At 67.5% G+C, this 57020-nt stretch carries 50 protein-coding genes, 1 tRNA gene and 1 pseudogene; 16 read left to right on the top strand and 36 right to left on the bottom strand.

Annotated features, from left to right (window positions below; genetic code table 11):
* Positions 1–92 precede the first annotated feature (92 nt).
* Complete coding sequence (locus VHC04_RS20890) at positions 93–1004, bottom strand: SDR family NAD(P)-dependent oxidoreductase (RefSeq protein ID WP_325684674.1); 912 nt, start codon at positions 1002–1004, stop codon at positions 93–95.
* An 84-nt stretch (positions 1005–1088) separates the two neighbouring features.
* Here VHC04_RS20890 and VHC04_RS20885 point away from each other — a divergent pair, with 84 nt between their 5' ends.
* Complete coding sequence (locus tag VHC04_RS20885; RefSeq protein ID WP_325684673.1) at positions 1089–1973, top strand: NAD(P)-dependent oxidoreductase; 885 nt, start codon at positions 1089–1091, stop codon at positions 1971–1973.
* Positions 1974–2046: 73 nt separating this feature from the next.
* Here the strand turns inward: VHC04_RS20885 and VHC04_RS20880 are convergent, their stop codons facing one another.
* From VHC04_RS20880 to VHC04_RS20860, 5 genes are all read right to left on the bottom strand, one after another.
* Positions 2047–2769 (bottom strand): ABC transporter ATP-binding protein, encoded by a 723-nt coding sequence (locus VHC04_RS20880; protein WP_325684672.1) that lies wholly within the window; start codon positions 2767–2769, stop codon positions 2047–2049.
* Entirely contained in the window at positions 2741–3526 is a 786-nt protein-coding gene (locus tag VHC04_RS20875) for an ABC transporter ATP-binding protein (protein ID WP_325684671.1), read from the bottom strand. Before VHC04_RS20875 ends, VHC04_RS20880 begins: the two co-directional genes overlap by 29 nt.
* Complete coding sequence (locus VHC04_RS20870; protein WP_325684670.1) at positions 3523–4503, bottom strand: branched-chain amino acid ABC transporter permease; 981 nt, start codon at positions 4501–4503, stop codon at positions 3523–3525. The genes VHC04_RS20875 and VHC04_RS20870 overlap by 4 nt, the downstream gene beginning before the upstream one ends.
* Complete coding sequence (locus tag VHC04_RS20865; RefSeq protein ID WP_325684697.1) at positions 4503–5336, bottom strand: branched-chain amino acid ABC transporter permease; 834 nt, start codon at positions 5334–5336, stop codon at positions 4503–4505. The genes VHC04_RS20870 and VHC04_RS20865 overlap by 1 nt, the downstream gene beginning before the upstream one ends.
* A gap of 80 nt (positions 5337–5416) precedes the next feature.
* Positions 5417–6580, bottom strand: a complete 1164-nt coding sequence (locus tag VHC04_RS20860) for an ABC transporter substrate-binding protein (protein ID WP_325684669.1) — start codon at positions 6578–6580, stop codon at positions 5417–5419.
* A gap of 418 nt (positions 6581–6998) precedes the next feature.
* On the opposite strand from VHC04_RS20860, the gene VHC04_RS20855 reads away from it, so the two are divergent.
* Positions 6999–7850, top strand: a complete 852-nt coding sequence (locus VHC04_RS20855) for a cupin domain-containing protein (protein ID WP_325684668.1) — start codon at positions 6999–7001, stop codon at positions 7848–7850.
* Positions 7851–7931: 81 nt separating this feature from the next.
* On the opposite strand, the gene VHC04_RS23110 is transcribed toward VHC04_RS20855, so the two are convergent.
* From VHC04_RS23110 to VHC04_RS20825, 8 genes are all read right to left on the bottom strand, one after another.
* Positions 7932–8303 (bottom strand): hypothetical protein, encoded by a 372-nt coding sequence (locus tag VHC04_RS23110; protein WP_408903843.1) that lies wholly within the window; start codon positions 8301–8303, stop codon positions 7932–7934.
* A gap of 31 nt (positions 8304–8334) precedes the next feature.
* The gene (locus tag VHC04_RS20850) at positions 8335–9027 is read right to left on the bottom strand and encodes a hypothetical protein (RefSeq protein ID WP_325684667.1); all 693 of its coding nucleotides are present in this window, start codon (positions 9025–9027) and stop codon (positions 8335–8337) included.
* Between the two features lie 104 nt (positions 9028–9131).
* On the bottom strand, positions 9132–9299 hold the full coding sequence (locus VHC04_RS23105) for a ribbon-helix-helix protein, CopG family (RefSeq protein ID WP_408903841.1): 168 nt from the start codon (positions 9297–9299) through the stop codon (positions 9132–9134).
* A gap of 189 nt (positions 9300–9488) precedes the next feature.
* Positions 9489–9565, bottom strand: a tRNA-Arg gene (locus VHC04_RS20845).
* A 52-nt stretch (positions 9566–9617) separates the two neighbouring features.
* Entirely contained in the window at positions 9618–10730 is a 1113-nt protein-coding gene (gene leuB / locus VHC04_RS20840) for a 3-isopropylmalate dehydrogenase (protein ID WP_325684666.1), read from the bottom strand.
* 26 nt (positions 10731–10756) lie between these two features.
* The gene (gene leuD / locus VHC04_RS20835; protein ID WP_325684665.1) at positions 10757–11374 is read right to left on the bottom strand and encodes a 3-isopropylmalate dehydratase small subunit; all 618 of its coding nucleotides are present in this window, start codon (positions 11372–11374) and stop codon (positions 10757–10759) included.
* A gap of 174 nt (positions 11375–11548) precedes the next feature.
* On the bottom strand, positions 11549–12970 hold the full coding sequence (gene leuC / locus VHC04_RS20830; RefSeq protein ID WP_325684664.1) for a 3-isopropylmalate dehydratase large subunit: 1422 nt from the start codon (positions 12968–12970) through the stop codon (positions 11549–11551).
* Between the two features lie 51 nt (positions 12971–13021).
* A complete protein-coding gene (locus tag VHC04_RS20825) occupies positions 13022–14281 on the bottom strand; it encodes a TIGR03862 family flavoprotein (RefSeq protein WP_325684663.1) in 1260 nt (419 codons plus the stop codon).
* 292 nt (positions 14282–14573) lie between these two features.
* Here VHC04_RS20825 and VHC04_RS20820 point away from each other — a divergent pair, with 292 nt between their 5' ends.
* Positions 14574–16070, top strand: coding sequence for a CoA-acylating methylmalonate-semialdehyde dehydrogenase (locus VHC04_RS20820; RefSeq protein WP_325684662.1), 1497 nt, complete (start codon positions 14574–14576; stop codon positions 16068–16070).
* A 47-nt stretch (positions 16071–16117) separates the two neighbouring features.
* On the opposite strand, the gene VHC04_RS20815 is transcribed toward VHC04_RS20820, so the two are convergent.
* The 5 genes from VHC04_RS20815 to map form a co-directional block, all read right to left on the bottom strand.
* Positions 16118–17068, bottom strand: coding sequence for a TIGR03619 family F420-dependent LLM class oxidoreductase (locus tag VHC04_RS20815; protein WP_325684661.1), 951 nt, complete (start codon positions 17066–17068; stop codon positions 16118–16120).
* A gap of 186 nt (positions 17069–17254) precedes the next feature.
* Entirely contained in the window at positions 17255–17527 is a 273-nt protein-coding gene (locus tag VHC04_RS20810) for a glycine zipper family protein (RefSeq protein WP_325684660.1), read from the bottom strand.
* Positions 17528–17546: 19 nt separating this feature from the next.
* Complete coding sequence (locus VHC04_RS20805; RefSeq protein ID WP_325684659.1) at positions 17547–17942, bottom strand: Rap1a/Tai family immunity protein; 396 nt, start codon at positions 17940–17942, stop codon at positions 17547–17549.
* A gap of 109 nt (positions 17943–18051) precedes the next feature.
* Positions 18052–18762 (bottom strand): RadC family protein, encoded by a 711-nt coding sequence (radC, locus tag VHC04_RS20800; protein WP_325684658.1) that lies wholly within the window; start codon positions 18760–18762, stop codon positions 18052–18054.
* A gap of 159 nt (positions 18763–18921) precedes the next feature.
* The gene (gene map / locus VHC04_RS20795) at positions 18922–19725 is read right to left on the bottom strand and encodes a type I methionyl aminopeptidase (protein WP_325684657.1); all 804 of its coding nucleotides are present in this window, start codon (positions 19723–19725) and stop codon (positions 18922–18924) included.
* Positions 19726–19835: 110 nt separating this feature from the next.
* On the opposite strand from map, the gene VHC04_RS20790 reads away from it, so the two are divergent.
* Entirely contained in the window at positions 19836–20765 is a 930-nt protein-coding gene (locus tag VHC04_RS20790; protein ID WP_325684656.1) for a dipeptidase, read from the top strand.
* 70 nt (positions 20766–20835) lie between these two features.
* Here VHC04_RS20790 and VHC04_RS20785 read toward each other — a convergent pair whose 3' ends face one another.
* Both VHC04_RS20785 and VHC04_RS20780 read right to left on the bottom strand, forming a co-directional pair.
* Positions 20836–21294: an NUDIX hydrolase gene (locus VHC04_RS20785; RefSeq protein WP_325684655.1), complete on the bottom strand. Its 459-nt coding sequence runs from the start codon at positions 21292–21294 to the stop codon at positions 20836–20838.
* A 154-nt stretch (positions 21295–21448) separates the two neighbouring features.
* Complete coding sequence (locus VHC04_RS20780) at positions 21449–22234, bottom strand: 2-keto-4-pentenoate hydratase (RefSeq protein WP_325684654.1); 786 nt, start codon at positions 22232–22234, stop codon at positions 21449–21451.
* Between the two features lie 222 nt (positions 22235–22456).
* Here VHC04_RS20780 and VHC04_RS20775 point away from each other — a divergent pair, with 222 nt between their 5' ends.
* Positions 22457–22960, top strand: a complete 504-nt coding sequence (locus VHC04_RS20775) for an O-acetyl-ADP-ribose deacetylase (protein WP_325684653.1) — start codon at positions 22457–22459, stop codon at positions 22958–22960.
* A 251-nt stretch (positions 22961–23211) separates the two neighbouring features.
* The gene (locus VHC04_RS20770) at positions 23212–23544 is read left to right on the top strand and encodes a hypothetical protein (protein ID WP_325684652.1); all 333 of its coding nucleotides are present in this window, start codon (positions 23212–23214) and stop codon (positions 23542–23544) included.
* A gap of 183 nt (positions 23545–23727) precedes the next feature.
* Here VHC04_RS20770 and acnA read toward each other — a convergent pair whose 3' ends face one another.
* The gene (gene acnA, locus VHC04_RS20765; protein WP_325684651.1) at positions 23728–26421 is read right to left on the bottom strand and encodes an aconitate hydratase AcnA; all 2694 of its coding nucleotides are present in this window, start codon (positions 26419–26421) and stop codon (positions 23728–23730) included.
* A 150-nt stretch (positions 26422–26571) separates the two neighbouring features.
* On the opposite strand from acnA, the gene ccmA reads away from it, so the two are divergent.
* On the top strand, positions 26572–27312 hold the full coding sequence (gene ccmA / locus VHC04_RS20760) for a heme ABC exporter ATP-binding protein CcmA (RefSeq protein WP_413789127.1): 741 nt from the start codon (positions 26572–26574) through the stop codon (positions 27310–27312).
* Between the two features lie 3 nt (positions 27313–27315).
* Complete coding sequence (gene ccmB, locus VHC04_RS20755) at positions 27316–27990, top strand: heme exporter protein CcmB (protein WP_325684650.1); 675 nt, start codon at positions 27316–27318, stop codon at positions 27988–27990.
* Positions 27991–28205: 215 nt separating this feature from the next.
* Here ccmB and mnmE read toward each other — a convergent pair whose 3' ends face one another.
* The 7 genes from mnmE to VHC04_RS20720 all read right to left on the bottom strand — a co-directional run bounded on the left by mnmE (position 28206) and on the right by VHC04_RS20720 (position 37192).
* Positions 28206–29498: a tRNA uridine-5-carboxymethylaminomethyl(34) synthesis GTPase MnmE gene (mnmE, locus tag VHC04_RS20750; protein WP_325684649.1), complete on the bottom strand. Its 1293-nt coding sequence runs from the start codon at positions 29496–29498 to the stop codon at positions 28206–28208.
* A 295-nt stretch (positions 29499–29793) separates the two neighbouring features.
* Entirely contained in the window at positions 29794–30861 is a 1068-nt protein-coding gene (locus VHC04_RS20745; protein WP_325684648.1) for an amidohydrolase family protein, read from the bottom strand.
* Positions 30862–30981: 120 nt separating this feature from the next.
* On the bottom strand, positions 30982–32190 hold the full coding sequence (locus VHC04_RS20740) for a hypothetical protein (RefSeq protein ID WP_325684647.1): 1209 nt from the start codon (positions 32188–32190) through the stop codon (positions 30982–30984).
* 165 nt (positions 32191–32355) lie between these two features.
* Positions 32356–32934: a DUF3576 domain-containing protein gene (locus VHC04_RS20735; protein WP_325684646.1), complete on the bottom strand. Its 579-nt coding sequence runs from the start codon at positions 32932–32934 to the stop codon at positions 32356–32358.
* A 165-nt stretch (positions 32935–33099) separates the two neighbouring features.
* Entirely contained in the window at positions 33100–34647 is a 1548-nt protein-coding gene (locus VHC04_RS20730; protein WP_325684645.1) for a porin, read from the bottom strand.
* Between the two features lie 389 nt (positions 34648–35036).
* Entirely contained in the window at positions 35037–35762 is a 726-nt protein-coding gene (locus VHC04_RS20725) for a LutC/YkgG family protein (protein WP_325684644.1), read from the bottom strand.
* Positions 35759–37192, bottom strand: a complete 1434-nt coding sequence (locus VHC04_RS20720; protein WP_325684643.1) for a lactate utilization protein B — start codon at positions 37190–37192, stop codon at positions 35759–35761. Before VHC04_RS20720 ends, VHC04_RS20725 begins: the two co-directional genes overlap by 4 nt.
* A gap of 238 nt (positions 37193–37430) precedes the next feature.
* On the opposite strand from VHC04_RS20720, the gene VHC04_RS20715 reads away from it, so the two are divergent.
* Positions 37431–38501, top strand: a complete 1071-nt coding sequence (locus VHC04_RS20715; protein ID WP_325684642.1) for a tartrate dehydrogenase — start codon at positions 37431–37433, stop codon at positions 38499–38501.
* Positions 38502–38510: 9 nt separating this feature from the next.
* Here the strand turns inward: VHC04_RS20715 and VHC04_RS20710 are convergent, their stop codons facing one another.
* The 3 genes from VHC04_RS20710 to ahcY all read right to left on the bottom strand — a co-directional run bounded on the left by VHC04_RS20710 (position 38511) and on the right by ahcY (position 42125).
* Positions 38511–40025 (bottom strand): DHA2 family efflux MFS transporter permease subunit, encoded by a 1515-nt coding sequence (locus VHC04_RS20710; protein ID WP_325684641.1) that lies wholly within the window; start codon positions 40023–40025, stop codon positions 38511–38513.
* A gap of 279 nt (positions 40026–40304) precedes the next feature.
* Positions 40305–40550: a hypothetical protein gene (locus tag VHC04_RS20705; protein WP_325684640.1), complete on the bottom strand. Its 246-nt coding sequence runs from the start codon at positions 40548–40550 to the stop codon at positions 40305–40307.
* Positions 40551–40814: 264 nt separating this feature from the next.
* Positions 40815–42125 (bottom strand): adenosylhomocysteinase, encoded by a 1311-nt coding sequence (gene ahcY / locus VHC04_RS20700; protein WP_325684639.1) that lies wholly within the window; start codon positions 42123–42125, stop codon positions 40815–40817.
* A 135-nt stretch (positions 42126–42260) separates the two neighbouring features.
* Here ahcY and VHC04_RS20695 point away from each other — a divergent pair, with 135 nt between their 5' ends.
* The 4 genes from VHC04_RS20695 to VHC04_RS20680 are packed head-to-tail and all read left to right on the top strand — an operon-like array spanning position 42261 to position 45965.
* Positions 42261–42908 carry a TetR/AcrR family transcriptional regulator gene (locus tag VHC04_RS20695; RefSeq protein ID WP_325684638.1) on the top strand — a complete coding sequence of 216 codons (648 nt, stop codon included), beginning with the start codon at positions 42261–42263 and terminating at the stop codon, positions 42906–42908.
* Positions 42905–43897 (top strand): HlyD family secretion protein, encoded by a 993-nt coding sequence (locus VHC04_RS20690; protein ID WP_325684637.1) that lies wholly within the window; start codon positions 42905–42907, stop codon positions 43895–43897. Before VHC04_RS20695 ends, VHC04_RS20690 begins: the two co-directional genes overlap by 4 nt.
* Positions 43894–44841: an ABC transporter ATP-binding protein gene (locus VHC04_RS20685; protein WP_325684636.1), complete on the top strand. Its 948-nt coding sequence runs from the start codon at positions 43894–43896 to the stop codon at positions 44839–44841. Before VHC04_RS20690 ends, VHC04_RS20685 begins: the two co-directional genes overlap by 4 nt.
* Positions 44838–45965, top strand: a complete 1128-nt coding sequence (locus VHC04_RS20680; RefSeq protein WP_325684635.1) for an ABC transporter permease — start codon at positions 44838–44840, stop codon at positions 45963–45965. The genes VHC04_RS20685 and VHC04_RS20680 overlap by 4 nt, the downstream gene beginning before the upstream one ends.
* Positions 45966–46012: 47 nt before the next feature.
* Here VHC04_RS20680 and VHC04_RS20675 read toward each other — a convergent pair whose 3' ends face one another.
* The 4 genes from VHC04_RS20675 to VHC04_RS20660 all read right to left on the bottom strand — a co-directional run bounded on the left by VHC04_RS20675 (position 46013) and on the right by VHC04_RS20660 (position 54229).
* A complete protein-coding gene (locus VHC04_RS20675) occupies positions 46013–46453 on the bottom strand; it encodes a VOC family protein (protein WP_325684634.1) in 441 nt (146 codons plus the stop codon).
* Positions 46454–46466: 13 nt separating this feature from the next.
* Positions 46467–47600 (bottom strand): acyl-CoA dehydrogenase family protein, encoded by a 1134-nt coding sequence (locus VHC04_RS20670; RefSeq protein ID WP_325684633.1) that lies wholly within the window; start codon positions 47598–47600, stop codon positions 46467–46469.
* 81 nt (positions 47601–47681) lie between these two features.
* On the bottom strand, positions 47682–51236 hold the full coding sequence (locus VHC04_RS20665) for an Eco57I restriction-modification methylase domain-containing protein (protein ID WP_325684632.1): 3555 nt from the start codon (positions 51234–51236) through the stop codon (positions 47682–47684).
* On the bottom strand, positions 51233–54229 hold the full coding sequence (locus VHC04_RS20660) for a helicase-related protein (RefSeq protein WP_325684631.1): 2997 nt from the start codon (positions 54227–54229) through the stop codon (positions 51233–51235). The genes VHC04_RS20665 and VHC04_RS20660 overlap by 4 nt, the downstream gene beginning before the upstream one ends.
* Positions 54230–54306: 77 nt before the next feature.
* Between VHC04_RS20660 and VHC04_RS20655 the strand changes: the two genes are divergently transcribed.
* The 3 genes and pseudogenes from VHC04_RS20655 to VHC04_RS20645 form a co-directional block, all read left to right on the top strand.
* Positions 54307–55104, top strand: a complete 798-nt coding sequence (locus VHC04_RS20655) for an SDR family NAD(P)-dependent oxidoreductase (protein WP_325684630.1) — start codon at positions 54307–54309, stop codon at positions 55102–55104.
* Positions 55101–55877 (top strand): enoyl-CoA hydratase, encoded by a 777-nt coding sequence (locus VHC04_RS20650; RefSeq protein ID WP_325684629.1) that lies wholly within the window; start codon positions 55101–55103, stop codon positions 55875–55877. Before VHC04_RS20655 ends, VHC04_RS20650 begins: the two co-directional genes overlap by 4 nt.
* Before the next feature lie 375 nt (positions 55878–56252).
* A pseudogene (locus VHC04_RS20645) lies at positions 56253–57020 on the top strand (hypothetical protein); the annotation flags it as partial.

Here is a 57020-nt window from a genome sequence, read left to right as displayed (position 1 = left end):
GCGCGCCGCACGGGACTGGCGCCGTCGGCCAGCCCGAAAGGCGTGCCGCGGCGGAAGGATGTTCCCCCCGCCGCGGCGCGCCGGTCATCGGATCAGACCGGATCCCAGGCGTAGACGTCGCGCGTGCGCTCCAGCGGCGTGAAGCTGTTCTGCACCGCCGGCAGCCAATGCTCCGCCAGCTTCTCGCAGGTCCAGCCATCCGGACGCGCCATGATGCGGATCGGGCGCGGCTGGTTGTACAGGTAGATCTCGTTGCCGCGGACGCCCAGGATCTGGCCGGAGACCTTGGCCGCCGCGTCGGTGCCCAGGAAGGCGATCAGCTTGGCGATGTGCGCCGGCTGCGTCTTCTCGGCCCGCGCCTTCAACTGCTCCTCGGTCTGGCCGGGCACGGTTTCGATCATGCGGCTGAACGCATGCGGCCCGATGCAGTTGGAGCGGATGTTGTAGCGCTGCATGTCCATCGCGATGTTGCGCGACAGGCCGGCGATGCCCAGCTTGGCGGCGCCGTAGTTGGTCTGCCCGACGGAGCCGATCAGGCCCGAGGTCGAGGTGATGTGCACGTAGCAGCCGCTTTCCTGCTTGCGGAAATGCGGCACCGCGGCGCGGGACACGTAGAAGGCGCCGTACAGGTGCACCTTGATCACCGCATCCCATTCCTCGACCGACATGTAATGGAACATGCGGTCACGCAGGATGCCGGCGTTGTTCACCACCATGTCGATACGGCCGAAATTGTCGATGGCGTCCTGCACCATCTTCTGGGCGTCTTCCCAACTGGAGACGCTGCCGCTGTTGGCAACGGCGCGCTTCTGGCCGTGCTTCTGCGTGATCTCGGCGACCACGCGCTGTGCCGGGCCGGCGTCGCGGCCCTCACCCGTGACCGTGCCGCCGATGTCGTTCACCACGACGCAGGCCCCGTTATCCGCCAGCTCCAGCGCCGTGGCGCGTCCGATGCCGCCACCGGCGCCGGTGACCACGGCGACCTTCCCATCAAGCATACCCATTGCGTTCCCTCCTTCTCGTGCAGGATGCAGGCAGTGTGCGACAGAGCGAGACGCATGTCATCATGCCGGCGAGGAGGACGAGCCATGCAGGTGGGATTTCTGGGTCTGGGCCAGATGGGGTCGGCGATCGCCGAGCGGCTGCAGGAAGCCGGGATCGGGCTGCACGTCTATGATCCGCACGCCGCGGCGATGGCACCGTTCGTCGCGCGCGGGGCGATCGGCCATGCCGGGCCCGAAGGGGTGGCGAACGAGGCGCGAATCGTCTTCGCCTGCCTTCCCAACGGCGCGGTGAGCGAGTCGGTGGCGCGCGATGTCGCCCTCGGCGCTTCCATACGGGTGTATGTCGAAATGTCGACGATCGGCAGCCCGGCCCTGGCGAAGGTCCAGGCGACGGTGGAGGCGCATGGCATCACCCTGGTCGACTGTCCGATCTCCGGCGGCCCGAAAGGCGCCCGCGCCGGCACGTTGACCGTCATCGCCGCGGGGCCGGCCTGGGCCAGGGACGAGCTGCGGCCGCTGCTGCACGCGGTCGGCGGCCAGGTGTTCGAGGTGGGGGACAAGCCCGGCCAGGCGCAGCTGATGAAGCTGGTCAACAACCTGGTGAACGCCGCCAACATGGCAACGGCGTTCGAGGCGCTGGTGCTGGGGGCCAAGGGCGGGTTGGACCCGGACCAGATGGTGTCGGTGCTGAACGTGTCCACCGGCCAGAACAGCGCGACGCTGACGAAGGTGCCGAAAGCGGTGCTGACCGGCAGCTTCGACTATGGCGCGGCGCTGGCCACGATGGTGAAGGATGTCGTGCTGGGCCTGAGCGAGGCCGAGGCGCTGGGCGTGCCGATGTGGGTGCACCAGCAGGTCGGCGCGTTGTGGCGCTTCGGCGAGCAGCAGGGCCTGGGCCGGGAGGACTTTACCGCGCTGATCAAGGTGCTGGAGGGCTGGGCCGGGGTGACGGTGCGCAGCCGGGGGTGATCTGCCGGGCCCGATGGTCAGGATGACTGGAGGTCAGGATGACTGGAGGTCAGGATGGCAAGACCGCTTGCTGTCACAGCCCCAGATAGACATCCCTTACCCGCGGATCATTCAGCAGGTCCTTGGCCGCCCCGGACAGGGCGATCTTTCCCGACTCCAGCACATAAGCCCGGTGCGCGATCTTCAGGCTGGCCACCGCGTTCTGCTCCACCAACAGGATGGTGGTGCCCATTCGGTTGATACGGTCGATCAAGGCGAAAAGCTGGCCCACCAGCAATGGCGCCAGGCCAAGAGAGGGCTCATCCATGATGAGCAGCAGCGGCGCCGCCATCAGCGCCCGGCCTATCGCGAGCATCTGCTGCTGACCTCCGCTCAATGTACCGGCGAGCTGGGATTTGCGTTCCAGCAGCACCGGGAAGAGCTCATAGATCCGGTCGATCTCGGTCCGCATGTCCCGGCTCGACAGGCCGCGGGCATAGCTGCCCAGCTTCAGGTTTTCGAGAACGGTCAGCTGCGGGAACAATTGTCGTCCCTCGGCACATTGCACGAGGCGCAATTTGACGATGGCCGAAGGATGCAGCCCGTCCACCCGCTGGTCATTGTATTCGACGCTGCCGTCCCACAAGGGAATGACGCCGGAAATCGCATTGATGGTCGTGGTCTTGCCGGAGCCGTTTGAGCCCAGCAGCGCAACGATTTCGCCCGTTCGCACCTCGAGGTCGATCCCTTCGAGGACGGAGTGCGCACCGTAGCCCGTCCGCAGGTTGTTAAGCCGAAGCAGCGTCGACGGTGCCAAGATACGCCTCCACCACGCGTTCATCGTTCAAGACTTTGCCCGGGTCTCCCTCGCAGATCAGGCCGCCATTGTTCAGCACGGCAATGCGGTTCGAGACCTGCCGCACCAGCCGCATCTTATGCTCGATGAGCATGATGGTGACACCGAGGTCGCGGATACGCCGCAGGAGCGCCATGAGGTCCAGCACTTCCTGCTCCATCAACCCGCCGGTGGGTTCGTCCAGCAGCAGGAGCTCCGGCTCATTGGCCAGCGCCATGGCGATTGCCACGCGTTGCTGCAAGGCGTTTGGCACCTGGCTGGCACGCCTGTCGGCATGATCACGCAGCCCGACGATATCGAGAATCTCCAACGACCGTTCGCGATGCCGCGCTTCTTCGTTTCGGAACAAACGCGTGCGCAGCTCGGCTTGCCAGAGCCCGGTCCGCACCCGCAGATGCCGGCCGACCAGCGCGTTCTCCAGCACGGTCTTATCGGCAAACACCTGTGTCGTCTGAAACGTCCGGCCCACGCCGATCCTGGACACCTGGTGCGGCCGCAGGTTCCTGATGTCGCGGCCCAGTACGCGGATCGATCCCGAGGTCGCCGGCATGACGCCGCTGATCAGATTGAAGAGCGTGCTCTTCCCCGATCCGTTCGGCCCGATGACGCTGAAGATCTCGCCGCGCTCGACGTTGAAGGTAACGTCACGAACCGCCCGCAGGCCCCCGAACGCCTTGGTGACGGTCTGCAGCTCCACGACGACGCCGCTGGTGCTCATCGCGACACACGGGCCCTTGACGGCCGGCGCCGGCCGAACCGTTTCAGCGCCCCGACAATGCCTTCCGGAAGGAAGGTGATGGTCAGAATCAGCAGCACGCCCAACAGGAGAAGGCGGTAATCCTGGAAGACGCGCAGCATTTCGGGAACCGTCACCAGAAACACGGTGCCGACCAGCGGCCCGAGGAATGTACCCATGCCACCGATGACGATGTACATGACGGCGTAGAAGCCGTTCCACAGACCGGCATCGACCGGGTTCAGATAGGTGATGTAGGTGCTGTAGATCACGCCGGCGAGACCCGCCATCGCCGCGCTGAAGCAGAACGCCAGCAGTTTGTAATAGATGAGATTGACGCCCAGGCAGGAGGCAAGCAGCTCATTCTGCCGGATTGCCTCCAAGGCCCTGCCGACCGGCGAGTGGATCATCCGCCAGACGAACAGCAGGCAGACCAGCAGCATGGCGAGGGCCAGGTAGTATTTTGCGATATCCGACTCGAATGTCAGGTGTCCCAAGCCGAACAGCGGAATCGGCGTCGGGGCGGGAATGCTGCTGATGCCACGCGGCCCCTCGGTCAGGTCATCCCATTTTTCCAGGACGAGGCTGACAACGATCCCGAACGACATGGTGCTGACCGCGAAATAATGGCCTTCCAGGCGCAGCGTCAGGACGCCGATCAGGATTCCACCCAGGGCGGCGATGAGCATGGAGGGCGGAATGGTGGCCCAGAAATTCCAGCCGCATTTGGTGACCAGAAGCGCCGATGTGTAGGCTCCGAGGCCGAAAAACGCGCCGTGGGCCAGCGAGAGCAGGCCGGTATAGCCGAGGACGAGGTTCAGGCTGGTGGCCAGGATGCCCCAGATCACCGCCATGATGATGAGGTGGAACAGGTAGTCGTTCGAAACGACATAAGGCAGGACGATCGCCAGCGCCAGAACGCCCGCGATGGCCAGGCCCTGCTTGGAGCGCCGTCCCATCAGCGGTGGGGCTTTCCGAACAGGCCTTGCGGACGGACGGCCAGAACCATGACGAGCACGGCGAAGGCGAAGGCGTCCTTGTAGTCGACCGAGATGTACATCGCCCCCAGCGCTTCGATCAGGCCAAGAATATAGCCGCCGACGATCGCGCCGATGATGCTGCCCATGCCCCCCAGAATGGTGATGACGAAGGCCTTGACGATCAGCGCATCACCCATGGTCGGGTAGACCATCGCCAGCGGGCCGATCAACGCCCCCGCGATGCCGGCAAGGCCGCTGCCAATCGCCATCGTGATTCCAGCGATCCGCTCAGTATGAATCCCGCACAACAGCGCCCCGCGCCGATTCTGCGCGACCGCTCGGATTGCCGCACCCAGCGTGGTGTATTTGATGAACAGGTGCAGCGCCACCATCAGGACGACGGCGACGATCACCACCAGCAACCGCTGCATGGTCAGGTTGGCGCCGAAGATCTGTATCATCTGCCGGTCGTAAGGCGACAGGATACGGCGATACGCCGTGCCGAAGGCAATGAGCGCGAAGTTCTCAAACACCAGCAGCAGACCGAACGCCGAGATAAAGCTGTTGATCCCCGGCGCTTTCGCGATCGGGCGGAAAATCCAGCGTTCAACCCCCAATCCCAGAAGCGCCAGCGCCACGACGCTGCCCACCAGCGCCAGCCCATACGCCTGGTGGAAGAAGGCCGTCATGAAGAAGGCGACGTAGCCCCCCAGCATTGCCTTGGCACCCAAGGCAAAGTGGGGAACGTTCATCACGCCGTAGATCATGGCGACGCCCATCGCAATGAGGGCGTAGATGCTGCCGACCATGATTCCGTTCGCGATCTGCTGGATCAGGAACGTGGAAATTGTCTTGCCTCCGCGTAAGAGCGACCAGCGTGTCGATTATCCTGCTATTTCGCACCCGAGAAGGCGGTTACCTTACCGTTCGACATGATGCCCACCAGAACCGGCATGTCGATGTCGCCCGCCTGGTCCAGGTTGGACATGCTGAACATGGTTTTGGTCGCGGCCAGCGCAGCCGGCATCGCGGCCCTGATCTTCGTGGCATCGTCCACGCTGCCCGCGTCCGAGACCGCCCTGGCCAGCCAGCGCAGACCATCATAGCCAAGCCCGGAAATCTGTTGCGGAGTCAGGTTGAACTTGTCCTGGTACGCCTTCTTGAAGGCAGTGATCGCCGGATCGTCCGCTCCCCACCCGCTCAGTTCCAGGATCGTGCCATTGGTCTGTTCCGCCGGAAGCAGCTTTGCCAGCTCCTCACCCGAACAGGCGGCGGAATTGATGATCGGCCCCTTGAACCCGAGTTCGCGCGCCTGCTTGATCACGATCGCCGAGGGCTGACAGACGGTCGTCAGGACAAGCGCATCCGGCTCATTCGGCAGCAGCGTGGACAATTGCGGGTAGAAATCCGTATCGTTCGCATCATAACTGGCCTTGCCGACGACGGACGCACCGGGAAGCTTGGCCCAATACCGAGCGAAATTATCCGCCCAGCTTTTCCCCAGCTCCGTGTTGACCACCATGATGGCGACCTTCTTGACCGCCTTGCCTTCCTTCTGGAAATACGCATTCACGAGGTTGACCCAGGGCTCCATCGTCCGATCGGTGTTATTCGTGAAACGGACCACGAGCTTGTTGCCCAGCGTCGTGAATTTCGGTGTCTGGGACGTGGCCATCAGCATAAACCCCTGCTGCTGGTTGAATCCCATCATCGGGAACGCCGCCAGGCTGGATGGCGTCATGATCACACGCACCTTGCGTTGTGCCGCAAGCTCCTTGCCACAATTCACGGCTTTGTCAGGCTTGAACTCATCGTCGCAGAACACGGGTTCGATCGTATAGGTCCTGCCGGCGACGGATATGCCACCCGCCTTGTTGATCTCCTCCGCGGCCATCTTGACGCCGTTCTGGAATGCAATGCCGTAATCGGCGCCTCCGCCGGATAAGGGCGTAACGATACCAACGGGAAAGACATCCGCCCTGGCTACCGCATGCAGCGCGAACAACGCAAAGACACCCAGACACAGTGCGGCCGCAGCCTGCTTCAACTTCGCCATGACAGGAGTTTCCTCGGATATGGTTGGTCGGAACGACGGTCCGGTGCACCAGCCCATGCGTGGCATGGATCACACCGGCAAGACGGCAGCCGGCTCAGCCGCTAACGCCGGGCGGGGCAGTCCGTGGCGGGCGCCATCCGGCGCATGGCGCCGTGCCGATGCTGCGGCACGAGACGATTTCCGGCGGCCGCCAGCCTGCTGGTTCGCTGCCTCATGCCTGGTGGTTCCCCCTTTATTGATCATCTGGATTGATCATCCGGCCAGCGTGTCATGACCTTCGCGCACTGTGCAATATATCCGTAATGTGGTCAAACCAGCCGCTCCCCCAGGATGATGTTTCGACACGCCGCCTGGACGCCGCACCAGGGTGGGAATGCGCCGCGCGCGCGAGGTTGGCTACGACAGGAAGGGAAACGCCATGCCAAGTGTCGTTCGTTTCAAAGACCTTGAGCCGTCCTGGAACACCAGGCAGGCGCGGGAGGCCGGCTATATGCGCTGGCTGGTCACCTGGGTCGGCGGACCGGCGGGATATATCAATACCAATCCGAACGACGCGATCCGGAGTTCACATTGCGCCGTGGGACTGATGTATCTACCGCGCGGCCAGCGCCAGGCCGGCAGGCACACGCACGGCGTCACCGAGGTCTATGTCGTCCTGCAAGGCCAGGTGGAAGGTTTCGACGCATCCGGCCACCCTCATCACGCTGGCCCGATGGACTGCATCTACATTCCGGCCGGATGCCCACACGGGGTCCGTAATTCCGGGCTGGACGATGTCGTATTGATCTGGGTCCACGACGGCATCGAGCGTCATGATGCCGCCATCTACTACCCGGACAATCACCAGTTCGGGCATGTGCCCTCGATCCAGGTCGTCCGCTTTGCCGATCTCGAGGCTGCGTATCCGGAACCAGACTCACGCACGCCTGGAACGATGCGGTGGTCGGTCAACTGGGTGAGCGGCCTGGCCGGATCGGTCGCGTGCAATCGCGCCAGCGCCGCCCGCAATGAGAAGATCAGTATCGGCATGACGGTCCTGGAGCCCGGCAATGCCATTCCCGCCTCATCATATCCCGTAACGAGATTATACCTCGTCGTTGAAGGTCGGGCGGTGACCAGGCCCGCGGCGGCCAACATCGTCCTCGACCATCTGGACGGCCTGCATGTGCCGGCGGGGGAGACGGTGGTGCTCCGCAATAACGGCCCGGGTCCACTGCGCTTGCTATGGGTCGACAGCCAGCCGGCCGCCGAGCCCGCGGCGCCGCGCTGATGCCCGTCGCGGGCGAAGGGACGCATAACCGTGGATAACTGCAGACGCTGCCACGCGGACTGGCTGCTTGTCCGCAGCGGACTATAGAGGGAGCGCCTGAAGCTTGCTCCCTCTTTTAATCGGGATCATATGCATCGACGGGGTTGCCACAAGCTTGGTGACGCCCTCTACCTCTGGCCACTTCCAGATCAGCATGGCCACAGCCTGATTTGAAGGCGTTTTCTGATATGCGGGAGCCAAAACGAATCCGTGTAGATTCGCTGATCGCAAAGCAGCTCGCTCTGCGGCGTTCTTTAGGAGCCGGTTATCGCCCGTGAAGAATATCCACCCCGGAGGATCATTACGTAAGTGGGAAATCCACTCCAAATCAGTTGAATGTCGTCCGTTTGGTAAGCCAGGAACGTCCTTAATATGATATGCTCTATGTCCGTCAGAGGATAGAAAGCCATCCAGAGCGGCGGCAGACAGTTATCGAAAAATACGTTCACGCTGCCGCTTGCAGCACCATTCCGACTTCAAAACTGACCGCTCTTCGCACAGATGTTATCGGGACTTCGAACATGCGGGCAGCTTCCGTGATCCCGTGATGTTTGGCCGCGGCGGACAAAACCGCTGTCGGCACATTCGTTGCTGCATCTAATGGCTGCCCGAACCCACGTGCAGGATCGACCACGATCTGTCCCCGTTTCCCGAGCGGCCACCATTGGCGGGGCAGCCCATTATCATCGAAATCGATCGATTTCAAAAGAGGCTCGATAACCTGTCTGAATTCATACTGTTTTGAAAACAGATTAAGAAAGGCTTCTTTTTGCTCGCCATTGGAATCGATGTCGGCAGTTTGAAGGAATATGGTTCTACCATCCGTACGGAACCGGTCCGTAGAGAGCGGCCGATCATCACCAACGACCTCCCGCGCGAGTTGAATGGCCGATCTCACGCGTTGCGGTGAGATTCCAATCTGAATGAATGAATTCGCGATGCGTGCTTCCATAAGGTCGCGAAATCCCAAATACATCTTCCGGTCGTGCAACGTTATTTGCGGGGTCCACAGCGGTTCATAATTTTTATTCTCAATCCGATGGCCGCGCAGCCACCGACTAATTTTTGCCGGTGAAATATGCAGGAGTCGTCCCGCCTCAGCCGGGGTGTAAACTCCAACCCCGATCAACGAGTCCATGCTCTCCTCCATTGGCACAGTAGGTGTGGGTCCTTCCTGCCTGTCAATACCAATCCCAATTGAGGTCCTTGCGTTCCAGTCGCACGCGCGGCCTACGCCGCACCTCAGTCTTCAATCCGGATAATGGGGGGCGCTTCCCTGTGGTGCTCAGCATATTCCAGGATCGCGATTTCTATCAGAGCTGTAACCGATCGCCGCTCCGCCGCCGCAAGCTTCTGAGCCAGTAGCAGTACGTCCTCATCGATCCTGGTGGTGAAGGGTTTTTTAACCATGCACGTGCATTGCACTCGCGATTCCGATAATGCTGCGCATCATATAGGCGTTGCACGTGCAGTGCAATGCCGCCGGACACGGTGCGGGACATTTAGCCAACCCGGCCAGGGCGCGGCTTGACCAACGCGCACAGGGCGCTGATGGCCGAATAACAGGCTCTAGGCACGCCGATGACGTATCAAAGAATTTGGCGCACCCGGAAGGACTCGAACCTCCAACCCCCAGATTCGTAGTCTGGTGCTCTATCCAATTGAGCTACGGGTGCAGACAGGCGGCGGGATGTAGCCGAACCGGCCGGGCCCGGCAACCCCAAAACGTCAGGCGGCCAGCTTGTCCAGCTCCCGCAAAATGGATTCGCCCATCACCGTGGTACCGACCCGCGCCGTGCCGGGGCTCATGATATCCGCCGTCCGCAGCCCGTTTTTCAGTACATTGACGCAGGCGGTCTCGATCAGGCCGGCATCCTCCTCCAGCCCGAAGGAATAGCGGAGCAGCATTGCAAAACTGAGCACCTGGGCCAGCGGGTTCGCCACGCCCTTGCCGGCGATGTCGGGGGCACTGCCATGGATCGGTTCATACAGCGCATGCCGCTTGCCGGAGGGCTGGACCGCGCCCAGCGTCGCCGAGGGCAGCATCCCCAGCGAGCCGGTCAGCATCGATGCCAGGTCTGACAGCAGGTCGCCGAACAGGTTGGAGGTGACGATGACATCGAACTGCCGCGGGTTGCGCACCAGCTGCATCGCGCAATTATCGGCATACATGTGCGACAGCTCGACATCGGGGAACTCCCGCTGATGCAGCGCCGTCACCGTCTGCCGCCAGAACAGGCCGGACTGCATGACGTTCGCCTTCTCCACGCTGCACACGCGGTTCTGCCGCTTGCGTGCCAGCTCGAAGCCGACACGGGCCACCCGTTCGATCTCCGAGGTCGTGTAGGTCTCGGTGTCGTAGCCGCGCCTCTGCCCGTCCGGCAGCGTCTCGACGCCGCGCGGCTCGCCGAAATAGATGCCGCCGGTGCTTTCGCGCACGATCATGATGTCCAGCCCGCGCACCACGTCCGCCTTCAGCGTGGAGGCATCGATCAGCGGGTCGAACACCGTCGCCGGCCGCAGGTTGGCGAACAGGTCCAGCTCCTTGCGCAAGCGCAGGATGGCGATCTCCGGCCGCATGTCGAAGCCCAGCTTCTCCCATTTCGGGCCGCCGACGGAGCCGAACAGGACGGCATCGGCATCCTTGGCCTTCTGCATCGTCGCGTCGGTGATCGGCGTGCCATACGTGTCGATGGCGGAGCCGCCGACATGGTCGTCCGACACCTCGAAGGTGACCAGGCGGCGGCGGTCCATCCAGTCGATGACGCGACGGACCTCACGCATCACCTCGGGGCCGATGCCGTCGCCCGGCAGGATCAGCAGTTTCTTGTTGGCGGCCATCGGCTCGGTCCTTGGTGACGGCGTGGTTACAGGGTCGTGGGCAGCCAGGGCTGGCTTTGCCGGCGCGCGGCCTCGAACCCGTCGATCGAGGTCGCGTGCTGCATGGTCTGCCCGATATCGTCCAGCCCGTTCAAGAGCAGGTGTTTGCGGAACGGATCGATATCAAAGTGAATCTCCTCGCCGTTCGGACGAACGACGACCTGGCGGTCGAGGTCGACCGTGACGCGGGCATTGCCGCCCATCCTGGAATCCTCGATCAACTGGTCGCAGACGGCGCGCGGCAGGCGGATCGGCAGGATGCCGTTCTTGAAGCTGTTGTTGAAGAAGATGTCGGCGAAATCCGGCGCGATGATGCAACGGATGCCGAAATCCAGCAGCGCCCAGGGCGCGTGTTCCCGCGACGAACCGCAGCCGAAATTCTCATGCGCGATCAGAATCTGCGCCTTGCGATACGGTTCCTGATTCAGGATGAAATCCGGCTTCTCCTTGCCGTCCTTGTCGAAACGGAGCGGATCGAACAGGTGCTTCCCCAAGCCGGAGCGCTTGATCGTCTTCAGGAAGCGCGCCGGAATGATCTTGTCGGTGTCGATGTTCTGCATCGGCATCGGCGCGGCAACGGCGGTGAGGGTGGTGAAAGGTTGCATGGAGTCAGTCCCTGCCCTGTGTGGTCGTCGGGTGGAAGGCAATCGTCAACTGCTTCGCGCGCAGGCTGCGACGATGCGCGGCGGGTATGTCTACATCATGTCGAACCGGCGGAACGGCACGCTGTACGTGGGCGTGACAGCCGACCCGTGTTGCTGTTGCCCGCTCCTTCACGCTCATCCCATCAACTGCCGCACATCCGTCAGCCGCCCGGTCACCGCGGCGGCGGCGGCCATGGCGGGGGAAAGCAGATGCGTGCGGCCATTGGGGCCCTGCCGTCCCTCGAAATTGCGGTTCGAGGTCGAGGCGCAGCGCTGGCCCGGCGTCAGCTTGTCGGGGTTCATACCCAGGCACATGGAACAGCAGGGCTCCCGCCATTCGAACCCGGCTTCCAGCAGGATGCGGTCCAGGCCCTCCTCTTCCGCCTGCTGCTTCACCAGGCCAGAGCCCGGCACCACCATCGCCTGCACGCCGTCCGCCACCTTCCGCCCCTTCGCGACCGCGGCGGCGGCGCGGATATCCTCGATCCGGCCATTGGTGCAGGAGCCGATGAAGACGACGTCGACGCCCACGTCCTCCATCCTCTGGCCTGGCGCCAGCGCCATGTATTCCAGCATGCGCAGAAGCTGCGCGCGCTTGGCCTCGTCCGCCTCCTGCGCCGGATCCGGCACGACGCCGGTCACCGGCACGACCTGGCCCGGTGTCGTGCCCCAGGTGACCATCGGCGCAATCTCGGAGGTGGTCAGCTTCACCACCTTGTCGTACTGCGCGCCTGCATCCGTCGGCAGCGTCTTCCAGTAGGCCACGGCCTGCTCGAACGCCTCGCCCTTCGGGGCGAACTCCCGCCCCTTCAGGAAATCGAACGTCGTCTGGTCCGGCGCGATCAGCCCGGCCCGGGCGCCCGCCTCGATCGACATGTTGGAGATCGTGCAGCGCCCGGCCATGTCCAGCGCGCGGATCGCATCGCCGGTGTATTCGATGACATGCCCGTTGCCGCCGGCCGTGGTGATCTTGCCGATGATCGCCAGCACGATGTCCTTGGCGGAACAGCCGAAGCCCAGCGTCCCCGACACATCGACCTGCATGTTCCTCGCCGGCCGCTGCAGCAGCGTCTGCGTGGCCATCACGTGCTCCACCTCCGACGTGCCGATACCGAAGGCCAGCGCGCCCAGCGCGCCATGCGTCGAGGTATGGCTGTCGCCGCAGACGATCGTCGTGCCGGGCAGCGACAGGCCCAGCTCCGGACCGATGATGTGGACGATGCCCTGCCGCTTATCCAGGATCGGGATGTAGGGAACGCCGAATTCCTGAACGTTCTTCTCCAGCGTCTGCACCTGGATGCGGCTGTCCTCCTCCTTGATGTCGGAGGGATTGCGCGAGCCGACCGTGGGGATGTTGTGGTCGGCCACGGCGATCGTCAGGTCGGGCCGGCGCAGCTTGCGCCCCGCCATCCGCAGCCCCTCAAAAGCCTGCGGCGAGGTGACCTCGTGAAGAAGGTGCCGGTCGATGTAGAGAATGCAGGTGCCGTCGGGAAGGGTTTCCACGACGTGGCTGTCCCAGATCTTGTCGAACAGCGTACGCGGCCTGCTGGCGGACATAGTGTCTCCCGGCGATTGACGGTGTTGCTTGGACTGCGTGATTTGGACGAATCAGCGCGACTCTGCAACTGCACCGGTGTTTGCCGCTGGGCAACCCAGCCATGACAGCGCGCCGTTCGCCGCCGCCACGCCGGTGCTGAAACAGGCCTGCAGCAGATAGCCCCCGGTGGGTGCTTCCCAATCCAGCATCTCGCCGGCCGCGAAGACGCCGGGCCGGTCGCGCAGCATCAGCCGCGCATCCAGCGCATCCCAGCGCAGGCCGCCCGCCGAGGAGATCGCCCGCGCCAGCGGCATCGGCGCGTCCAGCCGGACCGGAACGCCCTTGATCAGCACGGCCAGCTCGGACCGGTCGGCGCCGGCATGCAGCGCCTCCTGCACCAGGGCCGCGGCGGCCGGCGCCAGCCCCGCCTTGCGGAGCCGGTTTGCCGTGGAGACCGCCGTGCCCGCGGCGCCGATCCGAGCGGAGAGCGCCGGAAGGGAGAGGTCGGGGCGCAGGTCGATGTGCAGCAACGCCGTTCCCTCGGCCTCGATGGCGTCACGCAGCACCCCCGACAAGGCGTAGACCGCGCCCCCTTCCAGCCCCGCTTCGGTGATGACCGCCTCGCCGGCGGCCCGGTGCGGTCCGTGCCGCAGGACGACCCGCTTCAGCGGCTGGCCGGCGAAGCGGCGGCGCAGATGGTCGGACCAGGCCACGCGGAAACCGCAATTCGCCGGGCGGAACGGCGCGGTCTGCGGGACATGCGCCGTCCAGGCGCCATCGCTGCCCAGGCGCGGCCAGGACGCGCCGCCCAGCGCCAGGATCGTGGCGTCGGGCTGGACCGTAACCAGCCCGTCCGTAACCGGCCCGTCCAGCGTGGCGAAGCACAGCCCGCCGCCGGGGTCCCAGCCCCGCCACCGGTGGCGCGGCGCGATCCGCACCCCCAGCCCTTGCAGCCGCCGCAACCAGGCGCGCAGCAAGGGCGACGCCTTCATGGCGACGGGAAACACATGATGGCTGGAGCCGACGAAGGTCGGCTGGCCCAGGCCGTGGCACCAGTCGATCAGCGCCGATGGTGGGAAGGCCTCGATCAGCGGCGCCAGCCGGACGGCGGCATCGCCATAGCGGCCCAGGAAGCGCGGCAAAGCCTCCGCATGCGTCAGGTTGAGCCCGCCGCGGCCGGCCATCAGCAGCTTGCGGCCGACCGATGGCATCTGATCGTAAACGGTGACTCGCACCCCCGCGCGCGCCAGGACGTCCGCCGCCATCAGGCCGGCCGGCCCGCCGCCGATCACGGCCGCGGTCTTCCCGTCCGGTGTCGCGTCAAGGGTCATGCGGCGCGTTTACGCCAGGCGACCGCGCGACGATAGCGCCGCCAGGCAGCGCGAGCCAGGCGGCGCGGCGCGTGGGTGGCGGCGGACGGAGCGAGCGCGATCCGCAGGGATTCGTCGGCCGGGTTCGTCGAGCGGCTTCGTCGGCCGGGTTCGTCCTCGCATGACGCGGTGGACGTCCGTCCCCGCTGGACCAGGCGCCGCCGGTGCGATAGGCCAGCCGCGGACCCGTTGGCACGGCCCATCGGCACGACCAGCCGGCACGACCCGCCGGCACGACCCCTAGGAGGAACCCATGCGCGAGATCGGACATTACATCGGCGGCGCCCATGTCCCCGGCATCAGCGGCAATACCGGCCCGGTGTTCAACCCCGCTTCGGGCGAAATCATTGCCAAGGTCGCCATGGCCAATGCCGCCGAGGTCGACAAGGTTGTCGCCGCCGCCGCCGCCGCCTGGCCCGCCTGGGCGAATACCCCGCCGCTGCGCCGCGCCCGCGTCATGTTCAAGCTGAAGGACCTGCTGGAGCGCGATCGCAAGGAGATCGCCGCGATCATCACCCGTGAGCACGGCAAGGTGCTGTCGGACGCCGACGGCGAAGTGCAACGCGGCCTGGAAGTGGTGGAATTCGCCTGCGGCATCCCGCATCTGCTGAAGGGCGAATACACCGACCAGGTCGGCACCGGCATCGACGCCTGGTCGATCCGTCAGCCGCTGGGCGTCGTCGCCGGCATCACCCCGTTCAACTTCCCGATCATGGTGCCGCTGTGGATGATCCCGGTGGCGCTGGCTTGCGGCAACTGCTTCGTGCTGAAACCATCCGAGAAGGATCCCTCGGCGGCACTGAAGCTGGCCGACCTGCTGAAGGAGGCCGGCCTGCCGGACGGCGTGTTCAACGTGATCCAGGGCGGCCGCGAGGCGGTGGAGAGCATCATCGCCCATCCCGGCATCGCGGCGATCAGCTTCGTCGGCTCGACCGCCATTGCCGAAACCATCTATCGGGGCGGCACATCGCACGGCAAGCGGGTGCAGGCGCTGGGCGGCGCGAAGAACCACCTCGTGGTGATGCCGGACGCCGATATCGATGACGCGGTCGACGCGCTGATGGGGTCGGCCTACGGCGCGGCGGGTGAGCGCTGCATGGCGGTGTCCGTCGCGGTGACGGTCGGTTCGGCCGGCGACAAGCTGATGGACAAGCTGGCGCCGCGCGTGCGGGCGCTGAAAGTGGCCCCTGGCACGGATCCGGACGCCGAGATGGGGCCGCTGGTGACGCGTGAGCACATGGAGAAGGTGCGCGGCTATGTCGACCTGGGCGTCAGGGAAGGCGCCAGCCTCGTGGTCGACGGACGCGGGCTGAAGCTGCAAGGCTATGAGGACGGTTTCTTCCTGGGCGGCAGCCTGTTCGACAACGTGACGCCGGACATGCGTATCTACAAGGACGAGATCTTCGGACCGGTGCTGTCGGTGGTCCGGGCGCCGGACGTGGCCACCGCGACGAAGCTGATCAACAGCCATGAATACGGCAACGGTGTCGCGTTGTTCACCAATGACGGCGGCGTCGCCCGCGACTTCGCCAGCGCCATCCAGATCGGCATGGTCGGCATCAACGTGCCGATCCCGGTGCCGATGGCGTTTCATTCCTTCGGCGGCTGGAAGCACTCGCTGTTCGGCGACCACCACATCTACGGGCCCGAGGGCGTGCGCTTCTATACACGCTACAAGGCGATCACCCAGCGCTGGACCGCCGGCGCCCGCCGCGGCGCCGAGTTCACCATGCCGACGCTGGGACGGTAGCGCGTTCCGCCATCCCGTCACGCCGGCCGGCCGGCATGGCTGCGTCCCTACAGCCGCGCCATCACCCCGTCACGGAAGCGGCGCATCGCCTCGATCGTTTCGTCGGCGCTGCGCCGCAGCAGGCGGACATCGACAGCGGCGACGCCCAGGTCCTGCAGCGCATGGATATCGCCGATCCAATCGGCGTCGGCGCCGCTGAACATGTCGGGCTCGCCGTCGATCGTCGCGCGCGGCCGCTGGCCAGGCCCGCTCAAGACCCGCAATGCCAGCGTGATCTCCTGCGGGTCGCGGCCGGCGCGGTCGCAGAAGCCGCGGAACCGTTCCAGCTGTGTCTTGAACCGGCCGACCGTGTTCATCGGGAATTGCGGGTTGGTGCCGACCGGATACCAGCCCTGGGCATAGCGCGCCGTGCGCCGCAAGGCCGGCGCGCTCTCGCCGCCGACCCAGATCGGGATCGGCTGCTGCGTCGGTTTCGGCAGGAACGTCACATCGTCGAACTTGACGTACTTGCCGTCGAATGTCGGATAATCCGCGGTCCACAGCTCCCGGCACGCCGCCATCCATTCATCGGTGACATGGCCACGATCGTCGAAGGGCGCGGCGCCGATCGCCTCGAACTCCTCGCGGCACCAGCCGACCCCGATACCCAGTGTCAGCCGCCCTTTCGACAGGTGATCGATCGTCGATAGCAGCTTCGCCGTGAGTACCGCCGGGCGATGCGGCACCACCATCACCGACAGGACGAAGCGCAGCGTCTTCGTCATCGCCGCGATGAAGGCCGTCGCGCCAAGCTGATCGAGCCATGCCGCCTGCGTCCCGGCCGGAAACTCGCCCGTATCGGTATAGGGATATTTCGAGTCCAGGTTCCGCGGCACCATGATGTGATCGCTGATGGTGACGTAATCGAAACCCAGGGCCTCACCCTCGGCAATGATGCGAACGAAACTATCCGGTTCGATCAGGGGCCCCGTCGTCGGGGCGTTGAAGCCGATCCGCATATCTGTCCTCCCTGGCGGTTATTGCCGGGGCAGCATAGCATAAGCGTGGTCTCGGCGAATGGCGGCGGATCGTCCGGCCGGAAGGGGCGGCAGCGCGGATCGCGACGACGGGGGAGAGACGGGCGGTGGAAAGGCGGGCGGTGGAAAGGCGGGCGGGCTCGGCCACGCCGAACCCGCCGCCATCGTTCAATGGCTGCCGCTGGCGCGGCCGGCCGCGTAGCCTTGCTGATACGCCGCCTGCTGGCTCTGCTTCACATGGTCGTAGACCAGGCCGCCGACCAGGCCGGCGCCGGCGCCAATCGCCGCGCCCAGACCCGCATTGCCGGCGATCGCGCCGATCACCGCGCCGGCAGCCGTGCCGCCGACCGTTCCGGTCAGCGCACGCTGCTGGGTGTCGTTCATGCCGGTGCAACCGCCCAGGAGGCCAACCGCGACCAGTGCAACAACGATTTTCTTCATGGTCTGTTGTTCTCCCGCATCACTTCTTGCAGGCGAAGGCCTGAAGGACATACTGCCCGAAACCCTCGGTCGGAGAGGCTTCCAGCACTTTTGGCTTGTCCGCCGCCCAGGTCAGGAAATTCGTGATGGCTTGCGACCGCGTCATGCCGGAATCCTGCTGGCACAGCATCTTCTTCTTGCCGCGCGCCGCGGCATTGTCGATTTCCAGCATGCGGAACGTGCCGACGGCGAAGCCGTGACAATAATTCACCGCGGCAGTGTAGAGCGGATCCTTCTGATCGGCGCTGCACAAGGCCACAAGGTCGGCCGTGCTCTTGAGCAGAAAGTTGTCCTCCGTCACCGGCGCAGCCCAGGCGCCGGTCGTCGCCGCCAGGACAAGACCTGCCGCGGCGAGGGTGGAAAGGCCAGGTTTCATGAGAGTCGTCCCTTCAGTCCGTCTCGCGATGCCGCCCGTTATTGGACCGATCCAGCAGCCGACATCAGCGAATTCTCTAAACTGTATGGTGTCGAAAGGAAAGCGCCGATCACAGCAGGCGCGCCGCCCGCAGGCTGACGCACCGCGTGCGTCCGACGACGATGTGGTCATGCACCACGATCCCCATCGTCGCCGCCGCGCGCTGGATGTCCTGCGTCATCGCCACATCCTCCCGCGACGGGGTCGGATCGCCGCTCGGGTGGTTGTGCGCCAGGATCAGGGCGGTGGCGTTCAGCTCCAGCGCGCGTCTCACCACTTCCCGCGGATAGGCCGGCGCATGGGCGACGGAGCCCCTGGATTGCACCTCATCGGCCAGCAGCCGGTTACGGTTGTTGAGGAACAGGATCCGAAACTGTTCCACCCGCTCCTGCCCCATGACGGCGCGCAGATAATCCAGGACGCCGGGTGAATCACTCAGCACCGGGGCCTCGGCCAGCTTCTGCTTCAGCAGCCTGGCGGCGGCCGCCTGCACCAGCTTCAGCGCCGCCACACCGGCCTCGCCCAGGTCGGGCACCATCAGCAGTTCCGCGGACGGGGCGCCGATCACCGCGGCGAAATCGCCGAAACGCGCCAGCAAGGCCCGCGCGACCGGCTTGGTGTCCCGCCGCGGCAGCGCCAGGAACAGGGCCATCTCCAGCATCTCATGATCAGCCAGCGCGTCCGGGCCGCCGCGCAGCAGGCGCTGACGCATGCGCATCCGATGCCCGGCCGCCCCGATCGCGCTATCGGGCTCTGGCGCCGATGCGAACAGGTCCGGCATGCCGGAGGCATCGGCCAGCCCATGTGACTGCAGGGGTTTCGGCTGCGAGGGTTTCGGCTGCAAGGATTTCGACAGATCGGCTACCCGCTGTTGTCCGCTTCACCGGGCGCGGAGAATAATGCCGAGCGGTTACCAAACTGCTAACAGGGCGCGGGCGACTCAGCCGTCGTAGGGCGGCTTGTCCAGGCCCGCGGGCGAGAGGGTGAAAATCTCGCAGCCGGTCTCGGTCACGCCGATCATATGCTCGAACTGCGCGGACAGGCTGCGGTCGCGGGTCACCGCCGTCCATCCATCGTCCAGCACCTTCACTTCCGGCCGGCCGGCATTCACCATCGGCTCGATCGTGAAGAACATGCCGGCGCGCAGCACCGGCCCCTCCCCCGGGCGGCCGAAATGCAGCACGTTCGGCGGCTCGTGGAAGTTGCGGCCGATGCCATGGCCGCAGAAATCGCGCACCACGCTGAAGCGGTGGCCCTCGACGAAGGCCTGAATCGCATGGCCGATATCGCCCAGCGTGCGGCCGGGCTTCACCATCTCCACCCCGATCATCAGCGACCGGTAGGTCACGTCCATCAGGTTCCGCGCCCGCGTGTTGGGCGTGCCCGCGGCATACATGCGCGAGGAATCGCCATGCCAGCCGTCCAGGATCACGGTGACGTCGATATTCAGGATGTCCCCGTTCTCCAGCTTCCGGTCGCCGGGAATGCCGTGACAGACCACGTGGTTGATCGAGGTACAGATCGACTTCGGATAGCCGCGATAGTTCAGCGGCGCCGGCACGGCGCGATGGTCCAGGATGAAATCGTGACACAGCTTGTCCAGCCGGCCGGTGGTCACGCCCGGCTTCACATACGGGACGATCATATCCAGACATTCCGCGGCCAGATGCCCCGCGGCACGCATCCCGCCGAAATCCTCCGGCCGGTGAATTGTGATCCGCCGCTGGTCTGCCACCCCGTCCATCGTCCTGCTCTGACCCGTCCTGACCCGATAAGCCCGCAAGATGAGCAACCGCCCGCCCGGGCGCAAGGCCAACATGGCAGCCCTGGCCGAAGCGCGGTAAGAATTTGGCCATGATCATCGACATGCACACCCATGCGGGCCGCCCTCGCCGCACCGGCGATGTCGACCGGTCCGTGCTCGCCACGATGCGCGGCGGCAATGTCGCGGCGGCGGTGGTCTCCGCCATCGGCGACATCGCGATGATCCGGCGTGACCCGGCAACCCGCCGCCTGGAGAAATTCCGCGACGCCAGCCCCGGCGAATGCCTGGATGCCGTGCAGGGCTACCTGGACAGTTTCGAAGCCGCCGGCATGCGCATCGCGCTGGAACCGGATGAGATCCGCGCCGATGACCCGTGCCTGGTGCTGGCGATCGAGGGCTGCGACTTCCTGGAAGGCGACCTGGACCGGCTGGACGCGATGGAGCGGCGGGGCGTGCGCAGCATCCAGCTGACCCACTACCTCGTGAACGAGACCGGCGACATCCAGACCGCGCCGCCGGTGCATGGCGGGCTGACACCGTTCGGCGCCGAAGCGGTGCGGCGGATGAACGCGGTGGGCATTATCGTCGATGTCGCCCACTGCTCCGAGGACACGGTGCGCGGCGTGGCGCGCGTCGCCACCCGGCCCTTCATCTGTTCGCACGCCAACCTGAAGGAACCCGGCCACCCGCACGGTGACCATCCCCGCTTCCTGGGTCCCGACTACGCCCGGATGGTCGTCGAGTCCGGCGGCGTGGTCGGCGCCTGGATCGCCGTGCTGAACGAGGAGAAGCTGCCCGGCATGATCCGGCACATGTTCCGGCTGATCGATGCGCTGGGCATCGACCATGTCGGCATCGGCACCGATCTGCCGGCCGGCGCGGCGGCGACGGAAATGCCGGATTTTCGCCGCCATCCGGAGCTGGAGGCGGCGCTGCGGGACCACGGCCTGGCGGAGGAGGAGGTCGAGAAGGTCTGTTCCGGCAACTGGCTGCGGGTGTTTCGCGCCGTACGCGGATAGGCTGCGGCCGTTGGCACGCGGCGGTTGGCATTCGGCCGTTGGCATGTGGCCGCCTGGGCCGACAGCCGCCTCAGCCCTTCTGGAACACCACCAGCCGAGCGTAGGAGCCGGCGAAGCGGGTAATGATCTCGGCCAGGCCGCCTTCATCGACGAGGTCGGCCGCATCCTCGGCGTCGAACCATTGCAGCCGCCGCTGCGCCTTCTCCGGCCAGTCGTCCAGCTGGCGCTCGACCCGGAACAGGAAGACGCGGACGCTGCACAGGATCGAGGTCTTGGCCAACCGCTTTTCGTAATGGAAGCTGCCGATCGCGCGCTTGCCGACGATTTCGCCGATCAGCCCCGCTTCCTCATAGGCTTCCTGGCAGGCGACCTCGGCCGGCTTCTTGCCCTTCATCGGCCAGCCCTTGGGGATGACCCAGCGCCCCGTCTCGCGCGACGTCAGCAGCAGGATCTGGCGCGTGCCGCGGTCGCTGAGCCGCCATGGCAGCGCGGCGAACTGCCTGGCACCCTGTGCCTTCTTGCCGGCCATGACACGTGTCTAAGCAGACATGCGTGGCAATGGCCACGAATGCCTGCATGGACAATGCTTGAGTCGCGTCATCTTGCCGCCTCCGCACCCGCGGCGCGCCGCTGCATGGCGCTCCGCTGGATAATGCTTAGCACAGCCACGTGGGTCGATGTGGTCAGGAATAACGCGCGACCACCCGGCCGAACGGACCGAAATCAGCGACGAAGGTTTCGCCGGGCCTGGGCCGCAGCATCCCGGTCAGGGTGCCGGTGCTGATCATCTGCCCGGCCTTCAGGCCGATGCCGGTGCGCGACAGCTCATTGGCCAGCCATGTTACGGACTCGATCGGATGGCCGATGGCCGGTGCGGCGGAACCGGAGCGGCGGCGCACACCGTTGCAGGTCAGAACGACCTCCTGGTGCACGATATCCCGTTCCCGCCAGCCTTCGATCGGCGGCCCGTAACAGATGATCCCGCCGCCGGAGCCATCGGCCAGGATTGCCGCCAGGGGCGGGAAATGATCGTCATGAACGAAACGGCATTCCGCCAGCTCGATGCCGGGGTGCAATGAGGCGACCGCTTCGGTCACCTCCTCCCTCGTGTACGGCGCGGCGCGCGGCGGCAGGTCGGTGCCAAGCAGGGCTTCGTATTCCGCCTCGGGGATCGGGCTGCACAGGGCGGCATGGACCACCGTCACCGGCGAGGGCCGGACATCCCCGGCGAAGACGCGGCCATAGATCGGCGAGTCCGTGCGCAGCGCCTTCTGCATCTCCGGCTTGTTGGCGGCTATTTTCCATCCCGCCACGGGGCGGCCCAGCTCTTCTTCCACCATGCGGGCGACGTGGTAGGCGGTGTCCTTGTCGGGGGGTACCAGCGCGGGATCGAGGCCGCTTTGCTGACGTCCCTCGCGCCGAAGCGTCGCGAGCAGGACCGCCAGCCCGCGCTGTTGCGCCATATCCATCGTCGTTTCCTCGTTGTCGCCTGCCGACGCCAATAACCGGATGGAAGCGGGAAGTCGAACAGGGCTGGCGATCGCGCTCTGGCGGGCCGGCGGCTTACGGCAACCGCCCGCCCCGCGCCGGGATGGCCTGGCAGAGCCGCCTCCTGGCGTCGCGTTCCGCCATTGACGCTGGCAAGACCGCGCGTGACATCCTCCTGCATTATCTCACTAGCGGAGCGTCCCATGCCACGGATCGACATCCGGCAGGCCGACATCACCAGCCTGGCGGTCGACGCCATCGTGAATGCCGCCAATACCTCCCTGCTGGGGGGCGGCGGGGTCGACGGTGCCATCCATCGCGCCGCCGGTCCTGGCCTGCTCGCCGAATGCCGCACCCTCAACGGTTGTCCAACCGGGGAGGCTCGGATCACCGCCGGCTACCGGCTGAAGGCGCGCCATGTGATTCACACGGTGGGCCCGGTCTATCGGGACGGGCGGCAAGGCGAGCCTGCTTTGCTGGCATCCTGCTACCGCAACAGCCTGCGCCTGGCCGTCGCGCACGGCGTGCGCAGCATCGCATTCCCGGCGATCAGCTGCGGGGTCTACGCCTATCCGATCCCGGAGGCAGCCCGGATCGCCATCGACACGGTGCGTGACATCGTCGCGCGGGAACCAGCCATCCGGCAGGTGATCTTTGCCTGCTTTGGCGCGGATGTCCTGGCGGCATTCCAGGATGCCGCGGGATAGACGCCGGGACTGCCGCGACACCGGTCGTCCGGCTGACACCCCCAGGCTGACACCACAATGTGACACCACAGGCTGACATCACACTGTGGCACCACAGGCTGACACCACAGTGTGACACGTCACACGTGTATACGTAACGAGGATTAACAATGCCAGGATGCGTCACACTTTCTGACGCTCCGGCACGCAAGAGCCGCTTTCCGGACGCGGCGGCGGCGCCAATGTGAGGGCCGTTCGCAAGGAGCTATCTGATGAAGATCATATCAAAAGCACTGTTGACGGCCGTGATTGCCGTCGCGCCGTTCGCCGTGGCCAGCGCGCAGGAAACCAATCCCGGCAACACCGCGGGGGGCCACGATCCGGTCGGGTACCCGTTCTATCCCGGGGCAGCCGAGCAGAACCCCGCCCTGACGACGGGCAGCCGGTATTCGGTGACAGGGGCAACCACGCCCGTCGAGAATCCGACGGTGCCGGGCGCGACGGGGATGATGATCGTCCGCGGCAACCATAGCACGATCAGTGGCGACCGCCGGGCGACCGTGCTGCAGAAAACCAGCGGCAGCGCCAGCGACGCCCCGGGCTGATACTGTCCCGGGGGTCTTAGCCAGGAATTGCGGCATGGTCGTGCCGGTGCCTCGGGCTGAGAAGAACCCCGGACGCGACAAAGGCGCAATAGACAAAGACGCAGTAGACAAGGGCGTGAGCCGGCCGGCTCACGCCCTTGTTGCAAACGAAACCGACAGGGTGAGAGGCAAGGCCTGGCCGGGTCAGGCCGCCTTCGCCATCCCGCGCAGCACGTATTGCAGGATGCCGCCGTGCTGGTAGTAGGCGACCTCATCCACCGTATCGATCCGGCAGGTCACGGGCACCGTGTCCACCTTGCCGTTCGGGCGATGGATCACCAGTGACAGGTCCATGCGCGGGGTGATGGTGCCCAGGCCGGTGATGTCGATGATTTCCTCACCGGTGATGCCCAGCGATTTGCGGTCCATGCCTTCCTTGAACACCAGCGGCAGCACGCCCATGCCGACAAGGTTGGAGCGGTGGATACGCTCGAAACTTTCGACGATCACCGCCTTCACGCCGAGCAGGAAGGTGCCCTTGGCCGCCCAGTCGCGGGAGGAGCCCGTGCCGTATTCCTTGCCGCCGAAGATGACCAGCGGGATGCCCTCCTTCTTGTACAGCATCGCCGCGTCGTAGATCGGCATCTCCCTGCCGTCCGGCAGGTGTTTGGTCATCCCGCCTTCGACGTTCTTCAGCATCTCGTTGCGGATGCGGATATTGGCGAAGGTGCCGCGCATCATCACTTCGTGATTGCCGCGGCGGGCGCCGTAGCTGTTGAAGTTGGCCTGGGTGACCTGGCGTTCCAGCAGGTATTCGCCGGCCGGCGAGGTCTTGCGGATGGACCCGGCGGGGCTGATGTGGTCGGTGGTGATGCTGTCGCCCAGCTCCGCCAGGATGCGGGCGCCCTTGATGTCGCCGACCGGCTTCGGCTCCATGGTGATGCCCTCGAAATAGGGCGGGTTCTTCACATAGGTGGACGTGTCGGACCAGCGATAGGTGGCGCTGTCGCCTTCCACCTGGATCGCCTGCCACTGCTTCGGCCCCTTGAACACCTCCCCATAACGCTTCAGGAACTGGTCGCGGGAGAGGGAGGCGCCGATGACATCGGCGATCTCCTTGTTCGTCGGCCACACATCCTTCAGATACACCGGCTTTCCATCGGAACCCGTGCCCAGCGGTTCCGTGGTGATGTCCACCGAGACCTTGCCCAGCAGGGAATAGGCCACCACCAGCGGCGGGGACGCCAGGTAGTTGGCGCGGACATTGGCGTGCACCCGGCCCTCGAAGTTGCGGTTGCCGGAGATCACGGCGGCGCCGACCAGCTTGTTGTCCTCGATCGCATCGACGATCGCGTCGTCCAGCGGGCCGGAGTTGCCGATGCAGGTGGTGCAGCCATAGCCGACGGTCTCGAAGCCCAGCGCGTCCAGGTCCTTGGTGAGGCCGGACTTGTCCAGATATTCCGTCACCACCTGCGACCCCGGCGCCAGCGACGTCTTCACCCAGGGCTTCGGCTTCAATCCCTTGGCGTTGGCCTTGCGCGCCACCAGCCCGGCCGCCACCAGCACCGAGGGGTTCGACGTATTGGTGCAGGAGGTGATGGCCGCGATCACCACGTCGCCGTGCGTCAGCTCGTAGTTCTTGCCTTCGACCTTGACCGAGAGCCCGACATCGTTGGCCGGCACGCCCAGCCCCTTGGTCAGGTCCGCCTTGAACGAGGACGACACGTCCTTCAGCAGCACCCGGTCCTGCGGCCGCTTCGGCCCGGCCATCGACGGCTGCACGGTCGACAGGTCCAGCTCCAGCGTATCGGTGAACACCGGGTCGGGCGAGCCGGACTCCCGGAACATGCCCTGCGCCTTCAGGTAGGCTTCGACCAGCGCCACGCGGTGGTTGTCGCGCCCGGACAGCCGCAGATAGTCCAGCGCGATCTTGTCGATCGGGAAGAACCCGCACGTGGCGCCATATTCCGGCGCCATGTTGCCGATGGTCGCGCGGTCCGGCAGGGCCAGTTCGTCCAGGCCGGGGCCGAAGAATTCGACGAATTTGCCCACCACGCCCTTCTTGCGCAGCATCTGCGTGACGGTCAGCACCAGGTCGGTGGCGGTGGCGCCTTCCGGCAGCCTGCCGGTCAGGCGGAAGCCGATCACGTCCGGGATCAGCATGGCGATGGGCTGCCCCAGCATGGCGGCCTCGGCCTCGATGCCGCCGACGCCCCAGCCCAGGATGCCCAGGCCGTTCACCATGGTGGTGTGGCTGTCGGTGCCATACAGCGTGTCCGGATAGGCGAAGGTGGTGCCCCTGTTGGTCGAGGTCCAGACGCACTGGCCGAGATATTCCAGGTTGACCTGGTGGCAGATGCCGGTGCCGGGGGGCACGACGCGGAAATTGTCGAACGCGTCCTGGCCCCAGCGCAGGAATTTGTAGCGCTCCTCGTTGCGCTCGAACTCGATGTCCACGTTCTTCTGCAGCGCGTCCGGCCGGGCGTACACGTCCACCATCACCGAATGGTCGATGACGAGGTCCACCGGGATCAGCGGGTTCACCTTGGCCGGGTCGCCGCCCAGGCGGGTGATGCCGTCACGCATGGCGGCGAGATCGACCACGGCGGGCACGCCGGTGAAGTCCTGCATCAGGATGCGCGCCGGCTTGAAAGGCACCTCGGAGGTGGAGCCGGCCTTCGCCAGCCAGCCGGCGATCGCCTTGGCATCGTCGACCGTGTAGCTGCGCCCGTCCTCGAACCGCAGCACATTCTCCAGCAGCACTTTCAGGCTGACCGGCAGGCGGGAGATGTCACCCAGCGTCTTGGCCGCCTCGGGGAGCGAGAAATAGGCGTATTCCTTGCCACCGACACTCAGCGTGCGGCGTGTTTTCAGGGTGTCTTGCCCGACTGCGGTCATTGCTGTGCCTCGTCCCGGGTCACGGGACGCCTTCCCGTTGGTGCGGCCCCGAGTGTAATGCTGGCCGCGGATGCGATGTGTTTGTGCAGTGCGGCTTTAACCATACAGTCTCACAGGCGTCCACTGGGGGGTTTGACAGAGGAGCATGCGATGCTGACCGCGGAGGCATTGGCGGTTTTCCGCGGCGAGCGCCTTGTGTTCCGGGACCTGTCGTTCCGGCTGCCGCGCGGCGGCGCGCTGGTGCTGGCGGGGCCGAACGGGTCGGGGAAATCGACGCTGCTGCGGCTGCTGGCCGGGCTGGTGCAACCGGTGGCGGGACAGCTGCTGTGGGACGGCCGGAATGCCTTGGCCGATCCGGCGGCGCATGGCCGGCGCGTCGCCTATGTCGGCCATCTGGACGCGGTGAAGCCCGGCCTGACGGTGGCCGAAAATCTTCGTTTCGCCGCCCGCGTCACCGGCCGCCCGGTGGCCGAGGCGCTGGATGTGCTGGCGCTGCGCGGCCTGGCGGACCTGCCGGCCCGCATGCTGTCGGCCGGACAGAAGCGGCGTCTGGCACTGTCGCGGCTGGCCTTGTCCGCCGCGCCGCTCTGGCTGCTGGATGAGCCGACGATTGGCCTGGACACCGCCTCGATCGCCGCGTTCGGCGCCATGCTGCGCCGCCACCTGGCCGATGGCGGAATGGTCGTGGCGGCGACCCATGTCCCGCTGCCCCTGGACCACGCCGACCGCCTGCCGCTGGGTGAGGCACGCGGCGATGCCAAGGCGAATGGGACCGCCGGAAATGGCGCGGTTGGCAATGGCGCGGTTGGCAATGGCGCGGCTGGAAGTGACGCGGCTGGAGATGGCACCATGGGCGGCGCGTCGGGCGAACCCTTCGCCGGGGCCGCCTGACCCGTGACGGCGCCGCGCGCATTTTTCGCGGTCCTGGCCCGCGACGTGCGCCTGTCGGTGCGACACGGCGCCGACACGCTGGCGACGCTGCTGTTCTTTCTGGTTGCCGCCTCCCTGTTTCCGCTGGCCATCGGCCCGGCGCCGGAGACGCTGGGCCGGATCGCGCCCGGCGTGGTCTGGGTCTGCGCCCTGCTGGCCGCGCTGCTGCCGCTGGACCGGTTGTTCGGCGCCGATCAGGAGGATGGGTCCCTCGACCTGCTGCTGCTGTCCGGCCTGCCGGCTTTCGGCATCGCCGCGGCGAAGGCGGCCGCCCACTGGCTGGTCACCGGCGTGCCCCTGCTGCTGGCCGCCGGCCCGGCGGCGATCATGCTGCGGATGCAGGAGGACACGGTGCCGGTCCTGCTGCTGGGCCTGTTGCTGGGCAGCCCCCTGCTCTCCCTGTTCGGCAGCATGGGCGCCGCCATCGTGCTGGGCGCCCGGCGCGGCGGCGTGCTGCTGCCGCTGCTGATCCTGCCGCTGATGACGCCGGTGCTGATCTTCGGCGTGGGTGCCGCCGACGCGGCGGCAACCGGACTGTCGCCGCGGCCGAACCTGCTGCTGCTGGGGGCGATGCTGGCGGCGGCACTGCCGCTATGCCCGATCGCCGCCGGCGCCGCGCTGCGCGCCGCGGCGGAGTAGCCGTGGCGGCGGGGCAGTCATGGGGGCGGAGTAGCCATGGGGGCGGAGCGGGATTTGAAGAACGGACGGTCGCGAAAAAGCCGCGAAAACGGATAGCCGCGAGAATGGGCAGCCCCGAAAATGGACAGCCGCGAAAACGGGCGACCGCGCACGGCGGGCCCGCGCCCGCGACAACGAACCGGCTCGCGGTGAGGCGGACGCCGCGCCGGATGGCATCACTTGCCGATGCAGAATGCCGAGAAAATCGTATCCAGCAGGTCCTCGACGCCGACATGGCCGGTGATGCGCCCGAGTTCGCGCATCGCCAGCCGCAGATCCTCGCCGCGCAATTCCGGCAGCGCCGCCGTTTCGGCCGCGTCCAGCAGCGCCGCCGCCGCCAGCAGCGCGGCCCGGTGGCGGGCGCGGGTCAGCGGCGGCGGGCCATCGGTTTCGGTCATCGCCCGCGCCGCTTGGGCCAGCCGGTCGCGCAGCCCGTCCATCCCCTCACCGGACCGCGCACTGATCCGCAGCGCGCCATCCGGCCCGTTCCCGCCGAGATCGGCCTTGGTGGCGACCAGCACGTGGCTGGCCGGCAGGTCCGCCGGCGCGTTTGCGCCGGCCTCGACCAGGTGAATGACGAGGTCGGCATCCCGCGCGCGGGCCCGCGCCCGGCGCACGCCCTCGGCCTCGATGGCATCCTCGGTCTGCCGCAGCCCGGCGGTATCCGCCAGGGTCACCGGCACGCCGCCCAGGACGACGCGTGCCTCCAGCACGTCGCGGGTCGTGCCGGGGATATCCGAGACGATGGCGACATCCCGTTCCGCCAGGGCATTGATCAACGTCGACTTGCCGACATTGGGCGCACCGGTGATGGCGAAATGCAGCCCCTCGCGCAGCTTCTCGCCGCGGCCCGCGTCGTCCAGGTGGCGACGGATGTCATCCCGGACCGCACGCAGCGTCGCCAGCAACGCGGCGTCCACCTCCGGCGGCAGGTCCTCATCCGGAAAGTCGATCAAGGCCTCCTGATGCGCCAGAACGGTCCGCAGCCGGTCCGACCAGCCGCGGTACAGAGCGCCCAGCGCGCCGTCCAACTGGCGTAGCGCCTGGCGGCGCTGCGCATCCGTCTCGGCCTCGATCAGGTCGTTGATCGCCTCGGCCTCGATCAGGTCCAGCCGGCCGTTCAGGAAGGCGCGGCGGGTGAACTCACCGGGTTCGGCGGGACGCAGCCCCGCCTCGGCCAGCGCATGGGCGACCGCCTCGATCACCGCCCGGCCGCCATGCAGATGCAGCTCGGCGGCGTCCTCACCCGTATAGGTCCGTGGACCGGGCAGCCACAGCACCAGCGCGCGGTCCAGGGTCCCATCCTTGCCGTCACGCAACCGCCGCAGGCTGGCCTGGCGCGGCGGCGGCAACGCGCCGCCACACAGCGCCGCCAGCACCGCCGCCGTCCGCGGGCCGCTGATGCGCATGACCGCGATCGCGGCGCGACCGGCCCCGGAAGCCAGCGCGAAGATGGTTTCAGCGGTCATGGGGCGACAACCCGGCGCTTGCCAATACAGTTGTCTGCAGCACCGCTGTCCGCGGCGTCAACCGGGAATTCATCCAACGGCCCGAGAATGAAAGAAGCTGGCGGAAACCGGACCGCCAGCTTCCTACAGGAAGATGAAGATGCCGTACCATCCCATCTTCCTGCGCGGATGCTGGTGATCGTGATGATGACAGTCAAGATCATCGTCAGGCCGCGCCAGGAGACGGGCCGGCTGCTCCGGGCGGCCGGCCTATCCCGGTGAAGACCGCCGGAAATCCGGCGGCCAAACTCCGCGGCTATGGCGCCTGCAAACGATACACCCGAGCGGCGGTGCCGCTGTACAGGGCGCGTTTCTCCGCCGCGGACGCGCCCGCCGTGATCCGCTTGAACGCATTCCACAGCTCGGTATAGCCACCCGACTGCTTGTCCGGCGGGAAGTTGCTTTCGAACATGCAGCGATCGACGCCGAAGGCCTCGATGCACGGCTCGATATACATGCGCCATGCCTCGGCCAGTTCCTCCGATGTCGGCGGCAGCGCGCGCTCATGAAAGTCGAAGCCGAACGAGACCATCCCCACGCCGCCCAGCTTGCAGTTCACGTTCGGACATTTCGCCAGCTCGATGATGTTCTTCTTCCACTCGGACAGAATCTCCTGCCGCTTGCCGGAATACGGCCCGACGCCCAGCACGCCGCCGACATGGTTCAGGATGAACGTGGTGTCCGGAAAGGCGCGCGCCAGCGCGATCGCCTCGGGAAGTTGCGGATGATACTGCCAGGACTCGAAGCTCAGCCCCAGCTTGGCGAGCTGGGCGAAGCCTTCCCGCCAGGTCTTGTCCGCGCTGGTGCCGGGGGGCACGTGACGCGACGCGTATTGGCCCACCGACGGATGCGGATCATAGGCGATGCCGTAGCGTATGCCACGATAGCGGCCGCCGGCGGCGGTGATCTGCGCCTCCAGCACCTCCCGCACGCGGGCACCGATCGTCAGGTCGGCATGACCGACAATGCCTTCCGCCACGCGGCACGTGCCGTACTGGCCGGATGCGCTGAGCGCCGCCTGGCCCACCACGAACTCCACCTCGCCGACGGGCGCCATCTCCGGCGGTCCGCCGGCACGGTACATGGCCTGGCATTCCAGAAAGACCGTCGAAACGATATTGTGCCCGCCGCTGATATCATCCAATAGTTCCGGCAGGAAGTAATGCCCGCGATGCGGCGTATCCCACAAGTGGTGGTGCGGATCGATGATCGGCAGGTCCGGTTCCAGCGCCTGCTCCCGCGGCCGCTTCTCCAGCCACGCCTTCAGGTCGGCGTTGTTGCGGTAGACGATGCCACGAAACTCACCCTTGGAATCCCCTGCCATTTCCTGCCCTTTCCCCTTGTTGCCCATTCCCTCGGGACTGTCGCCCCCGGGACTGTCAGTCGCCCGCGAGCGCGCGCGAATCTGAGGCGCCGATCGCGCCGGGTCAAGCGCGCGGCCGGATCAGATGAAGCGCGCGACCGGTGTCATTCCCAGGAAGAACTGACCGCAGACCTCGATATGGCCTGTCCGTCCCTGAACCTGCTGCGCCGACGCATGGATATCGCGCATCTTCCGCTCAAACGCATTGCTGGTGAAGATCGCCGTCGCGCCGGCCTCGTGATAGGCGGATTCCGCAACGGTCTTGGCCTGCCGGATCGCGGTGGTCGTCGCCAGGCGCATCAGGACCCGGTTTTCCATATCCAGCGTGCCGGTGCGGCGGATGCAGGCTTCGGCATCACGGATCGACTCCAGAACGAAGGCGCGGACCGAGCGCAGCTTCGCCTCGTTTTCGGCGATCAGATGGTGCATCACCGGGCTGTCCCGCAGGGCACGCGCGGCATTGGACGGCACCTTCGTCATCGCCAGCGCGCGCAGCGCATCCAGCATGCCGCGGGCGATCCCCATCGACACGGCGGCGAAGCCGGTCGAATAGGCGCTGGTGGTGGTGAACTGGAAGAACGGGTCGTCGATCCGGCGCTCCGCGTCGATATCGCGGCGGACGGTATAGGCGTCCGGCACGAAGACGTCGGTCAGCGTATAGGTGTCACTGCCGGTGCCGCGCAGCCCCACCACGTCCCAGGTGCTGGACCATGTCACCTGCTCCTGCCGCACCAGCATGGTGCGTTCGATCGGCCTGCCGTCCTGGTCGCGCAGCAGCGATCCATCCGGCAGTTCGACATGGCAATGCGCCCCCATCCAGCTTGCGTGGTGGCCGCCGCTGCCGAACGCCCAGCGGCCGGTAACGCGATAGCCGCCCGGCACCACCTTGGCGATGCCGTCCAGCTGGAAACCCCAGGCGAGCACGCCGCGCGGGTCGTCACCCCAGATCGTGCGCGCCACGTGCGGCTCGACATAGGCCGCCGCCATCGAACAGCCGCTCGCTTGTCCGACACACCACGCCGTGGAGGCATCCGCCGCGGCCATGATCTCCATCGCCTTGACGAAGGACTCCAGCCCGCCGCCGTATCCGTTCAGTGTCTTCGGCAACAGCATCCGATACAGCGCGCGCTGGTGCAGCGCGTCGACGACAGCCGGCGTCAGCCTGCCCAGGGCCTCGATCCGCGGCGCCTCCTCCTGCAGGACCGGCGCGATGTCGCGAGCCTGGGCGACCGGATCGTCCGGCACCGGGCCAGGATGGGGTGCCTGTGTCGGTTGCGTCGCCACGCTCATTCGCCGCTGCCTTCCGCCCGCTCGGCGTCGGGGCGCGGCGGGCTCACGGTGAGCCCCTCACGCCCCGTAACCCGTTGATGACAGGGCGCGACCGGCCCCTTCGGCCTGCCGGCCCGGCGGATCGCGCGATGCACGGCGGCAGTACCGGCGGTTTGCCGGGTGCTGTCAACTCGCGGCCATCTGCTCCCGCATGGTGCGGGCCCGAGCCAGGATCTTGTTCTCGATCTCGGTGACGGTCGAGGCCTGGACGGGTGCGTCGACCCACTGGCCCCTGCTGTCCAGCACCTGGCGATAGATGTTGGCCTTCACCCCATCGGCGCGCAGGTCGCGGCTGAGGATATAGACGGTTGCCTTGAACCGCTCCCCGCTCGTGCCGGGCGGCGTGTACCAATCGGTGATGATGACACCGCCGAACGGATCCGCCGAAGCCAGCGGCATGAAGGAGATCGTGTCCAGCGCGCCGCGCCACAGGAACGCGTTGACGCCGATCCCGGTGCCGGGGCCGGCACCGCCGCCGCTGCTGCCGGGCCGGTTGATGCCGGACTTGTCGATGCCGAAGATGACCCCGCTATCCTCACCGCCCATCCGGTTCACCGACGGGTCGCCGGCGGATCCGCTGCCCAGGCCCTGGTAGTTCGGCGGCGTCGGGTTCGGCTTCAGCGCGTCGGAGGAGCATCCCGCCAGCGCCAGCACGGCAAGGCAGGCCGCGGGACAAAGCCAGGCAAGGGACGAGCGTGGCAACATCAAACCTCTGATCTCCTGGTCGACCGCGACAGGCGGCGGGTAGCGTTTAGACTCCGCGGTTTCGGTCAGCAACCCGAGGCACCGGCGGGACCGGCTGAATACTAGAAAAAAGGCGGCGGGACCATGGCCCCGCCGCCTCATCCGGTAAGACTGTGTAACTGCCTGTTACCAGGTCAGGACAGTCGCGAACAGCACACCCTGAGCCTGGCCGTTGGACGTGCCGTAGCAGGTCTTGGTGCCGCAGGCGTACGACCCGACCGAGTTGGTCTGGAAGTTGTACATGCCCTGGTGGCGGAAGGTATACATGTACTCGCCGACCAGCGAGAGACCCGGGGCGACGCGATAGGTGCCACCGATCGCGAACTCCTGCTCATTACGCTGCGTCAGCCCGGTCAGCTGCGCGGCGCCCTGAGACTGGATGTTGCCGTATTCGACGCCCAGCGTGATCGGACCGTTCGCGTAGGTGATACCGGTCAGATAGGCGTTCATGCTGACGCCGCCGGTCGGCCGCATCGCCAGCTGGCCGTTCACCGCACCGCCGATATAGTCGAAGGCGAAGGTGGTGTTCAGCGCCGTGATCGCCGTGCCGGCCTTGTAGAAGCTCAGGTTGTCATAGCGCAGGTTCATCGGGTTGGCCGACGGCGACGGGGACACATAGGCGGTCGTCGTCAGCGTTTCCTTGCCGGCGGTCTCATAGAAGCCATAGGCCTTGAAGTCGACCGCGCCGAAGGTCTGCTGGAAGCGCAGGCCAACGCCGACCTGGTTATACCAGCGCGTCGCGTCGTTGCCGGACGTCACGCCGATGCAGGTCGGACCAGCCTGGGTGCAGCCGACGCCCGCGCCCGTCATCTGGTAGGTGTTGCCCATGTTCGGGGCATACTGGGCACCGAAGTCGAAGCCGTAGAACTGCGGCGACAGGTAGACGATCTTGGTGTTGTCATACTCGGCGCCGGCCTGTGCCAGCCAGACGAACGGGATATTGTCGGGACCGCTCGCCGTGTTGCCGCCGGTCAGGAAGCCGCCGTTGAAGTTGCCGACACCACCGTCCCAGCACTGCGAGGTAAATACGCAGTTATCGAACAGGCCGATGACGCCGTCGCCCTGGCCGACGCGGAGCAGGCCGACCTTATCGGAGGCCAAATAGGTGAAGGCGCGGCGGACATACAGGGTCTGCTGGACGTCGTTGCCGCTGGGGCTGTTGGCCGCGCCGCCGGTGGACGAGGACGGCCAGGCGCGATCGGCGGAGCCGAAATTGGTGCGGATTTCAGCCGACGCACCATACCGCAGGCCGTTCGACGACACGCCGTCGAAGCCCGGATACAGACGCAGATAGGCCGCGATGCCCAGCGGGTTGAGCTTGTAACCGGTCGACTGGCCGGCGTTGTTCACGCTGCTGTCGCCGCTGGTCCAGGCAGCGGTCATGTCGACTTCGACGCGGCCGTTCAACCGGATCACGACGGTGCCGGGGGTCGGGACCGCGACCTGGTTCGGCGCGTAGATGGTGCTGAGCGGACCGGCGGCCACGCTACCGGACGGCGTGTTGGCGATACCCCAGGCGTTGTTGTTGTTGTTCGCGGCCGGACCCGACCCGTACGGGCCGATCATCTGACCCTGCAGCGGGTTGGGTGTCGGTATGGCAGCCGTATTTTGCGCGAACGCCAGACCGCTGGTCGCCCCCAAGATCGCCGCGCTTGCCAAAAGAAGCTTACGCATGAAAGTCCTCCATCTTTTCACCGGCACGCCGGCGACTTCCCCAAGGCCCCGCCCGTCTATCCCTGCGAACAGGCGGAGAGCAGCAAGACCTGGGCAAGATTAATGAACGTTGCGTCATTGGCAGGCAACCCGCTTCGGCGCCGCAGCATGGCAATTCCGAAACACTGTGGCGACTCAGCCACAAGCCCCCTTAACAGCCGATTATCCCTGGATTTAACCGCCCCATGCCGAGCACCCACCGGTTCCGGAAGCGTGCGCGGGCGCCTTGGCAAGAGAAATTTTCGGACGCGCCGTCATTCCGCCTGGGAACGCCCATCCGGCCCGTCCGGCCCCGCGGTCCGCGCGCGGCCGGCGGCAGCGCCACACACACGACAGGCGGCCCTCCGCCGTCAGCCAGCCGCCGCCGCGTCCTCGATCAGCACCACGTGCAGCCGCCGCGGGCCGTGCGCGCCAAGTTCCAGTGTCTGCTCGATATCGGCGGATCGTGACGGGCCGGTGACCAGCATCACGTTGCGCGGCATCCCGCCCGCAACCATTCCAGCCGGAGCCGGTCCATCCAAGATCGGTCCGCTCCGGGCGGCGCGCAGCTTGTCCCACGCCTCCTCATAGGCGCCGACGATATCCGAGGCGCGCAGCACCACGATCTCGGTATCCGGCAGCAGGTTCAGCGTCACCGGCCGGTCCGGCGCGCTGGGCAGCATGATGGTGCCGGTCTCGGCGATCCCGGCAAAGCCATGCTGGACACTGACGAGGTCGGAGCCCCCGGCTCGGCCTTCCCGGATCGCCAGCAACGGCCGCGATGACCACGGGAGCGCCTGCAAGGCCGCATGCGGCGCCATCACCAGGCGGCTGGGCAGGTTCTGCGCGCCAAGATAATCCGCCACCGCCGCCGGCACATCGGCGGGATCGGCCACCCGGGCGACGGTGCCGAACTCCTTCTCGACATTGCGGACGAACAGATCGACCTGGCCGGGATGCGGCAGGCGGGAGCGCGCCGGGATCGGATGCCGCGGATGATGATCGAGTCGCTCCCGCAGCATCGCCGCCTGGTCGGGCGGCAGGGGGCCGCGCCGCAGGCCGCGGCGGATGGCGGTCAGGATCTGCTCGCGGCTCATGACCGGCCCCTCGCCCGCTGCTCGCGCGCGTACCGGGCGAAGAAGGTGTCGCCTTCCGGGGCCGGCAGGTCGCGGCCCTTGGTCCAGCCCCCCGCCATGGGCAGCCAGCCCAGGCGGCCGCGCCGCCGCCCGACCGCGCCGAGGCCGAACGCCGCCGCCCGCGTCACCCAGCGATACAGGCGCGGCCGACGGGCGAACCATGCCCATAGCCCCAGATTCGCGCGCGCCGCGCCCGGCATCAGGTGCCGCTCGAACGCGCGTTCCCGCCAATGGCGCATCAGGCCGGGCAGCGGGATGCGCACCGGGCAGACGCTTTCGCACTTGCCGCAGAAGGTCGAGGCGTTCGGCAGGTGTCCCGCCCGGTCCACGCCGATCAGGCCGGGGGTCAGCACGGCCCCCATCGGGCCGGGATATACCCAGCCATAGGCATGGCCGCCGACCACGCCATAGACCGGGCAGTGATTCATGCAGGCGGCACAGCGGATGCAGCGCAGCATGTCCTGGAACGCGGAGCCCAGCATGCCGGACCGGCCATTGTCGATCAGCACGACATGGTATTCCTCCGGCCCGTCCAGGTCGCCGGGACGGCGCGCCCCGGTCGAGAAGGTGGTGTAGACGGAAAAATCCTGCCCGGTGGCGGATCGCGCCAGCACGCGCAGCAGCGACATGCAGTCCTCCAGCGTCGGCACGCATTTCTCGATGCTGGCCAGCACGATATGCACCCGCGGCAGGGTCTGGGTCAGGTCGCCATTGCCCTCATTGGTGACGATGACCGACGATCCGGTCTCGGCGATCAGGAAATTGGCGCCGGTGATGCCGACATCGGCGGCCAGGAACCGCGCCCGCAGCCTGGCGCGCGCCTCGTTCAGGATATCCCGCCGCTCGGTGAAGCTGCGGTCGGCCGGCAGGTCGGTATGGGCTTTCCGAAACGTCTCCTCCCAGTCCTCCAAATTCAGATGGAAGGCCGGGGCGATGATGTGGCTCGGCAGCTCGTGGCGAAGCTGGATGATGTATTCGCCGAGATCGGTCTCGACCGGGGTGATGCCGTTGGCCTCCAGGTGGTCGTTGATGGCGATCTCCTCGCCGATCATCGACTTGCCCTTGGTGACGGTCCTGGCCCCGGCCGCCTGGCAGATGGACAGGACGGCGGCGCGCGCGTCCTCGGCCGTCGCGCACCAATGCACCTTGCCGCCCGCCTGCAGCACGTTCCGCTCATAAGTCTCGAGGTAGAAATCCAGGTTGGCGAGGGCGTGGTTCTTGATGTCCCGCGCCTCATCGCGCAGCGCCTCGAACTCCGGCAGCGCGGCCGCCGCGGCGGCACGGCGGGCGATGAAGCTGGGGCCGCTGCGGGCAAGGGCCTTCTGCAGCCCCGTATCGTTCAGCGCGCGGGAGGCGTTCTGCTTGAAGGCGGGCGAGGTCGCGATATGCATGGCGCAGGAATAGCCGGCCGCCAAAGGGCTGGCTACCGGCGGATGGCCCGGCCGAGGGCAGGCCGGCCAGGCCCGAGGCCGGATGTCGCGGGTGATCCGCGTCCGCTTATCGGTTCCCGCCTATCGATCGAATGATCGACGGTGCCGGCAACCCGGGAAACCCGCGGCGCCCCGCCGGCGGCTTGAGGATGGTCCGCCGCTCCGTTATCCCTCGCCGCAGCAACAAAGGACGCGTCCCATGACCCGCACCCACAACATCGCCGTGCTGCCCGGCGACGGCATCGGCAAGGAGACCGTGCCGGAATCCCTCAAGGTGCTGGATGCCGCCGCCCGGCGGTTCGGGTTCGATCTGAACCTGACCCATTACGACTGGTCGTGCGAGACCTTCAAGGAAACCGGCAAGATGATGCCCGATGACGGGCTGGACCAGCTGGCGAAGTCGGATTCGATCCTGCTGGGCGCCGTCGGCTGGCCGGGCGTGCCGGACCATGTCTCCCTGTGGGGCCTGCTGATCCCGATCCGCCGCGGCTTCGACCAGTATGTGAATATCCGCCCGTGCAAGCTGATGCCCGGCGTGCGCACGCCGCTGGCCGGACGCACAGAGGCGGATATCGACTTCTACGTGGTGCGGGAGAATACCGAAGGCGAATACTCGTCCGTCGGCGGGCGGATGTTCGAGGGGACGGAGCGCGAATTCGTCTCCCAGCAGAGCGTGTTCACCCGCATCGGCACCGACCGCATCCTGCGCTACGCGTTCGAGCTGGCGCGCAGCCGGCCGAAGAAGCATCTGACCTCCGCCACCAAGTCCAACGGCATCACCTATACGATGCCGTATTGGGATGAGCGGTTTGCCGCGATCGGGAAGGAGTATCCGGATGTGCGGACGGACCAGTACCATATCGACATCCTGTGCGCGCATTTCGTGCAGCACCCGGACTGGTTCGATGTCGTTGTGGGATCGAACCTGTTCGGCGACATCCTGTCCGACCTGGGACCGGCCGTCGCCGGCTCGATCGGCATCGCCGCCGGCGGCAACGTGAACCCGGAACGGACGTTTCCGTCCATGTTCGAGCCGGTGCATGGATCGGCGCCGGACATCGCCGGCAAGTTCATCTGCAACCCGATCGGGCAGATCTGGTCGGCGGCGCTGATGCTGGAGCATCTGGGCGAGGCGGCGGCCGGCAAGGCGATCGTCGACGCGATCGAAACCCTGCTGCGTGAAAGCGGGCCGAAGACCCGCGACATGGGCGGCCAGGCCGGCACCGCCGATGTCGGCACCGCGATCGCCGAGCTGGTGGCGCGGGGGTAGCGTGGCCGGCTACTCGCCCGCCTCCGGCTGGCGGTGGCGGCGCATCACCAGCAATAACAGCAGCGGCGGCACCACCGACAGCATCATCAGCCGGAAATCGTTGTTGTAGGCGATGATCGCCGCCTGCTGGTCGATCATGCCGTTCAGCAGGGCCGCCCCGTGCTTCGTGAGCGGATCCAGCAGGTGGGACACCTCGTTGCCCATCTGCAATACGCGGTTGAACGGCGTGATGCCGGCGGCGATGTCCGCATGGGTGGCCTGGACGTTGCGCGTCAGGGTGAACGAGGTGACGGAAATCCCCACCGCCGATCCGAAATTGCGGGCCAGGGACTGCATCGCGGTGCCTTCGCCGCGCAGGTGCGGCGCCAGCGTCGTGTAGGCCATCACCGACATCGGATTGAACACCAGCCCGATCGAGAAACCCTGCACGATCAGCGTCACCGCCATGTGCGATTGCGGAACGTCGGGGGTCCAGGTGCTCATGTCGTACAGCGCCGCGGCCAGCACCAGCAGGCCCACCGCCATGATCTTGCGCTGGTCCACGCGCATGCCCAGCCGGCTCGCCACGTACATCGACAGGATGGTGCCGAGACCGCGCGGCGCCATGGCCCAGCCGGCGGTCAGGACCGGGTAACCCGCCAGGTTCTGCAGATAGGGCGCCAGCAGGGCCGATGTCGACAGCAGCACCGATGAGACGCAGAACACCATGACCATGCCGGAGGAGAAATTCGCGTCCCGGAACAGCCCCGGTGAGAAGAAGGGCCGGTCGGCGGTCAGCATGTGGACGACGAACAGGTACAGCGCGAGGCCCGCCACCACCGCCTCGACCAGGATTTCGCGCGATGTGAACCAGTCCAGCTCCTGCCCGCGGTCGAGCATCAGCTGGAACGACCCGCAGGCGATCGCCAGCATGGCGAAGCCGTACCAGCTGAAGCGCAGCTGTGTCTGCGCCGGGGTTTCCTGCATGAACAGCGCCAGGCCGGCGACCGACAGGACTCCCAGCGGCAAATTCACATAGAATACGTAGCGCCAGCTATAGGCATCGGTCAGCCAGCCGCCCAGGGTCGGGCCCATGATCGGCCCCATGGTGACGCCCATGGAGAAGATCGCCATCGCCTGCGCGCGGCGGGAGAACGGGTAGATGTCCAGCATCGTCGCCTGCGACAGCGGCGCGATCGCGGCGCCGCACATGCCCTGCAGCAATCGGAAGCCGACCAGCTGTTCCAGCGACTGCGCCGCCCCGCAGAGCATGGAGGCGATGGTGAAGCCGATCAGGCACCCGATGAACAGCCGCTTCCGCCCGAACCGCCGCGCCATCCAGCCCACCGGCGCGGTCATGATCGCCGCCGCGATGACATAGGAGGTCAGCACCCAGTCGATCTCGTCGGAGGAGGCCGACATGCTGCCCTGCATATAGGGTAGCGCGACGTTGGCGATGGTCGAATCCAGCGTCTGCATCAGCATCGCGATCATCGCCGCGGCGGTGACCAGGCCTCGGTTCGGAACCCGGGTTCCTTCCTCCATGGTCAAGCGGACCCGAGCCGGACACGCGGCGCAACAGGATGGGGCATGGCTGGACGTTCGTTGTCGTTGTCGGCCGGCAGTGTGCGCCCAGTTTGATGGACGCGCTACTCCCGCCCGCGGCGCCGGGCTTCATGTCCCGACCCGGTCGTCCGGCGCCCCCCGATGACGGTGATGGGGCTGCGACAGTGATAGGCTGCGACGGCACCGAAACGGGGTGGCGAAGACGCCGATGGCCCCGGTGTGATGTCCCGATGTTGTGCCCAGGTCCCCCGCTTGTGCTCAGGCGCGCTGGCGCGCCGGCTTCGTCAGACGCTGCAACTCGGCCCCGATCTCGGCCACCAGGGCCGGATTGGCGCGCCGGATCTGGCTCGCGCGCAATGCCTGGCCCAGGTTGGTGGATGGCCGCATCTCCCAGGCTTCCAGGAACAGCAGGTCATCGGTCAATCGCGGGTCGTTCATCTCGGCCAGCACCCGCCGGACCGCCTCGGTGAAAGGTGGCTTCATCGGATCCGTGATGGGAGTCATTATTGGAAAATTCCCAAGTAACAGCCACGCTTTTCCTGGCGATCCCCTGGCGATCCCCAAGTAAGGGACCGCGGCAGGAAGATCGAGCGGGGCGGCTGTTAGATAGGTTTCGTGGCAAAAAAATGCCAGCGCTTGTGGGTGACAACCCGGTTAATTCACCCCGAACGGAAGGCGGAGGACCCCGCCGGCCTTGCCGGTCCTGGCCCTCCGCCCCGTTCACATGGCGGTGATCTGGCTGGTCGGTCCCGCTGGCTCAGTAGCGGTTCAGTAGCGGTACAGATCGTGCTTGAACGGCCCCTGCTGCGAGACGCCGATATAGTCCGCCTGCTTCGCCGACAACTGGGTCAGCTTGGCGCCGACCTTCGCCAGGTGCAGCGCGGCGACCTTCTCATCCAGCTGCTTGGGCAGGGTGTAGACGGTCTTCTCGTACCGGCCGGCCGGGGCATTGAACAGCTCGATCTGCGCCAGCACCTGGTTGCTGAAGCTCGCGCTCATCACGAAGCTCGGATGGCCGGTTGCGTTGCCCAGATTCACCAGGCGCCCCTCGGACAGCACGATCAGCCGCTTGCCGTCGGGGAAGACGACCTCATCGACCTGCGGCTTGACGTTTTCCCATTTGTAGTTGCGCAGGGCCTCGATCTGGATCTCGGAGTCGAAGTGCCCGATATTGCAGATGATCGCCCGGTGCTTCATCGCCCGCATGTGGTCGAGGGTGATCACGTCCACATTGCCGGTGGCGGTCACGAAGATGTCGCCGATCGGCGCGGCATCGTCCATGGTGACCACCTGGTAGCCTTCCATCGCCGCCTGCAGGGCGCAGATCGGGTCGATCTCGGTCACCATCACGCGGCAGCCGGCATTGCGCAGGCTGGCGGCGGAGCCCTTGCCGACATCGCCGAAGCCGTTCACCACCGCGACCTTGCCGGCCATCATCACGTCGGTGCCGCGGCGGATGCCGTCCACCAGCGATTCGCGGCAGCCATACAGGTTGTCGAACTTCGACTTGGTGACGCTGTCGTTCACGTTGATGGCGGGCGTCAGCAGCTTGCCGGCCTTCGCCATGTCCCACAGCCGGTGCACGCCTGTCGTGGTCTCCTCCGAGATGCCTTTCACGTCGGCCAGCATCGCCGGGTACTTGTCATGCATCAGCAGCGTCAGGTCGCCGCCGTCATCCAGGATCATGTTGGGGGTCCAGACGCCCCCTTGGCCATCCGGCCCGCGCACGGTCTGCTCGATGCACCACCAGAATTCCTCCTCGCTCATGCCCTTCCAGGCGAAGACCGGTATGTTGGCGGCGGCGATGGCCGAGGCGGCGTGATCCTGGGTCGAGAAGATGTTGCAGGACGACCAGCGGACGGTGGCGCCCAGCGTGGTCAGCGTCTCGATCAGCACCGCGGTCTGGATGGTCATGTGCAGGCAGCCGGCGATGCGGGCGCCCTTCAGCGGTTTTTTCGGGCCGTATTCCTCGCGGATCGCCATCAGGCCGGGCATTTCGTCCTCGGCCATGCTGATTTCCTTCCGGCCCCAATCGGCGAGGGACATGTCCTTGACCTTGAAGTCGGTGAAACTCGTCATGCTGCTACGATCCTTTGAAGCGTGACGGCGCTATATAAAGATATCTGCATATTTGCAAGGCGCCGCGCGGCGGAGCGGTCCGGATCCGGTGCTCTGGCCTTTACTAATAACTGACCGACCGGTTATATATCCGGCGTGTCGGATACACCCCCTCCCGTCAGGACGCCACGCTGGACGCGCCGCAGCGACGCGCGGCCACACGAAATCGTCGCCGCCGCATTGACCCTGTTCGCGGAACGCGGCTTCGCGGCCACCAAGCTGGAGGACGTGGCCCGCGCGGCGCACATCTCCAAAGGCACGGTGTACCTGTATTTCCCCAACAAGGAGTCCCTGTTCCGCGCCGTGGTCCGCCAGGAACTGCTGCCCAATGTCGAGCGGATCGAGGCGATGATCGCCGCCCACCAAGGCTCCGCTGCGGACATGCTGCGCATGATCGCCAGCCAGATGCTTCAGGTCATCGACACCCAGGTCGCCGGCATTCCCAAGCTGGTGCTGGCCGAATCGGGCAATTTCCCCGAGATCGCCCGCTTCTACGCCGAGGAGGTCGTCGGCCGCGGTATCCGCCTGTTCACGCGCATCCTGCGCCGTGGCGTGGAGCGCGGCGAGTTCCGGCCCATCGAGCCGATGCACCTGCTGCCGACCCTGGTCGGGCCGATGGCGATGATGGTGATGTGGCGACATTCCATCGGGCGACACAGCGACCTGCGGTTCGACACCAGGGCGGTGATCGAGACCCATATCGACTTGCTGCTGCGCGGCCTGCGGCCGGAGCCGGGGGCGTGATCCGCCGCGTCGTGACCATCCTGCTGGCAGTTGCGCTGCTGGCCGGCGGCGCCGCGTGGTACATTCAGCTTCGCCGCCCGGTTCCCGAACGCTGGCTTGGCTATGCCGATGCCGACTACGTCAGGGTGGCGCCCACGCAGCTGGGCCGCCTCGTCTCCTTGGGTGTGGCACGCGGCGACCTGGTTACGATCGGCGCGCCGCTGTTCCAGCAGGACGACATCGACGATCGCGCGGCGCGCGACCAGGCCGCCGCGACCTTGGCCGAGGCGCAGGAAAAGCTGGCCGACCTGCAGGCGCCCGGCCGCGCGGATGAGATCACCGAGGCGCAGGCCGACGTCAACGACACCAGTGCCGCCTATGAGCGGGCGGCTCGCGACCTGGCCCGCGGCGAGCAACTGGTGGTGACCGGCGCGACATCGCGCCAGACCGTGGACCAGATGCGCGCCGATGCCCGCTCCGCCGAGGCGAAGCTGCGCGCCGCGCAGGCCCGGCTGGCGCTGGCCCGTGACACGAACGGCAGAGCCCATGCGATCACGGCGCAGACGGCGGCCGTGGCCGCGGCACGGGCGGCGCTGGAATCGGCGCAATGGCGGCTGGATCAGCGCCATGTCACCGCGCCGGCCAGCGGGCGGGTCGCCGACACGTTCGCCCGGCCCGGCGAAACGATCGCCGCCGGCACACCGGTGGTCTCGATCCTGCCGCCGGACAACATCTTCGTCCGTTTCTATGTACCGGAAGCGGCTCTGGCACGGATTCATGCGGACGATCAGGTCGGCATCATCTGCGATTCCTGTCCGCGCGACCTGCGGGGCCGCATCTCCTTCATCGCCACGCAGCCGGAATACACGCCGCCGGTGATCTATAGCGAGGGCACGCGCGGCAGCCTGGTCTACCTGATCGAGGCCCGGCCGGACGCGGCGCCGGGCGCCACGCTGAAGCCCGGCCAGCCGCTCGACGTGATCCCCCCCGACATGCTGGCCGCGCGATGATTTCTCAACCTGCCGGCCATGCGACGGACGCTGCCCCCGCGATCGACGTCCACGGGCTGTGCAAGAGTTTCGGCACGCGGAAGGTGGTGGACGGGCTGACGCTGACCGTGCCGGAAGGTGAGATCTGCGGCTTCCTGGGCGGCAATGGCAGCGGCAAGACCACCACCATCCGCATGCTGTGCGGACTGCTCACGCCGGACGCCGGGTCTGGCACCTGCCTTGGCCTGGATATCATCCGTCAGGCCGACCAGATTCGGCTGCAAGTCGGCTACATGACGCAACGCTTCAGCTTCTATGGCGACCTGACGGTCGCGGAAAACCTCGATTTCGTTGCCCGCTTGTACCAAATCCCCGATCGCCGCGCCGCGGTGCGGGAGATCATGGGGCGCATGGGGCTGGCGGAGCGCGCCGGCCAGCGCGCGGATCAGCTTTCCGGTGGGTGGAAGCAGCGTCTGGCGTTGACCGCCTGCGTGCTGCACAAGCCAAGGCTGCTGCTGCTGGATGAGCCGACGGCCGGCGTGGACGCCAAGGCGCGGCGGGAATTCTGGGACCTGATCGCCGACATGGCGGTCGAGGGCATGACCGTGCTGGTCTCCACCCACTACATGGACGAGGCGGAGCGCTGCCAGCGCGTCGTCTACCTGTCCGGCGGGCGGCTGATCGTCGACGGAGCGGCGGCGGAGGTGGTTCGCGACGCCGGCGTCATCACCTATGAGGCGACCGGCATCGGCATCGACGCGCTGGTGCACCGCGCCCGTGTCACCCCGGGTATCGAGAGCGCGACGGTGATCGGCCGAGCCCTGCGCGTGATCGGTACCGACGCGGCGGAGCTGGCCCGCGCGGTGGATTCGCTGCGCGCGCCCGGCGTGACCTGGCAACCCGTGCCGCCCCGCCTGGACGACGTGTTCATCCATCTGCTTGGCCAGGACACCCGGCGCCGATGAAGGACATTTCCTGGAGCCGTTTCGTCGCCATGCTGCGCAAGGAATTGCTGCAGATGCAACGGGACCGCGCCACCGTGCTGATGACGGTGGCGGTGCCGCTGATGCAGCTTTTTCTGTTCGGTTTCGCCATCAACACCAATCCGCGCCATCTGCCGACGGCGTTCGTCTCGGGCGATCATTCGGTCTATGAGCGCGCGATCACCAGCGCGCTGGTCAACACCGCCTATTTCGATCTGCGGATGTACACTTCGGACGAAGCGGCGGACCAGGCGTTGGCGCGGGGCGACGTGCTGTTCGTGCTGCGGATTCCGCCGGGTTTCGCGCGCGCGGTGGACCGCGGTGAATCGCCCACCATCCTGATGCAGGCCGACGCGACGGATTCCACGGCGATCGCCGCCGCCGCCTCGGCCCTTCAAGGTATCGTTCCGGGCGCCATCAACCGCGACCTGCCGCCCGAAATGCGCATGGCGCCGGAAACACCGTCGTTTCGGGTGATTATCCACAACCGCTACAACCCGGAACAGATTACCGCCTTCAACATCGTTCCCGGCCTGGTCGGCGTCGTGCTGACCTTCTCGACGCTGATCGCCACGACGCTGTCGATCACGCGGGAGCGGGAGACCGGCACGATGGAGAACCTGCTGGCGATGCCATTGCGGCCAGTGGAGGTGATGCTGGGCAAGATCGTCCCCTATATCGGGCTGGGCTACATCCAGGTGGTGTTGATCCTGGTCGCCGCCGTGACCGTGTTCCAGGTGCCGCTGCGCGGATCGGTGCTCCTGCTGCTGTTGGCCCTGGGCCTGTTCATCGCCTGCAACCTGGCCGTTGGCTTCACCCTGTCGAGCCTGGCGGCGACGCAGATGCAGGCACAGCAGATGGCGATGGCCTCGCTGCTGCCATCGATGCTGCTGTCCGGCTTCATGTTTCCCTTCGCCGGCATGCCGGCCTGGGCCAGGACCGCGGGCGATCTGCTGCCGCTGACGCATGTCCTGCGCATCTGCCGCGGCATCATGCTGAAGGGCAACGGGGTGGCCGAGATCGTGCCGGAGCTGTGGCCGATGGCACTGTTCGCGGTGATCGTCGGCATCGTCGCGGTGCGGTCGTACCGGCAGACGCTGGACTGACGCCGCCCGCCGGACGGCGCCCGGCGTTGCAACCGTTCCAGCCGGCTTCAGGCCGTCCCGCTCTCATATCCCGAACCAGCTCGGTTCTCGGTTTCCTCGGCCGGGAAGTTGCACTCGACGGAGATGCCGTCCGGATCCAGGTAGAACAGCTGCGTCATATTGAGGCGCGGCAGCACACGCTCCTCGAACCTCAGGCCGCGCGACGTCAGGCTGTCCCGCATCGCCTTCAGGCCCGTGCAGGAAAAGGCGATATGGTCCAGCCGCCCGGTGGGGGCCGGATAGGACGGGCCGTCGGCGAAAGTCGGGTTCTGCGGCCGATAGCCGATCAGGTGCACGGTCGGCACCCCGCCGCAATACAGCCAGTAGCCGGGGAATGGCAGCGGCGGCCGGTCGCCGACGGTCAGACCGACCACGTCGCAGTAGAAGTCCTTCGTCCGCTCCAGGTCGCGCACCAGGATGGTGTAGTGATTCAGGGACTCTGCGGGCATCGGATGTCGTCTCCTAGAACTGGTTTTCCGGCTTCATGCCGAACATGATCTGACCCACGGACTCGTAATGAAGCTGCCGTCCCTGGGCCTGCTGCGACACGGTGTGGATATCGCGCAGCCGCCGCTCGAAGGGCTGATCCTCGAACACGGCCACCGATCCGGCGCAGTGGAACAGCGTGTTCACCGCCTCCCGCGCCTGGTTGATCGCCCAGGTTGCCGCCAGGCGCAGCATCGCCGCCTGCTGCTCCGTCATCTCCCCGTGTTGGCGGACATGATCGTAGGTCGCGTCCAGCTGCGTGTGCAGGAAGGCGCGGGCGGAATGCCAGCGTGCCTCGGACTGCGCGAGCTGCGATTGCACGACGTTGTTTTCCCGCATCGGCTTGCTGGCGCCGCGGGACACCTTGTTGGCCGGCAGCGCCAGGAACGCATCGATCAGGCCGCGCGCGATCCCCAGGCCGACGCCGGCAAACCCGGCGGCGTAGAGCTGGTTGCTGGTAAAACGGTACAGCGGCCCCTGCTCCCGCCGGTCCACCGCCTGGTCGCGCCGCACGGTGTGATCGGCGGGAATGAACAGGTCCTTGATCGTGTATTCGTTGCTGGCGGTGCCGCGCAGGCCCAGCGTGTGCCAGATATCCGTCATGACGGCGCTGGTTTTGGGGAACAGCATCGTGCGGATCTCGGAACGGCCTTGCACGCGCATATGCGCGCCAAGCCAGGTGGCGTTCTGGGAGCCGGAGGCGAAACGCCAGGTGCCGGACGCGCAATAGCCGCCGTCCACCGGCTCCGCCTCGAACGGCGCGCCGGGCGGGCCCCAGGCGAGAATGCCATCGACCGGCCCGAACATCTCCCGCGCCACCGGCGGATCGAGATAGGCGGCGGTCATCGAGCATCCGTTGCTCTGGCACACCACCCAGCCGGTCGAGCCATCCGCCATGGCGATGGCCTCGGTCACCTGGGAGAAATCCGAAGGCTTCATCTCCATCCCGCCGATCGATGCCGGCTGCAGCATGCGAAAGAAGCCGCCCTCCTTCAGCGCCGCGACGACGTCCGGCGTCAGTCTCCGGATGCGGTTGGCTTCATCCGCACGCGCCGACAGCAGCGGCTGCAGCGCTCGTGCCTTCAGGATCTGCGGATGGACGTCCGGCATGAACTTCCCCGTTTCAACGGTTTCGCGGCGGACGATGGCGCATTTTCCGGATGCTTGCAAAGCCGCCGCCAGCCGCCCTTTTCACGCCACCGCGGCGACGGCCCGTGCCGCCAGGGCATCGAACGCGGCCACGCAGCGCGCCGCCGCATCGGGCCGCGACCGATGGCTGAACCCCGCCAGAATGCGCACGAACATCGCCCGATCCAGCCGGTAGGCGCGGGCCACCACGGCGTCGACCGTCGCCCGCAGATCCTCCCGCTTGCCCCGCGCGGCGGACAACGCGCGGGCGGCATCCCGCAGAATCCGCCCTTGCCACGGCAAGAAATCCGGGACGGGCAGCCCGTGCAGCAGATACAGGCTCAGATGCGTCGCCGCCTTCTGCCGCACCAGCCAGTCGAAACAGAAGGAGTTCAGCAGCGCGCACAGCAGCAGCGCGTCATCCTCGCTGCGCGCCCAGGGCGTCTTCTCCACCGTCGCGGTGTGGCCGAACACCGATCCGGGGGGTGCGAGCAGCGCGATCATCGTGCGCTCATCGTTGGAGCGGGCGATGTCGCGGAACGCCAGCCGCGACCGCACCGCCGCCCGCGCCAGGGCCGGCGGCAGGGCCGCCGAGGCGACGCCGTGGCGCGGCGGCGTGTCCCAGTGGTCGGTATATTGGTGGAACGTTTTGCCTTCGTGCAGGACCAGGTCGCCGCGGCCGGCCGGCAGGAAGCAGCCGGCATCATGCGTCATGTGCAAGTCGCAGCCGAAACGGATATGCCGCGCGGCGCACCAGTCCCCGAACCGGTGCGGCGCGGCGAACAGGCGCTCCGCCACGCGCAGATCGGCGGCGCCGCGCAGCTCCGGCGGCGTCAGCCTGGTGCCGCCGGCCAGGGCGAGGAAGGCCCGGTCATAGGTCATGATGCGCGCCGCGTCATCCGCGTCGGCGATGCGGTCCAGATAGAAGCCGCAGCGGAAGGCGTCCGTCGGCCCGGGCCGGCGGGCGACGATCAGGTCGAACTTGTAGCGGCTGTCGATGTCGAAGACCCGCCGCCGGTTCTCGAACGACAGCAGCCAGTCCAGGCTGGTATCCGCGAGGTAGGCGGAGCGGACGCCGATGCTGCCCTCGGCGGCGTGGAAGGAGGATGGCATCACCCAGGCCAGCGTCCCTGTTTCGGCGACCAGGTGCAGCCCGCGTTCCGCGAACAGGCGATACAGGTCCAGGCTGCCCCCGGCACGCTTCACGTGCTGGTGGCGGTACAGCCGGCGGACCACGTGCCTGGTCTGCTCGATCCCGGCACGATAGCGCGCGAACGCCGCCGCGATGGCGGGCTGGCGCAGCAGCTGGCGCTCCACCGCCCCGCGCGCCGGACATGCGTGTGCCTCCGGCATCGCCAGGTCGTGGGCGGCGAGAAAATCCCTGGTGTTCGGCAGCAGCACATCCCAGGGCGGGTTGCCCAGGACGACACTGAAGCCGCCGGGGAAGACCTCCGGGAAGGCCAGGTCCCAGGGCACCGCCTCCCGCCCGGCCTCGGCCAGCCGCGCCTGCATCGGGCTCGGCCGGCCAGGCCAGGTTCCGGTCTCGGCAACCTGCCGCGCCAGCGACAGCCATTCATCGTCGGCCTCGCGCGTCCGCAGCATTGCCGCGCCCGTCCACGCCCCGGCGAGGCGCCGCAGCGGATCAAGCACGCTGTCCAGCCGCCGCTTCAACGCCTGTTTCGCGTCCAGGTCCTCCAGGTCGCGCCCCAGCGATGCCCCCATCGCCGCCACCAGCGCCCGGGCTTCGTCGCGGGCGGCGGCCAGCCGGTCCGCGACACGATGGGCCAGCAGCGGGTCCAGCGGGCCGCCGGTCACCGGCAGGGTCGCCATATCGGCCAGGAAGGGTCCGGTCAGCGCATCGCCGCTAACCAGGCGGTGATCCAGGAAGGTCAGCGGCAACCCTTCCGCATGCGATTCCAGCCAGAGCGACAGCTTGGCCAGCTCGACCGCCAGGCCGTTGCGGTCGCAGCCATACAGGCAATGCACCGCCACCAGGCGGCGGCACAGCGCGCGGGCCGTCGCCTCGGAAAAGCCCCGGCTGGGAAGATAGGCCGCCAGGCGGCCATCGCGATCGGGCAAGGCCGCGATCCGGTCCCGCCGGCCGAGCGCATCGCAGGCGAGGCAGGCGGCCAGCAGCGCGTCGGCAAGCTGCCGGCAGGCCTCGACCAGGAAGTGGCCGCTGCCCATGGCCGGGTCGACGACCCGGATGCCCAGCAGGGCCGCCGGCCGCGGATCACCCGGCGGGCTGCGTTCGGCGATCAGCGGCGCCAGCGCCTGCTTCACCAGGAAGTGCACGAAATCATGCGGCGTGTAATAGGCACCGCTGGACTTGCGCCCTGCCCCGGCGCGCAGGAAGAACGTTCCCGGCATGATGTCGGGCGCGCCGCCCCGCACGCCATCCGGCGCGACGGCGTCCGCCGCCACCGCCGTCTCCACCCGGCCATGCCGCCGCCGCCACATCGGCGCCGTCGCCAGGCCGGGCTCCTGTTCCAGCAGCGCCTCGTAAATGCTGCCCAGCTCCTCCACATCCAGCGACGCGTAGTGGACGCGGGCACGCTGGCCTGACGCATCGGTGATCCAGATCAGCCGGTCCAGCAGGAGGGCCACCGCGCGCTCGCCCCAGTCCAGCGAGTCCAGCAGCGGGGTCGTGCCGGCCGCGAACAGGCCGCCGCCCAGCGGAGCGATGGCGAGTTCGTTGCACAGGAGACCATCGCGGCAGACGGCGAATACCATGCGCAGCCCGTCCTGCAGCATCCGCCCGGTCTCCGCCCCGTGATCCAGATGACGGCGGACCAGCATCCCCAGGGCCTGGCTCGGCGACAGGGCATTGCGCCATAGGAGCGTGGCGGCGAAGCTGCATCCGCCGAATGCGCTTTCGCTGGATGCGCTTTCGCCGGATGCGCTTTCCAGCTTCAGGACGAACAGCAGCCGGTAGACCAGCAGCAGCGCTTCCCGCCACAGCACCGCCGGGTCCAGGCCGTCCCGTGTCGGCAGGGCGTTGATGAACCCCAGGATGGCGTCCCGCGCCTGCCGACGCAGCGCCGCGGTGATGCGCACCTGGTGCAGCGCGGCGGCCCGCAGGACCTCCGGAAGCGCGGCCAGCCGGTCGGCGCCGGCCAGCGCCAGCAGGATGCGGCTGGCGTCGGGCGCCAGCGTTTCCTCGCGCCAGGCCCCGACCGCGAAGCTCACCACGCTGCCGGTGCGGGATGGCTCGCACAGCAGCAGCCGCACGGATTCGCCGTTGGCGATCAGCCCGATAGCCTCCTTCGCCGCCGCCAGGACCCGCTGCGCGGTGCGGAGCGCGCTGCCGCGCGCGCCCGTCTCCGGATCGGTACCGCGCGGCAGCATCCAAAGGCGCAGGCTGGTCGCGGCACCGGCGTGCATCAGCCAGCCGGCATCCTCCGGCCCTTCATACGTCCGCACCGGTTCCATGCGGCGGACCCCGCGATAGCCCAGCGCGTCGGCGATCGCGCGCGGCCTGGTGGCGGCGAAGGCCGCGGCATCCGCCACGAAGGGCAGTCCGCCGGCCCGGATCAACGCGGCGGCCAGGCCATCCCGCAGGAAGCCGGGCGTGATCGCCGGTCCCCGGACCGAGATGCCGTCCAGGTCCAGCGTCATCGGCGCAGGCGCAGCACCCCGATCAGGCGGATGGTCGCGCGCGGCAGCGCGGGCGCATCGGTGCCGAGGCCGCGGAACCGCCGCAGGGCCTCGGACGCGTCCGACCGCCTGTCGCGCGGAGCTGCGGCATCGGCCGCCAGCGCCGTCAGCCGCCGCACCGGATCGGCCAGGATTCGCCAGTCTCCGGTGGCATCCGCAGGCGCGAACAGGTCGCCGGTCAGCGCCGCCCTGGGTCCGCACAGCGCGGCGGCGCGCCGTTCCAGCCAGGCGCGTGCGTCCCGCGCCGCCTGCTGCCAACGCGCGGCATGCCGCGCCGCGAAGGCCGCCGCCAGCCGCTCGCCACGGCTCTGCGCCACGGGGACCGCCGCCGCGATCACCGCCTCGACCACCGTCTCGGGCCAGGCTATCGGACCGGGCGCGGGTTCGCGGAACGCCAGCAGGTCGTCATGGTCCCGGACCGATCCGCCGGCATCCGCGTGCAGGCCGAAAACCCGCCTGAACAGCGTGCCGACCTCGACCACGTAGGTCAGCAGCCAGCCATCCGAGGCGGCTCGCGCGGCACTGACCCGCCCGGCCACCGCCATCCGTGCCGCCGCCACCGCCCGCCGGGTCAGCGGATGGGCCCGGCCGGGATACAGCAGCGCGGCGCCGGTGCCGTCCCGCGCGTCTTCCGGGCGTTGCGCCAGCCGGACGATGCCGGTCACGGCATCGAAGCCCGGCAACCCGTCCAGATCCGGCTGCCAGGCCGCGGGGATGCGGTATGCCGGACCCTCCGCCTCCAGCATCGAGGCCACGAAGGCCGGCAAGTCGATGGCCGCCACGCCGGCGGCGGGCAGGTCGGCGACGGGCAGGTCGGCGACGGGCAAGTCGGCGGGCGGTGGTGGACCGGTATTGCCGGCGCCGGCCGTCTCGCGGCCGGCCAGCCAGCCATGCCGCACCGCCATCCGATCGAAGCTGTGGAAGGCGCGGTCGATCTCGCGCAGCAGGTCGCGATACGCCTCGCTGCCCTCGGTCTCGGCGGCCAGGTCCAAGGTACGGATCAGCGGCGCGCCGAACAGGGACGGGCCGTCCTCGGCAAAGCCGGACACCAGCCTTTCGCGCAGGCTGTGCGCCGGCGCGGTCATGCCCAGCGTATCGGGCATCGTCGACAGGCAGGCCCGCGCCTTCTCGTATTTCGCGATCAGATGCAGCAGCAGCCGTTCCTCGAACGTATCGGCCAGGTACAGGTAGCGGATATGCGGGTCACGGCGCTGGCCGTAGCGGTCGATGCGGCCGTTGCGCTGCTCCAGCCGGTTCGGGTTGTAGGGCAGGTCCAGATGGATCAGGTGATGGCAGCGCTGCTGCAGGTTCAGCCCTTCCGCCAGCGAATCGGTGCTGAGCAGGACGATCCCGTCCCGCGCCGCGCAGCGTTCGGCGGCTTCGGTCCGTTCCGCTTCGGTCTGCGCGCCGCTGATCGTCAGGACCGTGCCGTCCAGCGCCGCCAGCGCCCGCACCGCGGCGGCCTGGCTGTCGGCGTATTCCGTATAGACCAGGATATTCGCCTCGGGCTCCGCCAGCCGGATCAGGCGGATTTCCCGCAGCAGCGCCGAAAATTTCGGATCGTGCGGCAGGGCCGCCTCGCCCAGCCGGATCAGGGCGGCCAATTCCGCCGCGATCCCCTCCGACAGGGAAGCCGCCATCGCCTCGGCTTCCAGCGCCGCGAGCCGAGCCTCGGCGGCGGGATCGAGGACACCGAACCGGTCGAGGCGGGTCCGCAGCAGGCGGATGGCCCGCTGCCGGGCGCCGCGCGCGCCGGCGGGCCGGCCATAGCGCGCCGCCACCACGCGCAGCGTCGCCAGGCAGGCGGCAATACTGGACAATGAGCGCTTCAGCAGGCTGACGAAAGCCAGCGCGTCGCCCAGGCCCGCCGCACCCGACCGGCGCAGCCTCGGCGCGACCAGCGCCGTCAGCGCCTGGTGGAATGCCAGCACCTCCGGCGCGTCGGACAGGTCGATCCGCACCGGCTCGACCAGCCTGGGCCGGAACATCGGCAAGCCGGTGCGCGGATCGCGGATATGCGATTTCAGCCGCCGCACCACGTGCCGCCGATAGGCGTTGCCCACCAGCCCACCGGCGCCATCCACCAGGCTGGGGTCCAGCAGGCCGATCAATGAGGAGAAATGCGCGTCGTGCCCGTCATGCGGCGTGGCGGTCAGCAGCAGCAGCCCGTCGCACCGCGCGGCGAGCAGCTCCGCCAAGCGCCGGCGGCGGCTGTCCTCGCCCCATCCGCCGCCCCCCGGCCGAGCGGCGGCCGGCCCGCCGGCGCAGTGATGCGCCTCATCGATGATCACCAGGTCCCAGGCCACCGGCTCCAGCTCCGCCAGCACATGGTCCTGCTTGGCGAAGTCGATCGAGGTGAGGCACAGCGCCGTCGCCTCGAACGCGTTGCGCCCCAGCTCCAGGCCGCGGCGGGCGGCGCGCAGATCGGCGGCATCGGCGATGACCGTGAACCGCAGGCCGAAGCGCAGCCGCATCTCCTGCGCCCATTGCCGCAGCAGCGGGCCGGGCGGCGAGATCACCAGGATGCGGTGGGCGCGCCGCCGCACCAGCAGCTCCGCCGCGATCAGCCCGGCCTGGATGGTCTTGCCCAGCCCGACCCCGTCGGCCAGCAGCAGCCGTGGCCGCGCCATGTCCAGCGCCCGCCGCAGCGGGACCAGCTGGTAGGGCTCGACCGTCAGCCGTCCCGGCACGGCGGGCGCGCCGGGAACCTGGTCCAGCAGCCAGGCCTGGTGATGGCGGCGCCACAGCGCCAGCGGCCCGGCATCCGCCGGACCGGGCGCGTCGTGCAGCGGCGCCACCGCCTCGGCGGGATGCAGCAGGTCCCATTCCAGCCCTTGCAGGTCGCCGTCCAGGCAGCACAGGCGCAGGCGGCGCTGCGCGCCCAGGTCGTCGGCGGCCAGCACCTCCCACGCCAGGCCGCGCGCCATGACCTTGATTCCGGGTGAGAGTTCCATGCAGGGTCCGCGTTGCACCGCGGGCACGGAACCATCATCAGGTTGCCAAACCCTTAACGCCGGGACGGAGGAAGCAGATGATCGCGTTGCAGGACCGGTTCGCCGGCAGGGTGGCCGTGGTGACGGGCGCCGCCTCGGGCATCGGCCTGGCCATCACCAGACGCCTGCTGGCCGAGGGCGCGCGGGTCGTCGGCCTGGACCTGAAGGGCGCCCCGGACCTGGGCGCGGACTTCATCGGGCTGGACGGCGACGTGACCACCGAGGCGGCGGCGGAAACCCTGGTCGGCACCGCCGTCGAGAAATTCGGCGCGGTGGACGCGGCGTTCAATGTCGCCGGCGGCTCCCGGCCCGGCTACATCGTCGACCTCGCCGAATCGGATTGGGATTTCACCGTCGACCTGTGCCTGAAAGGCGTCTTCCTGGGCATGAAGCACCAGGCTCGGCGGATGATGCGGCAGGGGCGCGGCGCCATCGTCAACATCGCCTCGCTGAACGCGCATGTGCCGATGCATGCGGGATCGGCCTATGTCGCCGCCAAGGCCGGGGTGGAGATGCTGTCGAGGAACGGCGCGCTGGAGTTCGCCCCGTTCGGCATCCGCGTGAACGCCATCCTGCCCGGCCTGGTGCAGACGCCGCTGACCCGCCGCCACTTCGACAATCCGGACGCCCTGGCCGCCTTCGAGGCGCGCATCCCCCAGGGCCGCCCCGCGCAGCCCGAGGAAATCGCCGCCCCGTCGCTGTACCTGGCCAGCGACGACGCCAGCTACGTCAACGGCGCCAGCCTGCTGGTGGATGGCGCCTGGGCGGTCAGCGGCTACCCCGACATGCGGCCGTTCCGCGGCCCGATTGGATGGAACCAAAGGACGTCCGAATGACCGAGTCCCCCGTTCTGGTGCGCCGCGATGACCACGGCGTCATGACGATCAGCATCAACAACGCCGCGCGGCTGAACTCCCTGGGCACGCCGCAGATCACCGCCTTCATCGAGGCGGTGGAGGCATTGAAGGATGACCCCGACCTGCGCGTGCTGGTGGTCACCGGCGCGGGCGAGCGCAGCTTCATGGGCGGCGCCAACCTGTTCGAGCTGGGCGCGCTGAACCCGCCGAAAGCGCGCGATTTCCTGACGCTGATCCACCGCATGTGCAAGGTGCTGCGCGACCTGCCGGTGCCGGTGATCGCGCGGGTCAACGGCTTCTGCCTGGGCGCGGGGCTGGAGGTCATGGCGGCCTGCGACATGCACGTCGCCAGCGAGACCGCGGTGTTCGGCATGCCGGAGGTGAAGATCGGCCTGCCATCCGTGGTCGAGGCGGCGCTGCTGCCGCAGCTGATCGGCTGGGGCCGCACCAAGGTGCTGCTGTACACCGGTGAAAATATCGATGCCCGCACCGCGCTGGAGTGGGGCCTGGTGGAACGGGTGGTGCCAGCCGAGGCGCTGGATGCCGCGCTGGCGGAATGGACCCGGGCGATCATCGAATCCGGCCCGCGTGCCATCCGCCTGCAGAAGGAGCTGATCCGGGAGTGGGAAGCCATGCCGGTGAACGACGCGATCGAGGCCGGCATCCGCTGCATGTACCGTGCCTACCAGACCGAGGAACCCACCCGCATGGTGAACGCCGCCATTCAGCGGCTGAAGGCGCGGAAGGGCTGAACGGGCGGCGACCAAACCGGACACGGGCCGGATGGGGCCGACCGACGGGCGCCCGATTGGCGGGGTCGATTGGCGGGGCTCGATTGATGGGGCTTGATTGACGGGGGCTGGAGGAACGGGGGACAGGAGGGACGGCGCTACCGGTGCCCATGCCCATCCCGGGCCATTGACGGGGACCGAAGGGGCGGCGCTGCCCGGCGCCCATGCCATCGCAGCCCATGCCAGCGCATAAGAACATTTTCTTGATCTACGCCACAACCTGTGATAGAAGTCGGCATCCTATCCGCACCTGTCCAGGTCCCGCTCCTCCCAAGTCTCACCCCAAGGTCCCGCCCCCAGGTTCCCGCCCCAAGGTCCCGAGCCCAGGTCCGCCCCATGTCCGTCCCCGCCCGCGTCTCCGAACACCTGTTCGCCAGCTTCATCACGCGCCTGACCCCGCTGTTCGCCATCGGGACCACCGACCTTGCCCTGGCCGAGGCTCAGGCCGTCGAGCTGGTAAATGGTTTCGGCATCCGGTCCGCCTGGGACCTGTTCAGCGTCGCTCGGATCGTCGGCCTGGGCATGGCCTCGCTGGCCTCAATCGAATTGTCGGCACGCCCCGACCTGTCGGCCGCCTTCGCGGTGCGCTGCCGGTCCAACGCCGACGCCCTGCATCGCACCGCCGAACGAAGCGAGCATCGCTTGCGCAAGCAGCAGGGCGAAGGAGAGGCGGCAACGCCGCGCCGGTCCGCGCCGGATCGGGCCGCCATCTCGGCCACGCTGCAGGCGGTCGCGGAGACGCGGCGGCGGCTGGATCAGGCGAAGGCCGAGCTGACGGCGCCAGAGCCGGTGCCGAAGCTGTCCGGGCCAGAGCCGCCGGGGTTGGAGCCGATGGGACCGGAGCCGGTGCCGAAGCCGTCCGGGCCAGAGCCGCCGGGGTTGGAGCTGATGGGGCCAGAGCCGGTGCCGAAGCCGTCCGGGCCAGAGCCGCCGGGGTTGGAGCTGATGGGGCCGGAGCCGATGGGGTTGGAGCCGATGGGATCAGAGGAGGCGGGGTTGCAGCCGGCGGGACCGGGACTGGTGAAGACCGCATTGGCGGAACGGACGGGCGCGGGACCAGCGGAGGCGGAACAGACCAGGGCGCGGCTGGCCAAGCCGCGGCCT

It is taken from the genome of Rhodopila sp. (genome assembly GCF_035548095.1).
GTDB lineage: Bacteria > Pseudomonadota > Alphaproteobacteria > Acetobacterales > Acetobacteraceae > Rhodopila.
Note: the sequence above shows the minus strand (reverse complement) of the source record. Positions and strands in the feature narration are given on the sequence as shown.

Coding starts and splice junctions, on each gene's coding strand:
- VHC04_RS20655 (WP_325684630.1), top strand. CDS start 54,307: ATGATCGCGTTGCAGGACCGGTTCGCCGGCAGGGTGGCCGTGGTGACG.
- radC (WP_325684658.1), bottom strand. CDS start 18,762: ATGCCGGACCTGTTCGCATCGGCGCCAGAGCCCGATAGCGCGATCGGG.
- VHC04_RS20870 (WP_325684670.1), bottom strand. CDS start 4,503: ATGGGACGGCGCTCCAAGCAGGGCCTGGCCATCGCGGGCGTTCTGGCG.
- mnmE (WP_325684649.1), bottom strand. CDS start 29,498: ATGACCGCTGAAACCATCTTCGCGCTGGCTTCCGGGGCCGGTCGCGCC.
- VHC04_RS20660 (WP_325684631.1), bottom strand. CDS start 54,229: ATGGAACTCTCACCCGGAATCAAGGTCATGGCGCGCGGCCTGGCGTGG.
- VHC04_RS20745 (WP_325684648.1), bottom strand. CDS start 30,861: ATGGCAGGGGATTCCAAGGGTGAGTTTCGTGGCATCGTCTACCGCAAC.
- VHC04_RS20820 (WP_325684662.1), top strand. CDS start 14,574: ATGCGCGAGATCGGACATTACATCGGCGGCGCCCATGTCCCCGGCATC.
- VHC04_RS20720 (WP_325684643.1), bottom strand. CDS start 37,192: ATGCATATCGCGACCTCGCCCGCCTTCAAGCAGAACGCCTCCCGCGCG.
- VHC04_RS20670 (WP_325684633.1), bottom strand. CDS start 47,600: ATGCCGGACGTCCATCCGCAGATCCTGAAGGCACGAGCGCTGCAGCCG.
- VHC04_RS20810 (WP_325684660.1), bottom strand. CDS start 17,527: ATGAAGAAAATCGTTGTTGCACTGGTCGCGGTTGGCCTCCTGGGCGGT.
- VHC04_RS20885 (WP_325684673.1), top strand. CDS start 1,089: ATGCAGGTGGGATTTCTGGGTCTGGGCCAGATGGGGTCGGCGATCGCC.
- acnA (WP_325684651.1), bottom strand. CDS start 26,421: ATGACCGCAGTCGGGCAAGACACCCTGAAAACACGCCGCACGCTGAGT.
- VHC04_RS20805 (WP_325684659.1), bottom strand. CDS start 17,942: ATGAAACCTGGCCTTTCCACCCTCGCCGCGGCAGGTCTTGTCCTGGCG.
- VHC04_RS20850 (WP_325684667.1), bottom strand. CDS start 9,027: ATGGACTCGTTGATCGGGGTTGGAGTTTACACCCCGGCTGAGGCGGGA.
- VHC04_RS20875 (WP_325684671.1), bottom strand. CDS start 3,526: ATGAGCACCAGCGGCGTCGTCGTGGAGCTGCAGACCGTCACCAAGGCG.
- VHC04_RS20675 (WP_325684634.1), bottom strand. CDS start 46,453: ATGCCCGCAGAGTCCCTGAATCACTACACCATCCTGGTGCGCGACCTG.
- VHC04_RS20890 (WP_325684674.1), bottom strand. CDS start 1,004: ATGGGTATGCTTGATGGGAAGGTCGCCGTGGTCACCGGCGCCGGTGGC.
- leuD (WP_325684665.1), bottom strand. CDS start 11,374: ATGCAACCTTTCACCACCCTCACCGCCGTTGCCGCGCCGATGCCGATG.
- VHC04_RS20780 (WP_325684654.1), bottom strand. CDS start 22,234: ATGGATATGGCGCAACAGCGCGGGCTGGCGGTCCTGCTCGCGACGCTT.
- VHC04_RS23105 (WP_408903841.1), bottom strand. CDS start 9,299: ATGGTTAAAAAACCCTTCACCACCAGGATCGATGAGGACGTACTGCTA.
- VHC04_RS20665 (WP_325684632.1), bottom strand. CDS start 51,236: ATGACGCTGGACCTGGACGGCATCTCGGTCCGGGGACCGGCGATCACG.
- VHC04_RS20705 (WP_325684640.1), bottom strand. CDS start 40,550: ATGACTCCCATCACGGATCCGATGAAGCCACCTTTCACCGAGGCGGTC.
- VHC04_RS20685 (WP_325684636.1), top strand. CDS start 43,894: ATGATTTCTCAACCTGCCGGCCATGCGACGGACGCTGCCCCCGCGATC.
- ccmA (WP_413789127.1), top strand. CDS start 26,572: ATGCTGACCGCGGAGGCATTGGCGGTTTTCCGCGGCGAGCGCCTTGTG.
- VHC04_RS20740 (WP_325684647.1), bottom strand. CDS start 32,190: ATGAGCGTGGCGACGCAACCGACACAGGCACCCCATCCTGGCCCGGTG.
- VHC04_RS20730 (WP_325684645.1), bottom strand. CDS start 34,647: ATGCGTAAGCTTCTTTTGGCAAGCGCGGCGATCTTGGGGGCGACCAGC.
- VHC04_RS20735 (WP_325684646.1), bottom strand. CDS start 32,934: ATGTTGCCACGCTCGTCCCTTGCCTGGCTTTGTCCCGCGGCCTGCCTT.
- VHC04_RS20770 (WP_325684652.1), top strand. CDS start 23,212: ATGAAGATCATATCAAAAGCACTGTTGACGGCCGTGATTGCCGTCGCG.
- map (WP_325684657.1), bottom strand. CDS start 19,725: ATGGACGGGGTGGCAGACCAGCGGCGGATCACAATTCACCGGCCGGAG.
- VHC04_RS20785 (WP_325684655.1), bottom strand. CDS start 21,294: ATGGCCGGCAAGAAGGCACAGGGTGCCAGGCAGTTCGCCGCGCTGCCA.
- VHC04_RS20855 (WP_325684668.1), top strand. CDS start 6,999: ATGCCAAGTGTCGTTCGTTTCAAAGACCTTGAGCCGTCCTGGAACACC.
- VHC04_RS20860 (WP_325684669.1), bottom strand. CDS start 6,580: ATGGCGAAGTTGAAGCAGGCTGCGGCCGCACTGTGTCTGGGTGTCTTT.
- ahcY (WP_325684639.1), bottom strand. CDS start 42,125: ATGACGAGTTTCACCGACTTCAAGGTCAAGGACATGTCCCTCGCCGAT.
- VHC04_RS20680 (WP_325684635.1), top strand. CDS start 44,838: ATGAAGGACATTTCCTGGAGCCGTTTCGTCGCCATGCTGCGCAAGGAA.
- VHC04_RS20715 (WP_325684642.1), top strand. CDS start 37,431: ATGACCCGCACCCACAACATCGCCGTGCTGCCCGGCGACGGCATCGGC.
- leuC (WP_325684664.1), bottom strand. CDS start 12,970: ATGTCCGCCAGCAGGCCGCGTACGCTGTTCGACAAGATCTGGGACAGC.
- VHC04_RS20825 (WP_325684663.1), bottom strand. CDS start 14,281: ATGACCCTTGACGCGACACCGGACGGGAAGACCGCGGCCGTGATCGGC.
- leuB (WP_325684666.1), bottom strand. CDS start 10,730: ATGGCCGCCAACAAGAAACTGCTGATCCTGCCGGGCGACGGCATCGGC.
- VHC04_RS20790 (WP_325684656.1), top strand. CDS start 19,836: ATGATCATCGACATGCACACCCATGCGGGCCGCCCTCGCCGCACCGGC.
- VHC04_RS20650 (WP_325684629.1), top strand. CDS start 55,101: ATGACCGAGTCCCCCGTTCTGGTGCGCCGCGATGACCACGGCGTCATG.
- VHC04_RS20815 (WP_325684661.1), bottom strand. CDS start 17,068: ATGCGGATCGGCTTCAACGCCCCGACGACGGGGCCCCTGATCGAACCG.
- VHC04_RS20725 (WP_325684644.1), bottom strand. CDS start 35,762: ATGAGCCGCGAGCAGATCCTGACCGCCATCCGCCGCGGCCTGCGGCGC.
- VHC04_RS20775 (WP_325684653.1), top strand. CDS start 22,457: ATGCCACGGATCGACATCCGGCAGGCCGACATCACCAGCCTGGCGGTC.
- VHC04_RS20710 (WP_325684641.1), bottom strand. CDS start 40,025: ATGGAGGAAGGAACCCGGGTTCCGAACCGAGGCCTGGTCACCGCCGCG.